Origin of the sequence: Serratia rubidaea (genome assembly GCF_016026735.1) — a bacterium.
Classification (GTDB): domain Bacteria; phylum Pseudomonadota; class Gammaproteobacteria; order Enterobacterales; family Enterobacteriaceae; genus Serratia_B; species Serratia_B rubidaea.
In genome coordinates this window covers 1,486,758-1,544,428 of sequence record NZ_CP065640.1, presented here as the reverse complement: position 1 = coordinate 1,544,428, position 57,671 = coordinate 1,486,758, and the positions used below count along the sequence as shown (strand labels likewise).

General features: G+C 59.7%; 50 protein-coding genes and 1 pseudogene (2 of these 51 cut by a window edge). 28 read left to right on the top strand and 23 right to left on the bottom strand.

Going from position 1 to position 57,671, the window contains the following annotated elements:
* On the bottom strand, nt 1–1,709 hold the 5' portion of the coding sequence (locus tag I6G83_RS07155) for a PTS mannitol transporter subunit IICBA (RefSeq protein ID WP_054307600.1). It extends 208 nt beyond the left edge of the window; only the first 1,709 of its 1,917 coding nucleotides appear in the window; it begins with the start codon at nt 1,707–1,709; its stop codon lies beyond the left edge, outside the window.
* Nucleotides 1,710–2,144: 435 nt separating this feature from the next.
* Between I6G83_RS07155 and I6G83_RS07150 the strand changes: the two genes are divergently transcribed.
* Nucleotides 2,145–2,549, top strand: coding sequence for a hypothetical protein (locus I6G83_RS07150; RefSeq protein WP_152972242.1), 405 nt, complete (start codon nt 2,145–2,147; stop codon nt 2,547–2,549).
* 282 nt (nt 2,550–2,831) lie between these two features.
* Nucleotides 2,832–5,435: pseudogene (gene adhE, locus I6G83_RS07145) on the top strand (bifunctional acetaldehyde-CoA/alcohol dehydrogenase); the annotation flags it as partial.
* A gap of 121 nt (nt 5,436–5,556) precedes the next feature.
* Here adhE and I6G83_RS07140 read toward each other — a convergent pair.
* The 3 genes from I6G83_RS07140 to glyQ form a co-directional block, all read right to left on the bottom strand.
* Nucleotides 5,557–6,279, bottom strand: coding sequence for a DUF3053 domain-containing protein (locus I6G83_RS07140; RefSeq protein WP_054307599.1), 723 nt, complete (start codon nt 6,277–6,279; stop codon nt 5,557–5,559).
* A 314-nt stretch (nt 6,280–6,593) separates the two neighbouring features.
* On the bottom strand, nt 6,594–8,663 hold the full coding sequence (glyS, locus tag I6G83_RS07135) for a glycine--tRNA ligase subunit beta (RefSeq protein WP_054306096.1): 2,070 nt from the start codon (nt 8,661–8,663) through the stop codon (nt 6,594–6,596).
* A 9-nt stretch (nt 8,664–8,672) separates the two neighbouring features.
* A complete protein-coding gene (glyQ, locus tag I6G83_RS07130; RefSeq protein ID WP_015344023.1) occupies nt 8,673–9,587 on the bottom strand; it encodes a glycine--tRNA ligase subunit alpha in 915 nt (304 codons plus the stop codon).
* 278 nt (nt 9,588–9,865) lie between these two features.
* On the opposite strand from glyQ, the gene I6G83_RS07125 reads away from it, so the two are divergent.
* On the top strand, nt 9,866–11,203 hold the full coding sequence (locus I6G83_RS07125; RefSeq protein ID WP_054306095.1) for an MFS transporter: 1,338 nt from the start codon (nt 9,866–9,868) through the stop codon (nt 11,201–11,203).
* On the opposite strand, the gene I6G83_RS07120 is transcribed toward I6G83_RS07125, so the two are convergent.
* Nucleotides 11,200–13,188, bottom strand: coding sequence for an autotransporter domain-containing esterase (locus I6G83_RS07120; protein WP_054306094.1), 1,989 nt, complete (start codon nt 13,186–13,188; stop codon nt 11,200–11,202). The genes I6G83_RS07125 and I6G83_RS07120 overlap by 4 nt on opposite strands.
* Nucleotides 13,189–13,510: 322 nt before the next feature.
* Here I6G83_RS07120 and I6G83_RS07115 point away from each other — a divergent pair, with 322 nt between their 5' ends.
* The 8 genes from I6G83_RS07115 to I6G83_RS07080 all read left to right on the top strand — a co-directional run bounded on the left by I6G83_RS07115 (nt 13,511) and on the right by I6G83_RS07080 (nt 21,964).
* Complete coding sequence (locus I6G83_RS07115) at nt 13,511–14,077, top strand: DNA-3-methyladenine glycosylase I (protein ID WP_054306093.1); 567 nt, start codon at nt 13,511–13,513, stop codon at nt 14,075–14,077.
* Between the two features lie 247 nt (nt 14,078–14,324).
* Entirely contained in the window at nt 14,325–14,987 is a 663-nt protein-coding gene (locus tag I6G83_RS07110; protein ID WP_015344019.1) for an OmpA family lipoprotein, read from the top strand.
* Nucleotides 14,988–15,116: 129 nt separating this feature from the next.
* Nucleotides 15,117–16,154 carry a LacI family DNA-binding transcriptional regulator gene (locus I6G83_RS07105; RefSeq protein ID WP_054306097.1) on the top strand — a complete coding sequence of 346 codons (1,038 nt, stop codon included), beginning with the start codon at nt 15,117–15,119 and terminating at the stop codon, nt 16,152–16,154.
* Between the two features lie 153 nt (nt 16,155–16,307).
* On the top strand, nt 16,308–17,060 hold the full coding sequence (locus I6G83_RS07100) for a sugar phosphate isomerase/epimerase family protein (protein WP_054306092.1): 753 nt from the start codon (nt 16,308–16,310) through the stop codon (nt 17,058–17,060).
* A gap of 5 nt (nt 17,061–17,065) precedes the next feature.
* Nucleotides 17,066–18,025: a sugar kinase gene (locus I6G83_RS07095; RefSeq protein WP_054306091.1), complete on the top strand. Its 960-nt coding sequence runs from the start codon at nt 17,066–17,068 to the stop codon at nt 18,023–18,025.
* A 187-nt stretch (nt 18,026–18,212) separates the two neighbouring features.
* Nucleotides 18,213–19,481: an MFS transporter gene (locus I6G83_RS07090; protein ID WP_054306090.1), complete on the top strand. Its 1,269-nt coding sequence runs from the start codon at nt 18,213–18,215 to the stop codon at nt 19,479–19,481.
* Nucleotides 19,482–19,565: 84 nt separating this feature from the next.
* Nucleotides 19,566–20,540 (top strand): glyoxylate/hydroxypyruvate reductase GhrB, encoded by a 975-nt coding sequence (ghrB, locus tag I6G83_RS07085; protein ID WP_015344014.1) that lies wholly within the window; start codon nt 19,566–19,568, stop codon nt 20,538–20,540.
* Nucleotides 20,541–20,710: 170 nt separating this feature from the next.
* On the top strand, nt 20,711–21,964 hold the full coding sequence (locus I6G83_RS07080; protein ID WP_015344013.1) for a valine--pyruvate transaminase: 1,254 nt from the start codon (nt 20,711–20,713) through the stop codon (nt 21,962–21,964).
* 72 nt (nt 21,965–22,036) lie between these two features.
* Here the strand turns inward: I6G83_RS07080 and ibpB are convergent, their stop codons facing one another.
* Nucleotides 22,037–22,465: a small heat shock chaperone IbpB gene (ibpB, locus tag I6G83_RS07075; RefSeq protein WP_054306089.1), complete on the bottom strand. Its 429-nt coding sequence runs from the start codon at nt 22,463–22,465 to the stop codon at nt 22,037–22,039.
* Nucleotides 22,466–22,568: 103 nt separating this feature from the next.
* The gene (ibpA, locus tag I6G83_RS07070; RefSeq protein ID WP_015344011.1) at nt 22,569–22,979 is read right to left on the bottom strand and encodes a small heat shock chaperone IbpA; all 411 of its coding nucleotides are present in this window, start codon (nt 22,977–22,979) and stop codon (nt 22,569–22,571) included.
* A 303-nt stretch (nt 22,980–23,282) separates the two neighbouring features.
* Between ibpA and I6G83_RS07065 the strand changes: the two genes are divergently transcribed.
* Nucleotides 23,283–23,621: a YceK/YidQ family lipoprotein gene (locus tag I6G83_RS07065; RefSeq protein WP_015344010.1), complete on the top strand. Its 339-nt coding sequence runs from the start codon at nt 23,283–23,285 to the stop codon at nt 23,619–23,621.
* Nucleotides 23,622–23,656: 35 nt separating this feature from the next.
* Here I6G83_RS07065 and I6G83_RS07060 read toward each other — a convergent pair whose 3' ends face one another.
* Nucleotides 23,657–24,937, bottom strand: coding sequence for a DUF3748 domain-containing protein (locus I6G83_RS07060; RefSeq protein WP_054306088.1), 1,281 nt, complete (start codon nt 24,935–24,937; stop codon nt 23,657–23,659).
* Nucleotides 24,938–25,094: 157 nt separating this feature from the next.
* Here I6G83_RS07060 and I6G83_RS07055 point away from each other — a divergent pair, with 157 nt between their 5' ends.
* From I6G83_RS07055 to I6G83_RS07045, 3 genes are read left to right on the top strand one after another with little or no spacing between them, the layout of a single operon-like run.
* The gene (locus I6G83_RS07055; RefSeq protein WP_054306087.1) at nt 25,095–25,700 is read left to right on the top strand and encodes a helix-turn-helix transcriptional regulator; all 606 of its coding nucleotides are present in this window, start codon (nt 25,095–25,097) and stop codon (nt 25,698–25,700) included.
* On the top strand, nt 25,697–26,665 hold the full coding sequence (locus I6G83_RS07050) for a threonine/serine dehydratase (RefSeq protein ID WP_054306086.1): 969 nt from the start codon (nt 25,697–25,699) through the stop codon (nt 26,663–26,665). The genes I6G83_RS07055 and I6G83_RS07050 overlap by 4 nt, the downstream gene beginning before the upstream one ends.
* Nucleotides 26,652–27,593 carry an ornithine cyclodeaminase family protein gene (locus I6G83_RS07045; RefSeq protein WP_054306085.1) on the top strand — a complete coding sequence of 314 codons (942 nt, stop codon included), beginning with the start codon at nt 26,652–26,654 and terminating at the stop codon, nt 27,591–27,593. Before I6G83_RS07050 ends, I6G83_RS07045 begins: the two co-directional genes overlap by 14 nt.
* A gap of 25 nt (nt 27,594–27,618) precedes the next feature.
* On the opposite strand, the gene yidA is transcribed toward I6G83_RS07045, so the two are convergent.
* The 5 genes from yidA to dnaA all read right to left on the bottom strand — a co-directional run bounded on the left by yidA (nt 27,619) and on the right by dnaA (nt 34,736).
* Complete coding sequence (gene yidA / locus I6G83_RS07040; RefSeq protein WP_054306084.1) at nt 27,619–28,434, bottom strand: sugar-phosphatase; 816 nt, start codon at nt 28,432–28,434, stop codon at nt 27,619–27,621.
* Between the two features lie 122 nt (nt 28,435–28,556).
* Nucleotides 28,557–30,971, bottom strand: coding sequence for a DNA topoisomerase (ATP-hydrolyzing) subunit B (gene gyrB, locus I6G83_RS07035; protein ID WP_054306083.1), 2,415 nt, complete (start codon nt 30,969–30,971; stop codon nt 28,557–28,559).
* 18 nt (nt 30,972–30,989) lie between these two features.
* Nucleotides 30,990–32,078: a DNA replication/repair protein RecF gene (recF, locus tag I6G83_RS07030; protein WP_054306082.1), complete on the bottom strand. Its 1,089-nt coding sequence runs from the start codon at nt 32,076–32,078 to the stop codon at nt 30,990–30,992.
* Between the two features lie 161 nt (nt 32,079–32,239).
* A complete protein-coding gene (dnaN, locus tag I6G83_RS07025; RefSeq protein ID WP_015344002.1) occupies nt 32,240–33,340 on the bottom strand; it encodes a DNA polymerase III subunit beta in 1,101 nt (366 codons plus the stop codon).
* Nucleotides 33,341–33,344: 4 nt separating this feature from the next.
* Complete coding sequence (gene dnaA / locus I6G83_RS07020) at nt 33,345–34,736, bottom strand: chromosomal replication initiator protein DnaA (RefSeq protein ID WP_054306081.1); 1,392 nt, start codon at nt 34,734–34,736, stop codon at nt 33,345–33,347.
* A 735-nt stretch (nt 34,737–35,471) separates the two neighbouring features.
* Between dnaA and rpmH the strand changes: the two genes are divergently transcribed.
* The 11 genes from rpmH (at nt 35,472) to I6G83_RS06965 (ending at nt 45,806) form a co-directional block, all read left to right on the top strand.
* The gene (rpmH, locus tag I6G83_RS07015) at nt 35,472–35,612 is read left to right on the top strand and encodes a 50S ribosomal protein L34 (protein ID WP_015842368.1); all 141 of its coding nucleotides are present in this window, start codon (nt 35,472–35,474) and stop codon (nt 35,610–35,612) included.
* Between the two features lie 18 nt (nt 35,613–35,630).
* Nucleotides 35,631–35,990 carry a ribonuclease P protein component gene (gene rnpA, locus I6G83_RS07010; RefSeq protein ID WP_071823864.1) on the top strand — a complete coding sequence of 120 codons (360 nt, stop codon included), beginning with the start codon at nt 35,631–35,633 and terminating at the stop codon, nt 35,988–35,990.
* Entirely contained in the window at nt 35,954–36,211 is a 258-nt protein-coding gene (gene yidD, locus I6G83_RS07005) for a membrane protein insertion efficiency factor YidD (RefSeq protein ID WP_015962455.1), read from the top strand. Before rnpA ends, yidD begins: the two co-directional genes overlap by 37 nt.
* A gap of 2 nt (nt 36,212–36,213) precedes the next feature.
* Entirely contained in the window at nt 36,214–37,851 is a 1,638-nt protein-coding gene (yidC, locus tag I6G83_RS07000) for a membrane protein insertase YidC (protein ID WP_015962454.1), read from the top strand.
* Nucleotides 37,852–37,981: 130 nt separating this feature from the next.
* Nucleotides 37,982–39,346 (top strand): tRNA uridine-5-carboxymethylaminomethyl(34) synthesis GTPase MnmE, encoded by a 1,365-nt coding sequence (mnmE, locus tag I6G83_RS06995; RefSeq protein WP_015962453.1) that lies wholly within the window; start codon nt 37,982–37,984, stop codon nt 39,344–39,346.
* 46 nt (nt 39,347–39,392) lie between these two features.
* Nucleotides 39,393–40,385 carry a LacI family DNA-binding transcriptional regulator gene (locus tag I6G83_RS06990; RefSeq protein ID WP_054306080.1) on the top strand — a complete coding sequence of 331 codons (993 nt, stop codon included), beginning with the start codon at nt 39,393–39,395 and terminating at the stop codon, nt 40,383–40,385.
* Nucleotides 40,386–40,518: 133 nt separating this feature from the next.
* Nucleotides 40,519–41,328 carry an inositol monophosphatase family protein gene (locus I6G83_RS06985; protein ID WP_054306079.1) on the top strand — a complete coding sequence of 270 codons (810 nt, stop codon included), beginning with the start codon at nt 40,519–40,521 and terminating at the stop codon, nt 41,326–41,328.
* Between the two features lie 153 nt (nt 41,329–41,481).
* The gene (locus I6G83_RS06980; protein WP_054306078.1) at nt 41,482–42,843 is read left to right on the top strand and encodes an MFS transporter; all 1,362 of its coding nucleotides are present in this window, start codon (nt 41,482–41,484) and stop codon (nt 42,841–42,843) included.
* A gap of 335 nt (nt 42,844–43,178) precedes the next feature.
* On the top strand, nt 43,179–43,934 hold the full coding sequence (locus I6G83_RS06975) for a 4'-phosphopantetheinyl transferase family protein (protein ID WP_054306077.1): 756 nt from the start codon (nt 43,179–43,181) through the stop codon (nt 43,932–43,934).
* Between the two features lie 158 nt (nt 43,935–44,092).
* Nucleotides 44,093–44,659, top strand: coding sequence for an NADPH-dependent FMN reductase (locus I6G83_RS06970; RefSeq protein WP_054306076.1), 567 nt, complete (start codon nt 44,093–44,095; stop codon nt 44,657–44,659).
* Nucleotides 44,660–44,753: 94 nt separating this feature from the next.
* Nucleotides 44,754–45,806: a hypothetical protein gene (locus tag I6G83_RS06965; RefSeq protein ID WP_054306075.1), complete on the top strand. Its 1,053-nt coding sequence runs from the start codon at nt 44,754–44,756 to the stop codon at nt 45,804–45,806.
* 38 nt (nt 45,807–45,844) lie between these two features.
* Here I6G83_RS06965 and I6G83_RS06960 read toward each other — a convergent pair whose 3' ends face one another.
* A complete protein-coding gene (locus I6G83_RS06960) occupies nt 45,845–47,182 on the bottom strand; it encodes an NCS2 family permease (protein ID WP_054306074.1) in 1,338 nt (445 codons plus the stop codon).
* A 195-nt stretch (nt 47,183–47,377) separates the two neighbouring features.
* Here I6G83_RS06960 and yieH point away from each other — a divergent pair, with 195 nt between their 5' ends.
* Nucleotides 47,378–48,043: a 6-phosphogluconate phosphatase gene (yieH, locus tag I6G83_RS06955; protein ID WP_054306073.1), complete on the top strand. Its 666-nt coding sequence runs from the start codon at nt 47,378–47,380 to the stop codon at nt 48,041–48,043.
* Here the strand turns inward: yieH and I6G83_RS06950 are convergent.
* From I6G83_RS06950 to pstS, 9 genes are all read right to left on the bottom strand, one after another.
* Entirely contained in the window at nt 48,040–48,777 is a 738-nt protein-coding gene (locus I6G83_RS06950) for an amino acid ABC transporter permease (RefSeq protein WP_054306072.1), read from the bottom strand. The two genes, yieH and I6G83_RS06950, sit on opposite strands and share 4 nt — an antisense overlap.
* A gap of 1 nt (nt 48,778) precedes the next feature.
* Nucleotides 48,779–49,504, bottom strand: coding sequence for an amino acid ABC transporter permease (locus I6G83_RS06945; RefSeq protein WP_054306071.1), 726 nt, complete (start codon nt 49,502–49,504; stop codon nt 48,779–48,781).
* 76 nt (nt 49,505–49,580) lie between these two features.
* Nucleotides 49,581–50,420: an ABC transporter substrate-binding protein gene (locus I6G83_RS06940; protein ID WP_054306070.1), complete on the bottom strand. Its 840-nt coding sequence runs from the start codon at nt 50,418–50,420 to the stop codon at nt 49,581–49,583.
* Between the two features lie 161 nt (nt 50,421–50,581).
* On the bottom strand, nt 50,582–52,426 hold the full coding sequence (locus tag I6G83_RS06935; RefSeq protein ID WP_054306069.1) for a polyurethane esterase: 1,845 nt from the start codon (nt 52,424–52,426) through the stop codon (nt 50,582–50,584).
* A 251-nt stretch (nt 52,427–52,677) separates the two neighbouring features.
* Nucleotides 52,678–53,421 carry a phosphate signaling complex protein PhoU gene (phoU, locus tag I6G83_RS06930; RefSeq protein WP_054306068.1) on the bottom strand — a complete coding sequence of 248 codons (744 nt, stop codon included), beginning with the start codon at nt 53,419–53,421 and terminating at the stop codon, nt 52,678–52,680.
* A 12-nt stretch (nt 53,422–53,433) separates the two neighbouring features.
* Nucleotides 53,434–54,210: a phosphate ABC transporter ATP-binding protein PstB gene (pstB, locus tag I6G83_RS06925; protein WP_015962442.1), complete on the bottom strand. Its 777-nt coding sequence runs from the start codon at nt 54,208–54,210 to the stop codon at nt 53,434–53,436.
* A gap of 48 nt (nt 54,211–54,258) precedes the next feature.
* Nucleotides 54,259–55,149, bottom strand: coding sequence for a phosphate ABC transporter permease PstA (pstA, locus tag I6G83_RS06920; protein ID WP_054306067.1), 891 nt, complete (start codon nt 55,147–55,149; stop codon nt 54,259–54,261).
* Nucleotide 55,150: 1 nt separating this feature from the next.
* A complete protein-coding gene (pstC, locus tag I6G83_RS06915) occupies nt 55,151–56,107 on the bottom strand; it encodes a phosphate ABC transporter permease PstC (RefSeq protein ID WP_015962440.1) in 957 nt (318 codons plus the stop codon).
* Between the two features lie 68 nt (nt 56,108–56,175).
* Nucleotides 56,176–57,216: a phosphate ABC transporter substrate-binding protein PstS gene (pstS, locus tag I6G83_RS06910; protein WP_054306066.1), complete on the bottom strand. Its 1,041-nt coding sequence runs from the start codon at nt 57,214–57,216 to the stop codon at nt 56,176–56,178.
* Nucleotides 57,217–57,429: 213 nt separating this feature from the next.
* Here pstS and I6G83_RS06905 point away from each other — a divergent pair, with 213 nt between their 5' ends.
* Nucleotides 57,430–57,671: the 5' portion of a hypothetical protein gene (locus tag I6G83_RS06905; RefSeq protein WP_054306065.1), read on the top strand. Its footprint extends 73 nt past the window's final position; only the first 242 of its 315 coding nucleotides appear in the window; its start codon is at nt 57,430–57,432; its stop codon lies off the right edge, out of view.

The window sequence follows — 57,671 nt, the reverse complement described above, 5'->3', positions numbered from 1 at the left end:
AACACCACCCCGGTGCGCAGCACGCGGTCTTTGGCCTCAATGGTGCCGTGCGGCACGGCGATGGATTCGCCCAGATAGGTGGAGGTGAGTTTTTCACGCTCCAGCATCGCCGGCACGTATTCCGCCTCGACGTAGCCGCCTTTCACCAGCTGCTCGCCGGCAAAGCGGATCGCCTGCTCTTTATCGCTGGCTTCCAGGCCGAGGAACACGTTGTCCTCCCCCAGTTTGAACAGCGCCGGTTCGTCGTCGGCGGCGCTCTCGTCAGGCGCGGCCGTCGCCGGCTGCGGCTGGGACGCGCCGCCGTTGGCGGCCAGCAGGCGCGCGGTCAGGTCGCTGTACAGGTTGCTGTCGAGGAAATTGGTCAGCGAGATATGCTGCGCCTGCGGCGCATGACGCATCGCGCGCTCCGTCAGGTCGCGGTGGGTAATCACCAGATCCACGTCGTCCGGCAGGTTGTTGATGGCGCTGTTGGTGACCGAAATGCGGGTCAGCCCGGCATCGGCCACTTTCTTACGCAGCACCCCGGCGCCCATGGCGCTGGAGCCCATGCCCGCGTCGCAGGCCACGATGATTTTGCGTACCGTGCTCAGGTCGCCGTCCAGCGCGGCGCCGGCCGCCTGGCTGCCTTTCGCCTGTGATTTCATATCGCGCATCCGGCGGGTCGCTTCTTCCAGATCGTCCTCTTCTTTCACTTTCGAGGTTTTCAGCAGGAAGCCGGCGACCACAAAGGAGACCACGAAGGCCGCCAGGATTGCCGCCAGGTTAGCGAAATAGGCGCCCTTCGGCGTCATCGCCAGCACCGCCAGAATCGAGCCGGGTGAGGCCGGCGACACCAGGCCGCCGTTCAGCATCGTCAGCGTGAATACGCCGGTCATGCCGCCGAGGATCACCGCCAGAATCAGGCGCGGGTTCATCAGCACATACGGGAAATAGATTTCGTGAATGCCGCCGAAGAAGTGGATGATCGCCGCGCCGCCGGCGGACTGTTTGGCATTGCCGCGGCCGAAGAACATATAGGCCATCAGCACGCCCAGCCCCGGGCCGGGGTTGGCTTCAATCAGGAAGAAGACGGATTTGCCGGCCTCGGTCGCCTGCTGAATGCCCAGCGGCGAGAAGATGCCGTGGTTGATGGCGTTGTTCAGGAACAGGATTTTCGCCGGTTCGACGAAGATCGAGGTCAATGGCAGCAGGTTGTGCACCACCATGACGTGTACGCCCGCCGCCAGCAGTTTGGACAGCGTTTCCACCAGCGGCCCGATGCCGAGGAAGGCCAGGATCGCCAGCAGCATGCCGATAATGCCGGCGGAGAAGTTGTTCACCAACATCTCGAAGCCGCTCTTGATCTTGCCGTCCACCCAGCGGTCAAAATGCTTGATGGCCCAGCCGCCCAGCGGGCCGGCGATCATGGCGCCGAGGAACATCGGCATATCGGCGCCGACAATCACCCCCATGGTGGTGATCGCGCCGACCACGCCGCCGCGCTCGCCGCCCACCAGTTTACCGCCGGTGTAACCGATCAGCAGCGGCAGCAGGTAGGTGATCATCGGGCCGACCAGCTTGCCCAGCGTTTCGTTCGGCAGCCAGCCGGTAGGAATAAACAGTGCGGTGATGATGCCCCAGGCGATAAACGCGCCGATGTTTGGCATCACCATATTGCTGAGGAAACGGCCAAAGTTCTGCACTTTGACCTTAATGTCTGGTGAAAGCATAAAACACACCCCTATTGTGAAGCGGTAATAGCATTACGCGCCGGCGAATGAATAAGAGCGCGCATTATTGTTGTTACGTTCCAGCCGCTTGGTGCTGTCTGTGAGGCGGACTCTAGCACGCTCGATTGACAACGCGTACTTGGTGAAAATTTTGTGACACAAGTCACTCAAAGAGGCTATAAACACCACCCTTCATGGTGATCGCGATCACAATTAGAGCGTGTAAAAAAGCAACACTGCCGCCATAATGAGCCAAAAACGCTATTTTTTGTGATTAAAATCACATTTTAATTTTGCATTTTTGTTTTTGTATTGTGATGTTTATCACATTTTATTTTCGGCGCGACGCGGCCTGAGCAACGTCCCCGCGTCGGCAGGCGCCAGCGCGAGAAAACGGGCCGTTTAGCCGTAATAAAGTTACAACGCGGGATTATCGTGAAGTGTAGTACAGAAAACCGGCGCTGCGGCGCATCCTGCGGGGTTCCCCGGGGCTTTGCCGCCATCGGTGGGGGTATTCCCTGCCCGCCGCATCCGCGCCGTTTGGGTGTCATGGGATATCACCATCAGGCTTCACGCAGGGAAACAGAACGCGAAAAGGCGCTATTATTCTGGGCGTTAATTAAAAGCATGTATTCTCTCATCCCGGCAATAAAAATAATGCCATCAATATCCGGCATGGCTTTTCGCAGCATTATTAGCGCCTTAGATAGCGGTGATAATCGTGTAAGGCCAAACAACAAAACACACATCGACTTATATCCAATCAATTACTCAACAAATAAAAAACAAAATCACAAAAAGAAATATATCCATACACCACCCAGAGTGAACCCCAACTAACTCATGCAATAACAGCACCTTAATAAAAACATAAAAATAGCATGCAAATAAATAAAGGCATAAATTATTATCATCAAAAATAATTCAAACCACATCCTATAATAATTTAAAATTACGTCATAACCTGCTGATATATATGTGTGTGAGATATTTTTCCATTTTAATTATCCGCTTAGGATTTTTTTTTATAAATTCACTCGCAAGCTGATAACGGCTACCTATACTTTCTCTCTGTCTTGGCGATTAATAATTTATTTATTGCATTTTCGGCGGGAGAAAAATATGTCACACATCACGACTTCGAAATTAAACAAGTTAGTTGCGCGCGTCAGAAAAGCTCAGGAGGCATACGCCGACTATTCTCAGGCGCAGGTTGACAGAATTTTTCATGCTGCGGCGCTGGCGGCAGCCGACGCCCGCATCCCGCTGGCGCAGCTGGCGGTTGACGAGTCTGGCATGGGCATCGTTGAAGACAAGGTGATGAAGAATCAGTTTGCCTCCGAGCATGTCTATCATGCCTACAAGGACGAGGTGACCTGCGGCATTCTGGCGGAAGACGAGGCGTTCGGCACTCTGACCATCGCCGAACCGATCGGGGTCATCTGCGGTATCGTCCCCGCTACCAACCCCACCTCGACGGTTATTTTCAAGGCGCTGATCAGCCTGAAAACCCGCAACGCCATTATCTTCTCTCCCCACCCCAGAGGCAGCAACGCCGCCAATAAAGCGGCGGAAGTGATCCTGCGCGCCGCGGTGGAGGCCGGCGCGCCGGCCGATATTATCGGCTGGCTGGACAGCCCGACCGTCGAGATGGCGGACCAGCTGATTCACCACCCGCAGGTGGATCTGATTCTGGCCACCGGCGGCCCTGGCCGCGTCAAGGCGTCGTACAGCTCCGGCAAGCCCGCCATCGGCGTAGGCGCCGGCAATACGCCGGTCGTGGTCGATGAAACGGCGGATATCAACCGCATGGTCGCCTCGGTGCTGATGTCCAAAACCTTCGATAACGGCATGATCTGCGCCTCTGAACAGTCGGTAATCGTCGTCGACGCGGTGTATGACGAGGTGCGCGCACGCTTTGCCGCCGCCGGCGGCTATCTGCTGCCGGAGCCGCAGCGGCAGGCGGTGCGCAATATCATTATGAAACAGGGGCGGATCAATGCCGATATCGTCGGGCAATCCGCGCTGAAAATCGCGGAAATGGCGGGCATTGAGGTGCCTGCCGACACCAAAGTGCTGATCAGCGAGGTGAGCGGGATCGGCGACGATGAACCGTTCTCCGGCGAGAAGCTGTCGCCGCTGCTGGGCATGTATCGCGCACAGCACTTCGATGATGCCATCAATAAAGCCGTCGCCCTGGCCGCGTTTGGCGGCGCCGGCCACACCTCCTGCCTGTATACCGATCAGGATAATCAGCAGGCGCGCATCGCCCGCTTCGGCGCCCGGCTGAAAACCTCGCGCATTCTGATCAATACGCCGGCCTCGCAGGGCGGCATCGGCGATCTGTATAACTTTAAGCTGCCTCCCTCCATGACGCTGGGCTGCGGCTCCTGGGGCGGCAATTCCGTCTCGGAAAATATCGGCCCCAAACATCTGCTTAACCGTAAAACCGTGGCCAAACGCGCGGAAAACATGCTGTGGCACAAGCTGCCGCAGGCCATCTACTTCCGCCGCGGCGCCTTGTCCGGCGCGCTGAAAGAGGTAGCAGCGCAGGGCAAAGCCAGACGCGCGTTTATCGTCACCGGGCCGTATCTGTTCAGCCAGGGGTTCGTCAAACCGGTGCTGGCGATCCTGCATGCGCAAGGGGTGGAAACCGAGGTGTTCGCCGAGGTGGGCGCGGAGCCGACCCTGACGATGGTCAACGCCGGCGCCCGGCGCATGCTGCAGTTTAAACCGGACGTGATTATCGCGCTCGGCGGCGGTTCACCGATGGATGCCGCCAAGGTGATGTGGATGATGTACGAACATCCCGAGGTTAAATTCAGCGATCTCGCCCTGCGTTTTCACGATATCCGCAAACGCATTTATACCTACCCCAGCACGCGGGTTAAAGCCCGGCTGATCGCCATTCCCACCACCTCGGGCACCGGTTCGGAAGTGTCGCCGTTCGCCGTCGTCACCGATGAAGCCAGCGGCCAAAAATACCCGTTGGCCGACTATGCGCTTACGCCCGATATGGCGATCGTCGATGCCGACCTGGTGATGACGATGCCCAAAACGCTGTGCGCCTACGGCGGCATGGACGCCATCACCCACGCGCTGGAAGCCTATGTCTCGGTACAGGCCAACGAATATGCCGACGGCCAGGCGCTGCAGGCGTTGAAGCTGCTGAAGGAGAACCTGCTGCTCAGCTATCAGGCCGGCGCGCAAAACCCGCGTGCGCGGGAACGGGTGCACAACGCCGCCACCATCGCCGGCATCGCCTTCTCCAACGCCTTTCTCGGCATCTGTCACTCCATGGCGCACAAGCTGGGGGCGGAGTTTCCCATCGCCCACGGGCTGGCCAACGCCATGCTGCTGACCAACGTCATCCGTTACAACGCCAATGACGACGCCGCCAAGCAGACGGCCTTCAGCCAGTACGATCGCCCGCAGGCCCGTTGCCGCTATGGCGAAGTCGCCGATCACCTGGGGCTGAACGCCGCCGGCGACAGTGCGGAACAGAAAGTCGAGAACCTGCTGACGTGGCTGGAGGGGTTAAAGGCGGAGCTGGCGATCCCGGCGTCGCTGCAGGAGGCCGGCGTCGATGAGGCGCATTTTCTGTCGGTGCTGGATCAGTTGGCGGTTGACGCCTTCGACGACCAGTGCACCGGCACCAATCCGCGCTATCCGCTGATTAAGGATCTGCGGCAGCTGCTGCTGGACTGTTTTTACGGCCGCTACTATCGCGATACGCCAAACGTCGGACGCCAGCGCGCGGCGGAAGAAAAGGAGGAGACCGAGGCCGCCAGGGCCACGGAGTAACCGGAATGCGCCCTGCTTACGTCAGGGCGCACGTCCGGCAGGTTTAGCGCATCACCACCTCATTGAGGGTCTTCTGCGCGTTTTGCAGGTCCTGCTGCTTGGCCGCCAGATTGGTCATCATGGCGTTGTACTGCGCGACCTGCTGCTGATTGCGGAACTGCACGCCGCCGTTGTTAAAGCTGACCTGATTCCCCTGCGCCTGCAGGAAGTCGCCCACCTGCACCAGCTCCTGGATAAAGCCGGCGGCGGCCGGGATGGTCGGCATCAGCGCATTGGCCGGCGCGGTAACGATTTTGTCGTAGGCCTGGTTATACACCGCCTTCAGATCGTCCGGCTGCTTCAGCGCCGCCCTGGCGCTGTCCGCCTGCGACTTGGCGGTCTGTATCTGCTGCCCCAGCAGGTTGAGCGCGCCAATCGACTGCTGCAGCCCGTCGCGCTTGCCGATATAGTCCTGCGCGGTGCGGATCTGGCTCACCTGATCGATAGCCGGCGTCAGGCTGGCGTCGACGGATTTATTTAATTGCTGTGAAAATGCGACTAAAATCGCGTAATCGCCGGCATAGTTGCCGAACTTCTGCTTCTGGTCTTCGCTCAGCGTCGGTATTTTCGCGCCGCTGCGCATTACGGTGTTTTGCAGATAGTCGATAAATGCCTTGCGCTGCTCCGGCTCTTTATCGCCGCAGCCAGCCAGCTGCATCACCACCAACAACGCTACGATCGGCGCCAACCAGCGCATCACGCCCTTGCTCTGAGTCCCTACCGCCATGTGAAATAACTCCCGTGATAAACGTGTCTTTTCATCAGCTTCCTGCCTGTTGCCGCTCCCTGCGACTTTAAGAATAGATCAACTGCCCGCGCTTTGCCGATTCCCGCGGCAAGCGGCGTAAAAAAGGCGCCCGCAGGCGCCTTTAAGGTTAATGGCAAAACCGCCTGATAGATCGAGATACCCGGGCCTAGCGTAACGAGGGGCGCTTCGGCGGCTTACGCCGCTACGACCCCATCGCCACGCTCTCCCTAATAACCGGCTTGGTCAGCAGTCTGCAGACGCCCGCAGGCGCCTTAATTTCTCACCGCACGGGCTTATTGCAGGACGGAAATATCCGCCACCTGCAGGAACAGCTCACGCAGTTTGCTCAGCAGCGTCAGACGGTTAACGCGCACCTCTTCATCTTCCGCCATCACCATCACGCTTTCGAAGAACTCGTCGACGGTTTCACGCAGCGCCGCCAGCTCCACCAGCGCTTCCTGGTAGCGGCCTTCGGCGAAGTACGGCTGCAGCTTGTCGCGCAGCACCACCAGGTGAGTCGCCAGCTTCAGCTCCGCCGGCTCTTTCAGCACCGACGCGCGCACCTGATCGAACAGGGTGTCGGTCGATTTGGCCAGAATGTTGGAGACGCGCTTGTTCGCCGCCGCCAGCGCCGCCGCTTCGTCCAGCGTGCGGAAGTGGCTCACCGCCTTCACGCGGGCGTCAAAGTCCGCCGGTTTGGTCGGACGACGCGCCAGCACCGCCTGGATGGTGTCGACCGCGTGGCCTTCTTCCTGATACCAGGCGCGGAAGCGGCCCAGCATAAAGTCCACCACCTCATCCACCACCTTGGCGTTGGTCAGCTTGCTACCGTACAGGCGCACCGCCTCTTCGGTCAGGGTCTGCAGATCCAGCGGCAGGTTCTTCTCAACGATGATGCGCAGCACGCCCAGCGCCGCGCGACGCAGCGCAAACGGGTCTTTGTCGCCTTTCGGATGCTGGCCGATGCCGAAGATGCCCGCCAGGGTGTCCATCTTGTCGGCAATCGCCAGCGAACAGGCCACCAGCGACTGCGGCAGCGCATCGCCGGCAAAGCGCGGCTGGTACTGCTCGTTCAGCGCGACCGCCACGTCTTCCGCCTCGCCGTCGTGACGCGCATAGTGCATGCCCATCACGCCCTGGGTGTCGGTAAACTCAAACACCATATTGGTCATCAGGTCGCACTTCGACAGCAGGCCGGCGCGGGTGGCGTGGTTGACGTCGGCGCCGATCTGGCCGGCAATCCAGCCCGCCAGCGCCTGAATGCGGTCGGTCTTGTCGCGCAGGGTGCCCAGCTGCTTCTGGAACAGCACGCTGTCCAGCCGCGGCAGGTTGTCTTCCAGACGCTGTTTACGGTCGGTGTTGAAGAAGAACTCGGCGTCCGCCAGGCGCGGGCGCACCACCTTCTCGTTACCGGCGATGATTTGCTGCGGATCTTTCGATTCGATATTGGCGACGAAGATAAAGTTCGGCAGCAGTTTGCCCGCGGCGTCATACACCGGGAAGTACTTCTGGTCGCCCTTCATGGTGTACACCAGCGCTTCCGCCGGCACCGCCAGGAATTTCTCCTCGAACTTCGCCGTCAGCACCACCGGCCACTCCACCAGCGACGCCACTTCTTCCAGCAGGCTGTCGCTCAGATCGGCCTTGCCGCCAATCTGCTGCGCCGCCAGCTCGGCGTCACGCTTGATGATCGCCTTGCGCGCTTCGTAGTCCGCCACCACTTTGCCGCGCTCCTGCAGCACCTGCGGGTACTGGTCGGCGTTATCGAGGGTGAACGCCGGCTCGCCCATAAAGCGGTGGCCGCGTACGGTGCGCGCCGAGTCGATGCCCAGCACGGTGCCCGGAATCAGCTCATCGCCCAGCAGCATGGTCACGGTGTGCACCGGACGCACGAACTGGGTCTCCTGGTCGCCCCAGCGCATCAGCTTCGGCACCGGCAGCCTGGCCAGCGCGTTGCTGACCATTTCCGCCAGCAGCTGCTGTGCGGACTGGCCTTTCACCAGCGCGCGGTACAGCAGCCATTCGCCTTTGTCGGTCTTCAGACGCTCGGCCTGATCGACGCTGATGCCGCAGCCGCGCGCCCAGCCTTCGGCCGCTTTGCTCGGCTTGCCTTCGGCGTCGAACGCCTGCGCAATCGCCGGGCCGCGCTTTTCAACTTCACGATCGGCCTGCGCCGCGCTCAGGTTGGCCACTTTCAGCGCCAGACGGCGCGGTGCGGCAAACCAGCTGACTTCACCGTGCTCAAGGTTGGCGTTGTCCAGTTCGGCGCTGAAGTTGGCGGCAAAGGATTCCGCCAGTGAACGAAGAGCCTTCGGCGGCAGCTCTTCCGTGCCGATTTCCACCAGGAAAGTCTGTTGAGTCATGGCTGCCTCTTAGTTCTCGTTCTTTTTACACATCGGGAAGCCCAGCGCCTCGCGGGAGGCGTAGTAGGCTTCCGCCACGGCTTTGGTCAGCGTGCGGATGCGCAGAATATAGCGCTGGCGCTCGGTGACGGAGATCGCCTTGCGCGCGTCCAGCAGGTTGAAGGTGTGCCCTGCCTTCAGAATGCGCTCATAGGCCGGCAGCGGCAGCGGTTTTTCCAGCGCCAGCAGCTGCTGCGCTTCTTTCTCATACTGCTCAAAGCAGCTGAACAGGAAATCCACGTCGGCGTATTCAAAGTTGTAGGTCGACTGCTCCACTTCGTTCTGATGGAACACGTCGCCGTAGGTGGTCACGCCCAGCGGGCCGTTGCTCCACACCAGATCGTACACGCTGTCCACGCCCTGGATATACATTGCCAGACGCTCCAGACCGTAGGTGATCTCGCCGGTGACCGGCTTGCACTCCAGGCCGCCGACCTGCTGGAAGTAGGTGAACTGGGTCACTTCCATGCCGTTCAGCCATACTTCCCAGCCCAGGCCCCAGGCGCCGAGCGTCGGGTTTTCCCAGTTGTCTTCCACGAAGCGGATATCGTGAATGGTCGGATCCAGACCCAGCTCTTTCAGCGAGCCCAGGTACAGTTCCTGAATATTGTCCGGTGACGGCTTAATCACCACCTGGAATTGGTAGTAGTGTTGCAGGCGGTTCGGGTTTTCACCGTAGCGGCCGTCGGTCGGACGGCGGGACGGCTGCACATAGGCGGAGGCCATCGGCTCTGGACCCAGCGCACGCAGGCAGGTCATAGGGTGAGAGGTACCCGCGCCGACTTCCATGTCCAATGGTTGAACAATGGTGCAGCCCTGGCGCGCCCAATAGTCCTGCAGTGTCAGGATCAGGCCCTGAAAGGTCTTGGTATCAAACTTTTGCATGTTAGATTCGCACGCGATACAAGTGGATTTAGATGGAATGGGCCAGTATACCCGTTGACCGTAAGATATACAGCCAGAATCCGGCCTCCGGTGTAAATCAGCGTGCAAAAAACGCGTTTTGCGCACCAACACGGCGCATCGGCGCGCTGAAAGCGCATTTTCTGCTGCCGCACAGCACCCGCCCGCGCCGCAGCCGGCGCGCGCTGCGCCGTCTGTCGCCACGGCTGGCACCAATCTTGCTCGCTGCCTGAGGTTTCCCACGCTCAGGAGGTTATGCCATGCAGGCAGACAGTCGCTATCGCTACCGCATTTTCGCCATGATGTTTTTTATCGCGCTGATTAACTACGTCGATCGCGGCGCGCTGTCGTTCGCCGCCAACGACATCGCCCGCGAGTTCGGCTTCAACAAGACCCAGCTGGGGGCGGTGCTGGGCTATTTCGGCTTCGGCTATCTGCTCGGCTCGCTGTGCGGCGGCGTTCTGGCCGACCGCGTCGGCAGCAAAAAAGTCTGGCTGCTGGCCGGCGCGCTGTGGTCGCTGCTGGAGATCGCCACCGCCTGGGCGGGTGAGCTGGGCGTCGCGCTGTTCGGCGGCTCCGCGCTGATGGGTTTCGCCGCCCTGCGCATCCTGTTCGGCTTTGCCGAAGGTCCGGCCTACGCGCTGATGAATAAAACCATCGGCCACTGGTCGCCGCGCAAAGAGCGCGGCTTCGCGCTGGGCATCGGGCTGCTGAGCACGCAGATCGGCTCGCTGCTGACCGCGCCGCTGGCGGTCGGGCTGCTGTTGCTGACCGACGACTGGCGCAGCATGTTTATGCTGCTCGGGCTGTTCTCGCTGCTGGCGATTTTGCTGTTCGCCGCCTGCTTTACCGATACGCCGGAACAGCATCCGAAGGTTAACGCCGCCGAACTGGCGGTGATTGGCGGCGATCGTCAGGAAGATGACGACCATCAAACGCCGCTGCCGTGGCGGGCGTTTTTCACCAACCGCACCCTGGTGTTCAACGCGCTGGGCTACTTTTCCTTTCTGTATGTCACCTTCGTGCTGGTCACCTGGGGGCCGAAATACCTGCAGGACAGCTTCCATTACGACCTGCACGCCCTGTGGTACGTGGCGATGATCCCGTGGAGCGGCGCCTGCTTCACCGTGCTGCTCGGCGGACGCATCTCCGATGCGCTGCTGGCGCGCAGCGGTAATCTGCGGCTGGCGCGCAACCGGTTTGCCGCCGTCACGCTGCTGCTGACCGCCGGCTGCTTCCTGCTGATCCCGTTTATGCAGTCGCCCGCGGCGATTATTGCGCTGATGACGCTGGGTAATGCGCTGAACGCGCTGGTGAACAATGTCTACTGGTCGGTAGTGCTGGACGTGACGCCGAAAGCGTCGGTCGGGGCCTACAGCGGCATCACGCTGGCCATCGCCAATCTGGCGTCAATCAGCGCGCCGATGCTCAGCGGCTGGCTGGCGCAGCAGCACGGCTACGGCGCGATGTTCTTCGCCACCGCGCTGGTCTCTTTCTGCAGCATGCTGTGCATGACCCGGCTGCAGCCGGAGAAGAAAATCGCCGGCCGCGCCCCGCTGCCCGCAACGCGCGGCGAAGCGCCGCGCCAGGCGCATTAAAAGCGGGCGCTGACGCCGACGTTGTACATCACCTGTTCGCCGCTGCTCAGGCCGCCGGTCTGCGAGACGGTGGCGAACGCCGCCACCCGGTCGTTCAGCGGCAGATTGGCCCCCAGCGTGACGTCGACCCAGTTTTTATCCTGGCCGGCGGCATCGCGGGTAAACGAGGTTGAGGTCGACTTCAGGCCGCCGCCGGCGCGGTACACCTCGTCGCCGAACTGATGCTGATAGCTGATCTCGGCATACGGGTTAATCACGCCGAGGTTGCTGTCCAGCCGCCAGCCCAGCGCGCCGATCTGCGAATGGTAGGTCTGGTCGTTAAAGCGCATGGCGGTGCTGTCGTTGCCGTCTTCGCTATAGCCGGAAACGTTGCTGTAGTCCCAGGCAAACTGCGCCATCGGCCCGGTGCTCAGACTTGAGGTCAGCGGGAAGTCATAGCCGGCGGTGACGCGCGCGCCCCACTGTTTGCCGGAGGTCGAGCCGGTTTCGCTGCGCGTCAGCGGGCCAAGCTGCACGCTGCGGCGAATATCGTCGTAATCCAGCCTGGCGTAGTGCAGATCGGCGTTCACCCAGCCGTGCTCAAACACGTCCAGCGAGGTAAAGGCGGAAAACAGCACGCCGCGCGCCTGGTAGTCATAGCGGCTGGAGGGCTGCTGATCGTCATTGGCGCCGGAGATCAGCGCGCCGATCAGCCAGCGGTCCGTCAGCTGGTAATCCACCCCCAGCGTCAGGTTGTGGGTGGTGGCGTTGCCGTCGCCGGCCGCTTTATTGTCGGCATAGTCATAATGCTGCCCGGCATAGCCGCCGAATATTCCCAGCGCTCCCTGCGGGTTGCCGCCGCTGCGCAGCTGCTGAAAACGGCTGTCGAGGGTGGCGCGGCTGTCGCGCGCCATCGCCGCCGTCGCCTGCGTCAGCGCCGCCGCCTGCGCCGGGCCGTCCAGCACCGCCTGAATGTAATCGGCGATCAGCAGATGCGCCTGCGGGCTGGGGTGGAAATGGTCGGCGAACAGGAAGGCCTGGCCGTCGTTAAAGCCGGGCGTCGCGGAGCGGCATACCGCCGACGATACGCCGGCCGGACACGCCATGCCGGCGGTATTGCTGAAGCCGAACTGCTGCGGATTGGCGATCACCTCGCCAAACAGCCGGTTGACGTCGGCGCGCACGATGTTGCCGCCGCCCTGCGCCAGCAGCTGGTCCTCGCTGCGGTTGTAGAAGTCGGTCAGCTGGCCCGCCTGCGCGCTCAGGCTGTCATAGGCGGCGATCAGCTGCGCGGCGATCGCCTGCTGCATCTGCGGGTCGCTGCTGCCCTGCTGCGCCGCCGCGCTCAGCGCCCGGTGAATCGCCTGCTGCCGCGAAGCGGCGTCCGGCGTCGCCACCGCATTCAGCGCCGCATAGGCCGCCTGCAGCGCCGCGTTCTGCACCGGCGCCAGCGCCTGCTGCACAATCACTTCCATCAGCTGCGGGGTAAAGCCGATGTTCGGCACCGTCGGCACGATCACCGTGCCGGCGCCGGCATCCAGCAGCGACCGCACCTGCAGCGCCGCCGCGGCGGCGCTGGTATAGCTGACCTGCGGCGCGCTGGCCGGATTTAACGCCGCCGCCGCCAGATCGTTGCCGCCGATCCAGTGGATATACAGGCCATTGGCGTCGGCGCGGCCGTGGGTCTGGCTCAGATAGCGCTGTACCTGATCCTGAGTATTGTCCGCCGGATTCAGCGCCGGCACCGCCACCGCGCCGCCGGCCGCATAGTTGTCGCCGCCGAGATCGGACGCCAGCAGCGCCGCGCCGATACGCTGCGCCAGCGCTTCGTCATACAGCGGATGCTGGCTGCCGTCGTAGGTGTAGCGCCCGTTGTTGCCGCTGTCGCTCAGGCTGTCGCCGAACACGTACACCCGCTCGGCGGCCGCGGCGGACGCCGCCAGCCCGAGAACTAAAGCCACCGCCAGCGCTGCCCTGCCGGGAGCGCCCATTATTTTTAGAGGCATGAATTGACTCCTGGGAGTCTGTAACGATAAAGAAAAAACCCGCGCATTTTTTAACCACTTTTATCACGGCACTGTTATAAATATTGTCGGCTTTTCCCCTACGTCAAGGCCGCAGATAATAAAACAATCAGAGACTTGCCAGATGTACGGTTTAGGGCAATGATAACTGTAAATATATACACTACATCATTCGCGCTGCAGCAAGGCGGCAAGGAGAAGAATCCCGATGCGCTGACTCCGGTCAGTGATTCGGGTGACCGAGCGTAGCCAACGCACCTGCAGCTTAAGGTATGACGGGTATACACAGTAAAAGGAGCCTTACATGACTGACCAACGCTGCGGCTGGGTGACCGCCGATCCGCTGTATCTGGCCTATCACGACCATGAGTGGGGCGCGCCGACCACCGACGCGCGCGAGCTGTTTGAAATGCTGTGTCTGGAGGGCCAGCAGGCCGGGCTTTCCTGGATCACCGTGCTGAAAAAACGCGAGAATTACCGCCGCGCCTTCCATAACTTCGACCCGCAGCGGGTTGCCGCCATGACCGAGCAGGACGTGGAGCGACTGCTGCAGGACGCCGGCATCATCCGCCACCGCGGCAAAATCGAGGCGATCATCACCAACGCCCGCGCCTACCTGGCGATGCAGGCCGCCGGCGAGGAGTTCGTCACCTTTATCTGGAGCTTTGTCGACGGCCGGCCGCAGCTGAATCAGTGGCGCGAGCTGGGGCAGGTGCCGGCCAAGACGCCGCAGTCGGACGCCATGTCGAAGGCGCTGAAAAAACGTGGCTTCAAGTTTATCGGCTCCACCATCTGCTACGCCTTTATGCAGGCCAGCGGGCTGGTGAACGATCATCTCACCGACTGTCTCTGCTACCCCAAAACGCGGTGAATAATGCGAAAGGATGCGCTTTCAGAATTCTGGACATAGCCAGCGTGGGCGTTTTGCCGGATAACAAAGGCGCCTGAAAAGGAACAAAAAAAGCGTTTGTCGCGCCTGGCCGGAACTGCCGGCCGGAAAAGACGTCATACTAGCGCGCCGCACGGCGTTTTCACGCCGGCGACGGCCCAACGGCTATGTTTAAGCGCTTCCCGATTGGAAATATGCGCACAGATTTTGATGCACAAAAGGAAATAACATGAAAAAACGCGTTGCGATTATCGCCGCCGCCGTGGCGATGACCATGGCTCTGTCGGCCTGTACCACCAACCCTTACACCGGCGAGTCTCAGGCTGGTAAATCCGGCGTCGGCGCCGGCCTGGGCGCGGCGTTGGGCGCCGGCATCGGCGCGCTGTCATCCTCGAAGAAAGACCGCGGCAAAGGCGCGCTGATCGGCGCGGCGGCCGGTGCGGCCCTCGGCGGCGGCGCAGGCTATTACATGGACGTGCAGGAAGCGAAACTGCGCGACAAAATGCGCGGCACCGGCGTCAGCGTAACCCGCCAGGGCGACAACATCGTGCTGAATATGCCGAACAACGTCACCTTCGATACCGACAGCAGTACGCTGAAACCGGCGGGCGCCAACACCCTGACCGGCGTGGCGATGGTGCTGAAAGAGTACCCGAAAACCGCGGTTAACGTTGTCGGCTACACCGACAGCACCGGCGCGCGCGCCCACAATATGAAACTGTCGCAGCAGCGCGCCGACGGCGTCAGCAGCGCGTTGATCACCCAGGGCGTCGCGGCCAACCGCATCCGCAGCGTCGGTGCCGGCCCGGATAACCCGATTGCCTCCAACAGCACCGCCGACGGCAAAGCGCAGAACCGCCGCGTGGAAATCACCCTCAGCCCGCTGCAGTAACCGGCGGCTGTTCGCAGCCAACGCACCTGCATTGCTGTATGACGAGCCGGGCAACAAGCCCGGCTCTGGTGCGCGACCGCCGCGCACTGTGTTAGTCTCCTTGGCAATAAATCTACTGGGGGATTGATTGTGAGCAGTGTGAAAGCTTCGCGCGCGACCGGGCGCGCCACCATCAGCGACGTGGCGCAGCTGGCCAAAACCGGCAAAACCAGCGTGTCGCGCTACCTCAACGGTGAACAGCACCTGCTTTCCGACCCGCTCAAACAGCGTATCGAACAGGCGATTTTGCAGCTCGACTACCGCCCCAGCCAGATGGCCCGCAGCCTGAAAGGCGGACAAACGCGCCTGATCGGCCTGATTATCGCCGATATCACCAACCCCTATTCCGTCGACGTGATGCGCGGCATCGAAGCCGCCTGCCGGCAGCACGGCTTTACCCTGCTGGTGTGTAACACCAATAACGAAGTCAATCAGGAACAGCACTACCTGCAGCTGCTCAGCAGCTACCGGGTGGAGGGCATTGTGGTGAACGCCGTCGGCATGCGCGAAGAGGCGCTGTCGCAGCTGCAGCAGTCGCAGCTGCCGATGGTGCTGATCGACCGCAAGATCCCCGACTTTGCCTGCGACGTGGTCGGCCTGAATAACCACGAAGCCACCGTCATCGCCACCGAACACCTGGTGCAGCAAGGGTTTGAAGCGATTTTGTTCCTCAGCGAGCCGGTCGGCACGGTCAATACCCGCCTCGAACGTCTGCACGCCTTCCGCCAGATTATGACGCAGCAGCATGCCGATCTGATCGCCGAGCAGGCGGAAACCCCGCTGAACGACGCCGCGCAGCTGGAGCAGACGCTGCGCGATTTCCACACCCGCCGCCGCGGCATGCGTAAAGCGGTGCTGTCGGCCAACGGCGCCCTGACGCTGCAGGTGGCGCGCGCCATGCGCCGGCTGGGCATCCACTGGGGCAGCGATATCGGCCTGCTGGGCTTTGATGAACTGGAGTGGGCCGAACTGGCCGGCGTCGGCATCACCACGCTGAAGCAGCCCACCTACCAGATCGGCCATGCCGCGCTGGAACAGCTGGTGCAGCGCATCCAGGGGCGCGATGCGCCGCCTGACGAGCGCGTGTTCTCCGGCGAACTGATCGTACGCGGCTCCACCACCCGTTAATTCCGGCGCTTACCGCGCCGCGCCCCGCGCCTTTGCTGCATTGTCGTGATTGCGATCATATTTTTACATTCTGAGGCTTTTATATGGAACCGGTTCCATTTAACGTGCCATTAACAGCAGCGGTGGAGATTTCGCCACCTCAGGAGTAAAAATATGAAAAGAGAAGTTATCGTGGTGACCGGCGCTTACGGCACGGATACCGTTCAGCAGCGGGGCGGACAGGCCGCCATGCTGCCGATCATTGCCGACGCCGGCGCGGATGGCGTGGAGATCCGCCGGGAACTGTTCAGCCCCGGCGAGCTGGATAACCTGCCGCAGCTGGCGCAGGAGATCGCACGTCAGCAGCTGTTCGCGGTGTATTCCGCTCCGGAACCGCTTTTCACCCCCGAGCATCACGTTAACCCCAAGCTGCCCGCACTGCTGGCGGAAGCCCAGGCGCTGAAAGCGCGCCGGCTGAAACTCTCTTTGGGCCATTACCAGCCCGGCTTTGACTTCACCGAACTGAAAGTGGATCTGATGCAGCATCCGGTCCAGCTGGTGGTGGAAAACGACCAGACCGCCGACTGCGGGATTTTGTCGCCGATGAACGCGTTTCTGCACGCGGCGGAAGACAACCAGCTGCCGGTCAGCATGACCTTCGATATGGCCAACTGGCATTGGGTGGGGCAAGACCCGAGCGCCGCGGCCGAACGCCTGGCGCGTCACGTCGGCTATATCCACGTTAAAGCCGCGGTCCAGGGGCCGCGCGGCTGGCGCGCCATCGCGCTGGACGACGCCGGCGACGACTGGCGCCGGCTGCTGGCCCAACTGCCGGCGGACGTACCGCGCGGCATTGAATTCCCCCTGCAGGGCGACGACCTTGAAGCCGTTACCCGTCATTACGTCAACCTGTTACGCGCGGAGTAATCACCATGAGCACACTGACAGCACAGCGCAATACCTCTCTGGACGTCGTCACGCTGGGTGAAGCCATGGCGATGTTCGTCGCGGCGGAAACCGGCGATCTGGCGGAGGTGGAGCACTTCACCAAACGCATCGCCGGGGCAGAGCTGAACGTCGCCATCGGCCTGGCGCGCCTTGGCCTGCAGGTTGGCTGGGTCAGCCGGGTGGGCAACGACACCTTCGGCCGCTTTACCCTGCAGCAGCTGAAAAAAGAAGGCATCAACTATCAGCAGGTGACGGTCGACGGCCAGTATCCGACCGGGTTCCAGATTAAATCCAAGAACACCGATGGAACCGATCCCACCGTGGAATACTTCCGCAAAGGCTCCGCCGCCAGCCATCTGTCCACCGCCGACTTCAACCGCGACTACTTCGGTGCGGCGCGCCACCTGCACCTGAGCGGCGTCGCCGCCGCGCTCTCCGGCCAGTCGCTGGAGCTGAGCCACTTCGCCGCCCATGAAATGCGCGCGATGGGCAAAACCATTTCCTTCGATCCCAACCTGCGCCCGGTGCTGTGGTCCAGCCAGCAGGTGATGATCGAACAGCTGAACAAACTGGCGTTCGCCGCCGACTGGGTGCTGCCGGGGCTGAAAGAGGGGCAAATCCTCACCGGCCAGTCAACGCCGGAAGGCATTGCCGACTTCTATCTGGAGCGCGGCGTGCAGGCGGTGATCATCAAAACCGGCCCGGACGGCGCCTGGTTTAAAACCGCCGCCGGCGACTGTGCAGCGGTGCCGGCCATCAAAGTCAGCAACGTGGTGGATACCGTTGGTGCGGGAGACGGCTTCGCCGTCGGGACCCTCAGCGCCCTGCTGGAAGGCAAAACGCTGAAACAGGCGGTGCAACGCGGCAACAAGATCGGCTCGCTGGCCATTCAGGCCATCGGCGACAGCGAAGGATTGCCAACCCGCGCGGCGCTGGCGGAGTAATCCCGCCGTGGTCAGACGCGGCCGCGCGTCGCGCCTGACCGCCACGGGCAAATAAAAAAACATAAATCGGCTAACCGCCGGCTCCCAGAACGCCCCTCTGGCCCTACAACCAGACAACGTCGGGAGAACCGCTTCCGCAGGCTGACTGCCCACGCCCGCGGAAACGACACCACTGAGGAACCTGAACATGAATAAAGCAACCGTTGCGGCTAAACGCTGGTGGTACATCATGCCCATCGTGTTTATCACCTACAGTCTGGCTTATCTCGACCGCGCCAACTTCAGCTTCGCCTCCGCCGCCGGCATCAACGACGACCTCGGCATCACCAAAGGCATGTCATCGCTGCTGGGCGCGCTGTTTTTCCTGGGTTACTTCTTTTTCCAAATTCCCGGCGCCATCTACGCCGAGCGGCGCAGCGTTAAAAAGCTGATCTTCTGGTGTCTGATCCTGTGGGGCGGCTGCGCCTCCCTGACCGGCGTGGTCAGCAATATTCCGATGCTGGCGGCCATCCGCTTTGTGCTCGGCGTGGTGGAAGCGGCGGTGATGCCGGCGATGCTGATCTATATCAGCAACTGGTTTACCAAGTCCGAACGTTCGCGCGCCAACACTTTCCTGATTCTCGGCAACCCGGTGACCGTGCTGTGGATGTCGGTGGTGTCCGGCTACCTGATCCACGCCTTCGGCTGGCGTGAGATGTTTATCATCGAAGGCATTCCGGCGGTGATCTGGGCCTTCTGCTGGTGGGTGCTGGTCAAAGATAAACCGTCTCAGGTCGGCTGGTTGAACGAGCAGGAAAAACAGGCGCTGCAGGCGCAGCTGGAAGCCGAGCAGCAGGGCATCAAGGCGGTGCGCAACTACGGCGAGGCCTTCCGCTCGCGCAACGTGATTCTGCTGTGCGTCCAGTACTTCGCCTGGAGCATCGGCGTGTACGGCTTCGTGCTGTGGCTGCCGTCCATTCTGCGCAGCGGTATGAATATGGGCATGGTCGAAGCCGGCTGGCTGTCCGCGGTGCCTTACCTGGCGGCCACCATCGCCATGATTGTGGTTTCCTGGGCCTCTGACAAAATGCAGAACCGCAAGCTGTTCGTCTGGCCGCTGCTGCTGATCGGCGCGCTGGCGTTCTTCGGCTCTTATGCGGTGGGCGTCGATCACTTCTGGGTGTCCTACGGCCTGCTGGTGGTGGCCGGTGCGGCGATGTACGCGCCTTACGGGCCGTTCTTCGCCATCATTCCGGAAATGCTGCCGAAGAACGTGGCCGGCGGCGCCATGGCGCTGATCAACAGCATGGGCGCCCTGGGCTCGTTCTTTGGTTCCTGGTTCGTCGGCTACCTTAACGGCGCGACCGGCACCCCGGCGGCTTCCTATATGTTTATGGCCGTCGCGCTGGTGGTGGCGGTGGTAATTACGCTGGTGGTAAAGCCCGCCCGTAACGACGCCCAGCCGCAGCCGGCGTGATTGGCTACACTTTCCGTTTTTAAACCGAGTTCTTCGGGGTCAAAGCGCAGCGCTTTGGCCCCGCGCAACAAATTGGAGTTCATGATGAAGCCTTCGATCGTACTGTACAAAAAACTCCCCGCCGCCCTGCGTGAACGACTGGAACAACACTTCACCGTACATGCCTTCAACGGCCTGAATCCTGACAATGCCGATGAGTTCAAACAGGCGCTGCAACAGGCCGAGGGGATCATCGGCTCCGGCGGCAAGGTGGACGAGGCCTTTTTACAGCAGGCGCCGAAGCTGCGCGCGGCGTCCACCGTCTCCGTCGGTTATGACAACTTTGACGTCGACGCGCTCAACGCCCGTAATATCGTGCTGATGCATACGCCGACGGTGCTGACGGAAACCGTGGCCGATACCATTATGAGCCTGGTGCTGGCGACGGCACGCCGCGTGGTGGAAGTGGCCGAACGGGTGAAGGCCGGCGAGTGGCAGGGCAGCATCGGCCCGGACTGGTTCGGCGTCGACGTGCACCATAAAACGCTGGGCGTGCTCGGCATGGGGCGCATCGGCCTGGCGCTGGCCCAGCGCGCCCACTTCGGCTTCGGCATGCCGATTCTGTACAACGCGCGCCGCCCGCACCAGGAAGCGGAACAGCGCTTTGGCGCGCGCCACTGCGATCTGGATACCCTGCTGGCCGAATCGGACTTCGTCTGCATTACGCTGCCGCTGACCGAGCAGACCTTCCACCTGATCGGCCGCGATCAGCTGGCGAAGATGAAGCAGAGCGGCATTCTGATCAACGCCGGCCGCGGGCCGGTGGTCGACGAGCAGGCGCTGATTGAGGCGCTGCAAAACGGCACCATTCACGCCGCCGGGCTGGACGTGTTTGAAAAAGAGCCGCTGCCGGTCTCCTCGCCGCTGCTGAAAATGCCGAACGTGGTCGCTCTGCCGCATATCGGCTCCGCCACCCATGAAACCCGCTACGGCATGGCCGAGTGCGCGGTCGATAACCTGATCGCCGCGCTGACCGGCACGGTGACGGAAAACTGCGTCAACCCGCAGGTGCTGAAATAAATCGCGTTAACCGGGCGGGATCTTCCCGCCCCTTCACCTCAGAATAAAACACCACATTCAAGCCAACGGTTAACATTTAACGCTGATACGGGTTTTCTCCTGCACGTTGCACCCGCAATTATCTGGGGGTATGGTGGGCGACTCCCTGCAAAAAACAACATGCTGCACCTATGACTTTTTCACTTTTCGGCGACAAATTTACCCGTTACTCGGGCATCACCCGCTTAATGGACGACCTGAACCAAGGCCTGCGCACCCCGGGCGCCATCATGCTCGGCGGCGGTAATCCGGCGCAAATCCCCGAGATGGAGCGCTACTTCAAACAGCTGTGTCAGGAGATGCTCGACCAGGGCAAACTGACCGAAGCGCTGTGCAACTACGACGGCCCGCAAGGGAAGAATACGCTGCTTAAAGCGCTGGCTGCCCTGCTGAGTGAAGAGCTGGGCTGGCAGATCGAACCACAGAATATTGCACTGACAAACGGCAGTCAGAGCGCGTTTTTCTACTTGTTTAACCTGTTCGCCGGCCGCTACGCCGACGGCAGCCGCCGTCGCGTGCTGTTCCCGCTGGCGCCGGAGTATATCGGCTACGCCGATGCCGGCCTGGACGAAGGGCTGTTTGTTTCCGCCAAGCCGAACATCGAGCTGCTGCCGGAAGGCCAGTTTAAATATCACGTCGACTTCGACAACCTGACCATCGGCAACGATATCGGCATGATCTGCGTGTCGCGCCCCACCAACCCGACCGGCAACGTGATTACCGATGACGAGCTGATCCAGCTCGACGCGCTGGCGCAGCAGCACGATATTCCGCTGGTGATCGATAACGCCTACGGCGTGCCGTTCCCGGGCATCATCTTCAGCGATGCCACGCCGCTGTGGAACCCGAATATCATCCTGTGCATGAGCCTGTCGAAGCTGGGCCTGCCGGGGTCGCGCTGCGGCATCGTGATCGCCGATGAGAAAACCATCACCGCGCTGACCAATATGAACGGCATTATCAGCCTGTCGCCGGGCAGCATCGGCCCGGCGGTCGCGGCGGAGATGATTGAGCGCGGCGATCTGCTGCGCCTGTCCAACGAGGTGATCAAGCCGTTTTACCAGCAGCGGGTCACGCAGACCATCGCCACCATCCGCCGCTATCTGCCTGAAGAGCGCTGTCTGATCCACAAACCGGAAGGGGCGATTTTCCTCTGGCTGTGGTTTAAAGATCTGCCGATCAGCACCGAGCTGCTGTACCAGCGCCTGAAGCAGCGCGGCGTGCTGATGGTGCCGGGGCACTATTTCTTCCCGGGGCTGGAGCAGGAGTGGCCGCATACCCATCAGTGCATGCGTATGAACTACGTGCCGGAGCCGGATAAGATCGAGCGCGGCGTCGCCATTCTGGCGGAAGAGGTGGAGCGGGCGCACCGCGAAGCGCAGTAACGCCGCCCATCAACGCAACGGGGGGACGTCCGTCAGGACGTCCCCCCGTTTTTTTACCGCGTCAGCGGCCGATTATTTTTCTTCCAGCCCCGGCGTGCTGCCGATGGCGATGCGCTGCGGCTGCAGGGCTTCCGGCACCTGACGCACCAGATCGATATGCAGCAGGCCGTTCTCAAACCGGGCCTCAGACACCTGCAGGTGTTCCGCCAGCGTAAAGCTCAGGCTGAACTCTTTGCAGACCAGCCCCTGATGCAGGTATTCCACCGGTTTTTCCGCCGGCGTCGGGTTGCCGCGCACCGTCAGGCGCGGACCTTCTACCTCGATGTCCAGCTCGCTTTGTTTGAAGCCGGCCAGCGCCAGGGAAATGCGATAGTGATTATCATCGCTTTTTTCAATATTGTAGGGAGGGAATCCCTGAGGTTCCTGTCCGCCCATTGAACTGGCTAATTTATCAAAACCGATCCATTGGCGAAGCAGCGGGGATAAGTCGTAATTACGCATAATATATACTCCTTCTATGAAGCGAGAGACACTTATAACGCCCCCTTTCGGCGGGCATCAGATATTTCTACTGAAAATAATTAATCAGCGAAAATAATAACGATTATTTAATCTCGATACGGCGCGGCTTTAATGTTTCCGGCACGATGCGTTGCATATCGATATACAACAACCCGTGTTCCAGCTTAGCGCCTTTAATATGGATGTGTTCGGCCAGCTGAAATTTCCGCTCAAAGTTTCTTTCTGCAATACCCTGATACAGATAGGTTTTTTCTGCGGCCTCGCCGCTGTGCGCGCCGCGCACCGTCAGCAGGTTATCGTGTGAGGTAATTTCCAGTTCTTGCTCGGTAAAGCCGGCAACCGCAATGGCGATGCGATAATGGTTTTCGTCAACCAGCTCAACATTGTAGGGAGGGTAACCATTTCCCTGGCTCTGTCCAGCCTCCAGCGCGTTAAATAGACGGTCGAAACCAATGGCGGAACGGTAGAGCGGGGACAGATCGAAATTACGCATAACATAGCCTCCTAAGGCGCTTTAGCGAGGTTTGAAAAACAGGTCTTCCTTCATGGACAGACGCAATGGCCGGAATTCCCTGACGGCGAATTCTTAATTTGGCTCTGTAGATAAAATGGGGTTTGCTTTTTACCTTTCAAGCGCCCAAGATAAAAAAATTGCCAATGAAGGCAGCGAAAGTTTTTTTATCACATACAATAAAGAGTGAGATAACCGCCACAGAGCGGCGTTTTGCTCCTTTAAACGCATCTGCCGGATGTGATAAATCAGCAATTCAGGGGAACAGCACCCTTCAGGATGGAAATGATGATGAAAAGATTGATGGCGACCAGTTGCCTGCTGTTGGCGACCAGCGGTTGTTCCAGCGTGATGAGCCACAGCGGCCCCGATATGGGCTACTATCCCGGCACTCGCGCCAGTATGAACCTGTTGAAAGACAAAGAGACCGGCTGGGCAATGAAGCCCCTGGTGGCGTTGGATCTGCCCTTCTCTGCGGTGATGGATACCGTATTGCTGCCTTATGACTATCTGCGCGCCGACAGCGACAAAACCGCCGACTCGCCGCGCGAGCGCATTCTGCGCAGCGAACAACAAAATCTGGCCTCGACCGGCAACCCGGGCCAAGGCCCTGTTGCACACTGACGCTGAGACGGGCCGCACGCCGGCCCGTCTTTCCGCTATACCTCAACGACAAATATCTGGCTAACGCCCGCTACGTCCCGCATAAACGCCACCCGGCCGCCGTCGGGAGAAAACACCACCGCGTCGCCGCTGGGCGGCTGTTCGCTACGCTGCGTCAGACGGCGCAGCGCGCCGCTGGCCATATCGCACAGCATCACGCTGTTATCACAGACCAGCGCAATATGACCGCCCTGCGGATGCCAGCTGAACGCCGACTGCACCGCGTGTGAGCTCCGCGTCACCTGCCGCGGCGCGCCGCCGTTGGGGGACACCGTCCACAGCTGCACCACGCCGTTATCATCTTTCATCAAAAACGCGATCTGGCTGCCGTCCGGCGAGCTGCGCAGCCAGTGGCGCGGCGCCGTCACCACGCCGGGATAGCGGCGCGCGCCGCTAAAGGTCAAGCGCCGTTGCCGTACGCCGCGCGGCGGCGCAGGCAGGCGGCTTTCGCTGCCCTGCAGCGGCTCATCGCCGGCCTTTGCGTAGTCGGCGTCGTTTTCCGGCAGGTCGACGATAAACACCTCCGGCAGTTTTTCGCCGTTTTCCGCCAGCGTATCGCCTATAAACGCCAGCGCCCAGCGCTGGCGGCTGCCGTCCGCCTTCAGGTAACCGTGCCGGCCGACCCAGCCCTCCTCATACGCCCGGTTAATCTCATCGCTCCCCGGACGCGGCTGCGGCGTGGTGCGGCTGACCAGCACGCAGAAGTGGCTGCCGTCATATTCACGCGGATGCTGTTTCGGCGGATTGACGCCGCGCAGCGGCAGCGCAACGCCGACGTTGCGCAGGTCCAGCGCCGGATCGCGTTCGTGCATCACGTGATCGTTATAGGTGAAGCTGAGCCGGCTGCCGTCGGGGCTGAACACATGCACGTGGCTGCCGCCGCGCAGCGCGCCCGGCGTGTAGGGGGCGGTGATATCCAATGCGTCAAGCGTCACCGCCAGCTCGCGGTCAGGCTCGCTGACAATCACGCCGCGGCGGTGGTGAAAATCATAATGCCAGTGGCTGTCCGGGTGCTCCGGCCCGTGGATAAACGCATAGCGCGCCGGCGCATCCGGGCTGACCGTCACCACACCGACGTGTGCGCCGTGCTGAGCGCGGTACACCACCTGCACCTCGCCGCTGGTCACGTTGACCCGCTCGATGGTCAGCCCGGTGAACGAAGCGCCACTGGGGCGCACGTCATACGCCAGCCACTGGCCGCACGGCGTCCAGACGTTGATATTGGTTAACTGATGGCCCCGTTGGTCAAACGTAAGCTGTGTTTCCCGCGGATTCATGGCGGCTCCCCTGCGCATGCTGGCATTAAGCCGCCAGTTTAGCGGATCGCCCCCAAACTGTCCTACAAGAGTAGAACCGCGGAATAGCGCCAAAATAATGCTTTACACAATAGACTAAAAAGTACAAATTGTATTTTTTAGTCTAATCGAGACCGCCATGCTCACCCGCTACCACGCCATCGCCGATGCCATTGCGCTGCTGTTTACCCCCTATGCCGAAGTGGCGATCCACGATCTGGCCAGCCAAAAGCTGGTGTATATCGCCAATAACCGCTCGCAGCGCGAACTGGGCGAAGACTCCAACCTGGACGATCTGCGGGACAATCTGGATCTGCAGGTGATCGGCCCCTATCAGAAACGCAACTGGGACGGCGGCCAGCTGCGCTCCATCAGCGCGGTATTGCGTGACGACAATCAGCATCCCATCGGCCTGATGTGCATCAACCTGGATATCACAGTGCTCAGCAACGCCAAAGCGGCCCTGGAGACCTTTCTCTCCGGCAGCGCGCTGCAGCCGCAGCCCGCCGTGCTGTTCCAGGACGACTGGCAGGAACGCATCAATACCTTTATTTATCAGTGGCTGCAGCAGCATCAGCAAACGCTGTCGACGCTGAACGCCCCCGCCAGACGGGAGCTGGTCGAAGCGCTGTATCATCAGGGCGCCTTCCGGGGGAAAAACGCCGCCGGCTATGTCGCCAAAATCCTCGGTATTGGCCGCGCCACGGTTTATAACTATCTGAAAAATTGTAAGGAGTCGGTATGACGGATTTATTCGCCGCCATTGAAGAGGCGCACCGGCAGCTGCGGCCGCAGGTACGCGTGACGCCATTGGAGCGCAGCATCCTGCTGTCGCAGCAATTAGGCTGCGAACTGTGGCTAAAGTGCGACCATCTGCAGCAAACCGGCTCCTTTAAGTTTCGCGGCGCCAGCAACAAGCTGCGCCTGCTGAGCGACGCCCAGCGCCGCAACGGCGTGATCGCCGCCTCCAGCGGCAACCACGGCCTGGCCATCGCGCAGGCGGGCAAACTGATGGGCGTCAGCGTAACGGTGTATGCGCCGGAAAACGCCGCTGCGGTGAAACTGGACGCCATCCGCGCGCTCGGCGCCGAGGTGACGCTGGTGCCCGGCGACGCGCTGCAGGCGGAGCTCGCCGGAGAACGCGCCGCCGCCGAACGCGGCAAGGCGTATGTCTCCCCGTACAACGACCCGCAGGTAATCGCCGGTCAGGGCACCTGCGGCATGGAGCTGGTTGAGCAGCACGGCGATCTGGATGCGGTCTTCGTGGCGGTGGGCGGCGGCGGGTATATTTCAGGTATCGGCAGCGTTCTGCAGCAAATGTCGCCGAAAACCCAGCTGATTGGCTGCTGGCCGGCAAACGCCACCAGCATGTACAGCGCGCTGGAAGCCGGCCATATTCATACGGTTGAGGAGCAGGACACCCTGTCTGACGGCACCGCCGGCGGCGTCGAACCCGGCGCCATCACCTTCCCGCTGTGTCAGCGCCTGATCGATCGGCGCGTGCTGGTCAGCGAAGCGGAAATCCGCCGGGCGATGCGCGCGCTGGCCGCCAGCGAACGCTGGATTATTGAAGGCGCGGCCGGGGTGGCGCTGGCCGCCGCCGTTAAGCTGGCGCCGGAGCTGCAGGGGAAAAAGGTTGCCGTGGTGCTGTGCGGCAAGAATATCGTGCTGGAGAAATACCTGAAGGCCATCGACAATGCGCACCCTTGACCGGCAGCAAATCCTGGCCGCCTTCGATGCGGATGCCGTCACGGCACTGCTGAAACAGGGCTTTATCGCTTATTCACAACACCGGGTGCAGCAACCGCCGGTACAGCACTTCCTGTTCGAACAGGCGGCCGGCGATGGCTGTATCAAATCGGCCTGGCTGGAGGGGGATGAACTCTTCGTCGTCAAAGTGTCCACCGGCTTCTACCGCAACGCCGAGCGCGGACTGCCCAGCAACCAGGGGCTGATGATGGCGTTTTCCGCCCTGACCGGCGAACCGCAGGCGCTGCTGCTGGATGAGGGATGGCTGACGGCGCTGCGCACCGCGCTGGCCGGGCGCATCGCCGCCGAGCTGTGCGCGCCGTCGGACATCCCGGCGATCGGCATTATCGGCACCGGTCTGCAGGCTCTGCTGCAGCTACGGCATCTGAAACCCGTCACCGCCTGCCGCGACCTGTGGGTGTGGGGCCGCAGCCGGCAGGCGCTGGAGGCGTATCGCCGCGCTGCCGAAGCCGAAGGGTTCCGGGTGCGCACCACGCAGGATGCGGCGGAGCTGGCGGCGCACTGCCGGCTGATCGTCACCACCACTCCCAGCCGCGAGCCGATTTTACAGGCGGCGGATATCCGCCCCGGCACCCATATCACCGCGGTCGGCGCCGATGCGGACGGCAAGCAGGAGCTGGCGACCGCGCTGACGGCCAAGGCGGATATTCTGTTGGTGGATGCGCTGGCGCAGTGTACAGAATATGGCGAGATCGCGGCGGCTTATCGGCAAAACTTGCTGACATCAACGCCGATCGTCGAATTTGGCGCCGCGTTGGCGCAGGGCGGAAAAGTCCGCAGCGGGCAGCAGCAGATCACCATTGCCGACCTCACCGGGCTGGCGATTCAGGACCTGCAGATTGCGAAAGGGGTGTTAAGAACGGCGTAAGGGGCGCCGCCGCGCCCCGGAGACCTCAGGCATTCAGCACAAACTTCTCGATCGCCCGCGCCACGCCGTCCTCGGCGTTGCTGCTGGTGACAAACTGCGCCACCGCCTTCAGCTCTTCAATCGCATTGCCCATCGCCACGCCAACGCCGGCGTACTCGATCATCGCGGTATCATTGGCCTGATCGCCCAGCGTCATCACGTTTTCCCGCGCAATGCCCAGGTGATCGGCCAGCATTTTCACCCCGGCGCCTTTATCCACCTGCTTATGCAGAATTTCCAGATAGTACGGCGAGCTTTTCAACAGCGTATAGCGCGCCTGCGCTTCGGCAGGAATGCGCGCAATCGCCGCATCCAGCAGCGCCGGTTCGTCGATCATCATCACTTTTGGGAAGCGCATCTGGCGATCCATCTCCTCCACGCTGCGATATTTCAGCGGAATACCGGTCAGGGCGGACTCATGCACGGTATATTTGCCGATGTCTTTGTTCGGGGTGTACAGCGTATCGAAATCGAACGCATGGAAGTGCACGCCCAGCTCGCGCGCCAGCTGTTCGAAGTATAAATAGTCCTCAAAGCCCAGCGTTTCCTGCAGGACGCAGGCGCCGTCGGCCGCCTGTAACACCAGCGCACCGTTATAGGTAATGCAGTAATCGTTAGCGCCCTGAATATCCAGCTGACGCAGGTAGTCCTGCACGCCAACGTAAGGCCGGCCGGTCGCCAGCACCACGTGCACGCCCCGGCGGCGCGCGGCCTCGATCGCCTGCTTTACCGCCGGCGTAATCTGGTGCTGCGGATTGAGCAGCGTGCCGTCCATATCAATTGCAATCAGTTCAATAGCCATGCGCCGTTCCCCACTGTTTTTTTGTCATGCTAACGCGTTTCAGCCCGGCTTGTCAGCGTGAAAAAAGCCGAAAAAAAATCCGCGCGGGTCGCCCGGCGCGGATTTTATCGTGCTGCTGACGGTTAGATATCGATGTTCGCCGCTTTCAGGGCGTTCTCTTCGATAAAGGCGCGACGAGGTTCAACCGCATCGCCCATCAGGGTGGTGAACAGCTGGTCCGCCGCAATCGCATCCTTGACGCTGACGCGCAGCATGCGGCGGTTTTCCGGATCCATGGTGGTTTCCCACAGCTGCTCGGCGTTCATCTCGCCCAGACCTTTATAACGCTGTACCGCCAGGCCGCGACGCGACTCTTTCACCAGCCACTCCAGCGCTTTTTCGAAGCTGTCGACCGGCTGACGACGTTCGCCGCGTTCGATAAACGCGCCTTCTTCAATCAGGCCGCGCAGCTTCTCGCCCAGCTGGCAAATCTTGCGGTATTCGCCGCCGTGAATAAAGTCAAAGTCCAGCAGGTAGTCGGTATCCACGCCGTGGGTGCGGATACGCAGCGCCGGTTCGAACATCTGACGTTCACGGTTTTCATAGATTTCAAAGCTGTAGCTGCTGCCGTGCTGCTCATTGTCGTTCAGCAGGCTGGCCAGCGATTCGATCCAGCTCTGCACTTTCGCGCGGTCGCCGAGATCCTCTTCCGCCAGCGTCGGCTGATAGATCAGGTTGTTCAGCAGGGCGCGCGGGTAGCGGCGCTCCATACGGGCAATCAGCTTCTGCACGCTGTTGTGCTCAGACACCAGTTTTTCCAGCGCTTCACCCGACAGCGCCGGCGCATCTGGGTTGGTGTGCAGGGTGGCGCCGTCCAGCGCGATGGCGATCTGGTACTGGTCCATCGCGTCATCATCTTTAATGTACTGTTCCTGCTTGCCTTTCTTCACCTTGTACAGCGGCGGCTGGGCAATGAACACGTGACCGCGCTCAATGATTTCCGGCATCTGACGGTAGAAGAAGGTCAACAGCAGCGTACGGATGTGCGAGCCGTCGACGTCAGCATCGGTCATGATGATGATGCTGTGGTAACGCAGCTTGTCCGGGTTGTACTCATCGCGGCCGATGCCGCAACCCAGCGCGGTGATCAGGGTGGCAACTTCCTGCGAAGAGAGCATCTTGTCGAAGCGCGCTTTCTCCACGTTGAGGATTTTACCCTTCAGCGGCAGAATCGCCTGGTTTCTGCGGTTGCGCCCCTGCTTGGCAGAGCCGCCCGCGGAGTCCCCTTCCACCAGGTACAGTTCGGACAGCGCCGGGTCGCGTTCCTGGCAGTCCGCCAGCTTGCCCGGCAGGCCGGCCAGATCCAGCGCTCCTTTACGGCGCGTCATCTCACGCGCTTTACGCGCCGCTTCACGCGCGCGCGCCGCGTCGATGATTTTACCCACAACGATTTTCGCATCGCCCGGGTTTTCCAGCAGGTATTCGCTCAGCAGTTCGTTCATCTGCTGTTCCACCGCCGATTTCACCTCGGAGGAGACCAGCTTGTCTTTGGTCTGCGAGGAGAACTTCGGATCCGGCACTTTCACCGACACCACGGCGATCAGGCCTTCACGCGCATCGTCGCCGGTGGCGCTGACCTTCGCCTTTTTGCTGTAGCCTTCTTTGTCCATATAGGCGTTCAGCGTACGGGTCATCGCCGCGCGGAAGCCCGCCAGGTGGGTGCCGCCGTCGCGCTGCGGAATATTGTTGGTGAAGCAGTAGATGTTTTCCTGGAAGCCGTCGTTCCACTGCAGCGCCACTTCCACCCCGATGTCGTCCTTCACGGTGGAGAAATAGAACACGTTCGGGTGGATCGGGGTTTTGTTCTTGTTCAGGTATTCGACAAACGCCTTGATGCCGCCTTCGTAGTGGAAGTGGTCCTCTTTGTCGCTGCGCTTGTCTTTCAGACGGATGGACACGCCGGAGTTGAGGAACGACAGTTCGCGCAGGCGTTTCGCCAGGATGTCGTATTCGAACTCCACCACGTTGGTGAAGGTCTGATGGCTCGGCCAGAAACGCACCGTGGTGCCGGTCTGTTCGGTCTCGCCGACCACGGTCAGCGGCGCCTGCGGCTCGCCGTGGCTGTAGGTTTGCTCGTGCACCTGGCCGTCGCGGCGGATCACCAGTTCCAGCTTCTCGGACAGTGCGTTAACCACCGAGACGCCCACGCCGTGCAGGCCGCCGGAAACCTTGTAAGAGTTATCGTCGAACTTACCGCCGGCGTGCAGTACGGTCATGATGACCTGCGCGGCGGAAACGCCTTCCTCCGGGTGGATCCCGGTTGGAATGCCACGGCCGTCATCCTGCACCGACACGGAGTTGTCGGCATGGATGGTGACCTGAATATCACTACAGTGGCCAGCGAGTGCTTCGTCGATAGCGTTGTCCACAACCTCGAATACCATGTGGTGCAGACCGGTGCCGTCATCGGTATCGCCGATATACATGCCCGGGCGCTTACGCACCGCATCCAGCCCTTTTAATACCTTGATACTTGAGGAGTCATAAGAATTCGACATCAACGTTTCTCGCTCATTTTAGTCCTGTGGTTGAACCTCTATTTTACCTTGTTCCACGCGGAACATCTTGCCCTTTTCACCGGCCATGTCGATTACTTGTTCAGCGCTCACCGCGCTGACAAAAACCTGGGCCTGGGTGGCTTTCAGGCGCTCGGCCAGCAACCGGCGACGGCCGGCGTCCAGCTCGGAGGCAAAATCGTCAAGCAGATACAGGCAACGCCGCCCGCTCTGCCGGGTGAGAAACTCACCCTGCGCCAAGCGCAACGCGCACATCAGCAGTTTCAGCTGACCGCGCGATAGTAAATCCTCTACCGGCGTGCCGTCGGCACGTATGCGGAAATCCGCCTTATGCGGCCCCGATGCGGTATAGGTCAGTGCTCTGTCGCGTTCAAACTGACGCTCCAGCAGTTCGCCGTAGCTGCTCTCTTTGTCCCAACCGCGTTGAAACGAAAAGCTGAGGGCGAACTCGGGCAGAAACTGCGCGCAGGTCGCGGTGATATCCGCGGCGATTGCGTCGCTGTAAGCCGCCCGCCATTCGCTGATGCGCTCGGCCAGCGGGATCAGTTCCTGATCCCAGGCACGGATCTGCGCATAGCGGCTCACCTGGCGCAGCGCGGCATTGCGCTGCTTGAGCAACCGCTTCAGGTTGCTCCAGGCGGTGAAAAAACCGGGTTCGTTATGGAAACAGCCCCAGTCAAGGAAAGCGCGCCGGTACTTCGGCCCGCCGTTCAGCAGGGTGAAGCCTTCCGGCGTGATCAGCTGCATCGGCAACAGCTGGGCAAGTTCCGCCACTTTGTGGCCGTCGCTGCCGTCGATGCGCACCTTGCTGTCGCCCTGACGGCTTTTGCTCAGCCCGACCGACAGCTCACGCTCCGCGCCGCGGTCGATGCGGCCGTGCAGCACAAACTCCGCCTGTTCGTGGCGGATCACCCGTCCGGCCTGCAGGCTGCGGAATGCGCGCCCGTGGCCGAGGGTGTACACCGCCTCCAGCACGCTGGTCTTGCCGCTGCCGTTGGCGCCCACCAGGAAGTTAAACCCCGACGCCGGCTCCAGATCCGCCGCTTCAATATTGCGGAAATCTTTAATCAGTAAACGCGTTAATGCCATGCCTATTCTATCACCGGGAAAGTACGCTCAATGTGAGGGCGTTATCGGCGCAGGCAGTTTACGTGCGGACAGCGCGCAGCCACCGGAGCGTACACAGAGTACGTGAGGATGGCGAGCACTGCCCAAGCGTAAAATGGCAAGCAAGATAGCCCGGATATCGATCACAACCGCATTGGCATGACAACATAGGCCGCCGCCTGGCTCGCCGCGTCTTCAATCTGCACGCTGGAGACCGAGTCGGTCAGCAGCAGGCGCACCTCTTCGCACTTCAGCGCGTTCAGCACGTCCAGCACGTAGCTGACGTTGAAGCCGATCTCCATCTCGGTGCCTTCATAGGCCACGTCGAGGATCTCTTCCGCTTCTTCCTGTTCCGGGTTATTGGCGGTGATCTTCAGCTGATTGTGGCTGACGTACAGCCGCACGCCGCGGAACTTCTCGTTCGACAGGATGGCCGCGCGGGCAAACGCCTGCTTCAGCAGATCGCAGCCGGCTTCCAGCGTTTTATCCGGGTTCTTCGGCAATACGCGGCGATAATCCGGGAAACGGCCGTCAACCAGCTTGGAAGTGAAGATAAAGTCGCCGACGTGGGCGCGGATGTTGTTGCTGCCGATCTGCAGCTGCAGCGGCGTATCGCCGCCGTCCAGCAGGCGCACCAGCTCCATCACCCCTTTACGCGGCACGATCACCGAATGCAGCGGCAGCTGCTGCTCAATCGGCATCGCGCAGACCGCCAGCCGGTGGCCGTCGGTGGCGACGGTGCGCAGCTCCGCGCCTTCGGTTTCAAACAGCATGCCGTTCAGGTAATAGCGCACGTCCTGGTGAGCCATGGAGAACTGGGTCGCTTCAATCAGGCGCTTCAGCGTCGCCTGCGGCAGGGTGAACTCCACCTCGCTTTGCCAGTCGTCCAGGTTCGGGAAATCCGCCGCCGGCAGGGTGGACAGCGAGAAGCGGCTGCGCCCGGAGCGCACCAGCATCCGTTCCCCTTCCAGGGTCACGGCGATCTCGGCGCCTTCCGGCAGACCACGGCAGATATCAAAGAATTTACGCGCGGGGACGGTAGTCGCGCCCGCCTCATGGGGTTGGGACAAGGCGACGCGCGCCACCATCTCCATCTCCAGATCGGTACCGGTCAGCAACAGGGAACCTTCCGTCACCTGCAGCAGCAGGTTACCCAGGATCGGCAGCGTTGGGCGGCCGCCCAGCGGGCTGCTCACCTGTTGCAACGGTTTTAGCAGATGCTCACGTTCGACGATAAATTTCATAGCGCTACGAAGATAATGTTCTGATTAAGTTGGAGAAATCTTCTTTGATGTCGTGACTTTCCTCACGCAGCTGCTCAATCTTCCGGCAGGCGTGCAACACCGTGGTATGGTCGCGGCCACCAAACGCATCGCCGATTTCTGGCAGGCTGTGGTTGGTGAGCTCTTTCGCCAGCGCCATCGCCATCTGGCGCGGGCGGGCGACGGAGCGCGAACGCCGTTTTGACAGCAGATCCGCGACTTTAATCTTATAGTATTCCGCCACCGTCTTTTGAATATTGTCGATGGTGACCAGTTTTTCCTGCAGCGCCAGCAGATCGCGCAGCGCTTCACGCACGAAATCGATGGTGATGGCGCGGCCGGTAAAGTTGGCGTTGGCGATCACGCGGTTCAGCGCCCCTTCCAGCTCACGCACGTTGGAACGCAGACGCTTGGCGATGAAAAACGCCACCTCGCCCGGCAGGCGGATGTCGTTCTCGTCGGCCTTTTTCATCAGGATCGCGACGCGCGTTTCCAGCTCCGGCGGCTCAATCGCTACCGTCAGGCCCCAGCCGAAGCGGGACTTCAGGCGATCTTCCACGCCGTTGATCTCTTTCGGATAGCGGTCCGAGGTCAGGATGATCTGTTGATTGCCTTCCAGCAGCGCATTAAAGGTATGGAAGAACTCTTCCTGCGAGCGCTCTTTATTGGCAAAAAACTGGATATCATCGATCAGCAGCGCGTCGACCGAACGGTAGTAACGTTTAAATTCTTCGATCGCGTTGTTCTGCAGGGCCTTGACCATGTCCTGCACAAAGCGCTCCGAGTGCATATAGACCACTTTGGCATTGGCCTTGCGCGCCATAATGCCGTTGCCGACCGCGTGCAGCAGGTGGGTTTTACCCAGACCGGTGCCGCCGTACAGAAACAGCGGGTTATAGGCGCCGCCCGGGTTGTCCGCCACCTGACGCGCCGCCGCGCGCGCCAGCTGGTTCGACTTACCTTCGACGAAGTTATCAAACGTGTGCTTGGGATTCACGTTGGAGCGATAGGACAGCTCCGGCTGCGGGGCCGCGTTGTCCCAGCTTGGCCGTGAAGGCGCGGCCGTGCGCGCCACCGGCGCCGCGGGAGCGCTGCGGCTTTCGGCCACCGTTTCGCTGACGGTTTGGCTGATCGGCTTGCTGCCGACTTCAAAACGCAGCAACGGGGCGTCCGTACCGCAGAAATCGTTCAGCAGTCCGTTGATATTGTTTAAGTATTTATCTCGTACCCAGTCCAGCACGAAACGATTGGGCGCATACAGCGCCAGGGTGTTGTCACTCAGTTCCGCCTGCAAGGGGCGTATCCACATACTAAATTCTGTGGCAGGTAACTCATCCTGCAATCGGGCAAGACACTGCTGCCAAAGCGAAAGTGACACGGCGGACTCCACTCGAACAAGATCAATAATAAAGAAAAGAATCGGGCTACTTTTTTATAACTCATGGTTTTTGACACAGGCCCGGTATCGGCTGACCGCCTGGGGGCATGCGAACCGCCTTTCACGGTTTATCCCTTCTATGCAGCCGTCGCGGCCGGAGGCGGCGCGGCGAATTTCAGGGTCGCCCGGCCACGATCCCGGCATGGGAGATCGCGATCGGAACAACGGATCATAGCGCAAATAAAGCCAGAGATCCTCCCCTTCCTCACAGATTAGATCCATTTTATCCACAGACCCCGGCATGCGGCGATCTTTTCCACAAAATCCGCTCAGTCGCCGCGTTATGTTGCCTGTCAGGGCGCGTTTTTTACACCGGTAACAGGTTATACCCGGTTATCCACCCGCGGATCTGGCGCTTTATCGCCAGGATCGCGCGCGGATCCTTGCGATTTAACCCTGAGTCCGTATAATCTTCGCCCTACGTGTGATGCCTGGTTCCTTCATGGTGCGTTATTCGCCAGACGGGATTCTGCGTTGACCACGGGCCAAGCCGGATTTTATGCCGTATTGGCAAGCAACCAGGTAGGCTAACGCAATGTGAATTGACTCAGGACTGTACAATTATTACAATCCCGCCTCTTTATGTATTGCGATTGAGGCGTCGGTCGTCTTCACGCCGAGTAGCCAAACGCGTTTACTGATCAGTAATCAATTTAAGTTTAGGTAGAAATCGCCATGAAACGCACTTTCCAACCGTCCGTATTGAAGCGCAACCGTAGCCACGGTTTCCGTGCTCGTATGGCCACTAAAAATGGTCGTCAAGTTCTGGCCCGCCGTCGTGCGAAAGGCCGTGCTCGTCTGTCTGTTTCTAAGTAATAAAAGCTAACCCTCTGAGTGGTTAAGCTCGCTTTTCCCAGGGAGTTACGTTTGTTAACTCCCACTCATTTCACTTTCGTCTTCCAGCAGCCACAACGGGCCGGCACGCCGCAAATCACCATTCTCGGCCGCCTGAACCAGCTGGGGCATCCCCGCATCGGTCTTACCGTCGCCAAAAAACACGTCAAACGCGCCCATGAACGTAACCGAATCAAACGCCTAACCCGCGAAAGCTTCCGTTTACGTCAGCATGAGCTGCCGCCGATGGATTTTGTCGTGGTGGCGAAAAAAGGGATCGCGGATCTGGATAACCGCGCGTTGACGGAAGCTTTGGAAAAATTATGGCGTCGCCACTGTCGGCAGGCTCGCGCATCCTGATCGGGCTGGTGCGCGGCTACCAGCTCGCCATCAGTCCGCTGCTTGGGCCCCGTTGTCGCTTCCAGCCGACATGTTCTCATTACGCAATTGAGGCATTAAGCAGGTTCGGCATGATAAAAGGCAGTTGGTTGGCAGTGAAACGCGTATTAAAATGCCACCCTTTGAACCCAGGTGGCGATGATCCCGTGCCGCCGAAAACCGACGATAACAGAGAACACTAACGATGGATTCGCAACGCAATCTTCTTCTCATCGCTTTGCTGTTCGTGTCTTTCATGATCTGGCAGGCCTGGCAGACGGACCACGCTCCGCAACCAGCCGCGCAGACCACGACGCAGACCACGAATTCCGCAACCGGTGATGCCACAAGCTCAGGCGTACCAGCCAGCGGCCAGGGTAAACTGATTACCGTTAATACCGACGTGCTGTCGCTGACTATCAACACCCGCGGTGGCGATATCGAGCAGGCTAAACTGTTGGCTTACCCGGATACCCTGGGTTCATCGACTCCATTCCAGCTGCTGGAAACCACCCCGTCGTTTGTTTATCAGGCGCAGAGCGGCCTGACCGGCAAAAACGGCCCGGATAACCCGGCCAACGGCGAGCGTCCTCTGTATCAGAGCGCACAGGACAGCTATACCCTGGCCGACGGTCAGGATGAGCTGCGCATTCCGCTGACCTTTACCGGCAAAGACGGCGCTATCTACACCAAGACCTTTGTGCTTAAGCGCAACCACTACGCGGTTGCCGTCGATTACAATATCGACAACAAGGGCGCCACCCCGCTGGAGCTGACCCTGTTCGGCCAGCTGAAGCAGACCACCGAACTGCCTAAGCACCGCGATACCGGCAGCAGCAACTTTGCGCTGCACACCTTCCGCGGCGCGGCGTACTCCACCAGCGACACCAAGTACGAAAAATATGCGTTTGATAAAGACGAGAACCTGAGCGTCTCCACGCAGGGCGGCTGGGTTGCCATGCTGCAGCAGTACTTCGCCACCGCCTGGGTGCCGGCAACGCAGGGCAACAATACCTTCTATACCGCCAAACTGGGCAATGACCAATCGGCCATCGGCTTCAAGTCTACCCCGGTCGTGGTGCAGCCTGGCGCGCAACAGCAGCTGAACTCAACGCTGTGGGTTGGCCCGGAACTGCAGGACCAGATGGCTGAACTGGCGCCGCATCTTGACCTGACGGTTGATTACGGCTGGCTGTGGTTCATCTCCCAACCGCTGTTCAAGCTGCTGAAGTTCCTGCACAGCTTTATCGGCAACTGGGGCTTCTCGATCATCGTCATCACCTTTATCGTGCGCGGCATCATGTACCCGCTGACCAAAGCGCAGTACACCTCGATGGCCAAAATGCGCATGCTGCAGCCAAAACTGCAGGCGATGCGTGAGCGTATCGGCGACGATAAGCAGCGCATGAGTCAGGAAATGATGGCGCTGTACAAGGCGGAGAAAGTGAACCCGCTGGGCGGCTGTCTGCCTCTGCTGATTCAGATGCCTATCTTCCTGGCGTTGTACTACATGCTGATGGGCTCGGTAGAACTGCGTCACGCGCCGTTCGCCCTGTGGATCCATGACCTGTCGGCGCAGGACCCGTACTACATCCTGCCAATCCTGATGGGCGTGACGATGTTCTTCATCCAGAAGATGTCGCCGACCACCGTGACCGACCCGATGCAGCAGAAGATCATGACCTTTATGCCGGTGATCTTCACCGTGTTCTTCCTGTGGTTCCCGTCCGGTCTGGTGCTGTACTACATCGTCAGCAACCTGGTGACCATCATCCAGCAGCAGCTGATTTATCGCGGCCTGGAAAAACGCGGTCTGCACAGCCGCGACAAGAAAAAAACATAAGCGTATTGTAGGCGTTCGGTTGCCGGACGTTTGCAGTTATCCCAAAAGGCGGTCGCGAGACCGCCTTTTTGTATCTGATATGATCAACAACAGGTTTTAGCAGCGCAGCTGCCCGTTGAAGGATAAAGGTATGAATACCACTGATACCATTGTCGCCCAAGCCACCCCGCCGGGACGCGGCGGCGTCGGCATTCTGCGCATCTCCGGCAAGAAAGCCGCCGAGGTCGCCCAGGTGCTGCTCGGCAAATTGCCCAAGCCGCGCTACGCTGACTACCTGCCGTTCCGCGACGCCGACGGCGCTACCCTCGATCAGGGCATTGCGCTGTGGTTCCCAGGGCCGAATTCATTTACCGGCGAAGACGTGCTGGAGCTGCAGGGCCACGGCGGCCCGGTGATCCTCGATTTGCTGCTTAAGCGCGTGCTGGCGCTGCCCGGCGTGCGCATTGCGCAGCCCGGCGAATTCTCCGAGCGCGCCTTCCTGAACGATAAGCTCGATCTGGCGCAGGCGGAGGCGATTGCCGACCTGATCGACGCCAGCTCCGAGCAGGCGGCACGCTCGGCGATGAACTCGCTGCAGGGCGCTTTTTCCAGCCGTATCCATCAGCTTGTGGAAGCACTTACTAACCTGCGAATCTACGTGGAAGCGGCGATCGACTTTCCGGATGAGGAAATCGACTTCCTGTCGGACGGTAAAATCGAAGCCCAGCTGAACGCGGTGATCGGCGACCTTGACCAGGTGCGTGCCGAAGCGCGCCAGGGCAGCCTGCTGCGTGAAGGCATGAAGGTGGTGATCGCCGGTCGGCCAAATGCCGGAAAATCCAGCCTGCTCAATGCGTTAGCCGGACGTGAGGCGGCCATCGTCACCGATATCGCCGGCACCACCCGCGACGTGTTGCGCGAACATATTCATATCGACGGCATGCCGTTGCATATTATCGATACCGCCGGCCTGCGTGAGGCCAGCGATGAGGTGGAACGTATCGGCATCGAACGCGCCTGGAGCGAGATTGAGCAGGCGGATCGGGTGCTGTTTATGGTGGATGGCACCACCACCGGCGCCACCGAACCCGCCGAGATCTGGCCGGAGTTTATGGCGCGCCTGCCTGATACGCTGCCGATTACCGTGGTGCGTAACAAGGCGGACATCACCGGCGAAGCGCAGGGCATAACAGAAGTGAATGGTCACTCACTTATTCGCCTGTCGGCGCGTACCGGCGACGGTATCGAGGTGCTGCGCGACCATCTGAAGCAGAGTATGGGCTTCACCAGCAATATGGAAGGCGGCTTCCTGGCGCGCCGTCGCCACCTGCAGGCGCTGGAACTGGCGGCGCAGCACCTGCTGCAGGGCCATGAACAGTTAGTGAGCGCTTACGCGGGCGAGCTGCTGGCGGAAGAACTGCGCCAGGCGCAGCTGGCGCTGAGCGAAATCACCGGCGAATTTACCTCCGATGACCTGCTGGGGCGCATTTTCTCCAGCTTCTGCATCGGCAAATAATCCAGCGCGACGCTAACGCCGCGCCAACCAGCGGGAAACGGCAGCCATGAGTGATGAAAAAAACAGTTGGGTTACCGCCAGCGACGTTGCACGCCTGGCGGGGGTTTCGCGCTCCGCCGTTTCACGCACCTTCACCCCCGGCGCGTCGGTCTCTGAAAAGACGCGCCGGCGGGTAGAAGCCGCCGCCGCAGAGCTGGGTTACCAGGTGAATATCATTGCCCGCTCAATGATTACCGGCAGCAGTAATTTCATCGGCCTGGTCACCGCCGGCTTTGATAACCCCTTCCGCAGTAAACTGCTGGCGCCGCTGACGCACCACCTGACCTTACAGGGCTTTATGCCGCTGCTGATTAACGCCGACGATCCCCAGCAATTGGAGCCGCAGCTGCGCGAGCTGTTAAGTTACCACGTCGCGGGCGTGATCCTGACCTCCGGCGCCCCGCCGCTGTCGCTGGCGGAGGCGTATCTGGCGCGTAAAATCCCGGTAACGCTGATCAACCGCCAGGCAGAGCTGGATGGCGCCGATCAGGTCTGCAGCGATAACGACGACGGCGCGCTGCAGGCCGCGCAGCGTTTCATGCAGCACGGGATAAAAAATCCGGGCTTTATCGGCGAAGACGCCTCCTTCAGCAGCCTTCAGCGCCAGCAGGCGTTCACTCGCCGGCTCAGCGAACAGCGGCTGACGGTCACCAGCGTAATCTGCCCGCAGGGGGGCTATCAGGCCGGCTGGGAGGCGGCCGCCACGCTGCTGACGCAGCGGCCGCAGCTTGATGCCCTGTTCTGCGCCACCGATATGCTGGCCATCGGCGCCATGGATTTTATACGCCGTCATCACCCGACGCGCACGCTGCCGATTATCGGCTTCGACGATATCCCGCAGGCAGATTTTGCCGCCTATCAGCTGACTACCCTGCGTCAGGATACCGAGACGCTGGCGCGCACCGCGGTTGAACTGCTGGTTAACCGCATTCGCCACTTCAATCAGCCGGCGGTACGTAAAAGCGTGCCCGTCGAGCTTATCGTGCGAGGATCGGCATAAAACGAAAATTATGTTTTATGCGTGAGCGATCACGGAATAAATTTTTCATCTTCGCCATTATCCTGTAGCAGTCTTTTAACAACACCCTGTTATCATCCATTTTGCACACGAGTGCAAAAGCAGCGGAGGGACAATGACATCAACATCTGAACAGGATATTGCAGCGCGCTACCAGGTTGCCTGCGACGTCGCGCAGCAGGCCGCCGGGTTGGCGTACGATTTTTATCAGCGGCGTCAGCAGCTGGCCGTGGAGCACAAAGGCGGCGATCTGCAGGACGTGGTCAGCCTGGCCGACCGCGAAGTGGAAGCACTGACGCGCCGCCTGATCGCCCAGCACTTTCCTCAGGATGACTTTCTCGGGGAAGAGAGCGGCGGCGGCCACGGCACCGCCCCCTATACCTGGGTGGTGGATCCGATCGACGGAACCGCCTGCTTTCTCAACGGGTTACATACCTGGTGCGTCTCGATCGGCGTGATCTTCAACGGCGATCCGACGATCGGCGTGGTTTACGATCCAAACCATCAGGAAATGTTCCACGCCCGGCGCGGCGGCGGCGCCTTTCTCAACCATACCCCCATCAGCGTGCATCCGGGCCGCTCGCTGCGCGACGGCGTAATGGGCGTCGGCACCTCGCACCGCGTAACGCCGGAAGCGTTTGTGCCCTTTATCAGCCGTCTGCTGCACGCCGGCGGCATGTTTATCCGCAGCGGATCCGGCGCGCTGATGACCGCTCAGGTCGCCGCCGGCCGGCTAATCGGCTATTACGAACCGCATATGAACGCCTGGGACAGCCTGCCCGGCATGCTACTGGTGCAGGAAGCCGGCGGCGTCACTAATGATTTTCTGGCCGACCAGGGATTACAGCAGGGCAACGTGGCGTTAATGGCCAACGCAGAGATTTATTCCCAGCTGCGCGAATTAATTCAGCAAGAGGTTAAATAACCGCTTACCCGATAAAACAGATGGAAAAGCAATTTATTCAGATTATGTGCCCTACAAATTAAAATAGTTAAGGACAGATTTCTCTGCCAACGGAATAACCGCAGAGCGCTTAATCGGCGTGTATTTTGCTAATCCGCCTTATGGAGTGAAATTATGTCTGGTATCTTCGCTTATTTTAAAGCGGCGCCGGCCACGCCTTCCCATGGCCCGCTGAATGAGAAGAAATTCCGCCTCCTGCGCGGTCGGACTTTTCTGGCAATGACGGCGGCTTACGTGATGTTTTACGTTTGCCGTCTCTCCTTCACCGTGGCGAAAAGCGCCCTGGTCGACATCGGCATCACCCCCAGCGAGCTGGGAATGATTGGCTCCGCCCTGTTCTTCTGCTACGCCATCGGCAAGCTGGTGAACGGTTTTCTGGCCGACCATGCCAACGTCGTGCGCTTTATGAGTCTGGGGCTGCTGCTGAGCGCCGGGATGAACGTCATGATGGGGATGACCACCAATGCGCTGCTGCTGACGCTGTTCTGGGGCATCAACGGCTGGGCGCAGTCGATGGGCGTCGGCCCGTGCGCCGTCTCACTGGCGCGCTGGTACGGCAGCAAGGAGCGCGGCACCTTCTACGGCATCTGGTCCACGGCGCATAACATCGGCGAAGCGATAACCTATATGGTTATCGCCGTGGTGATCGCCGCCTTTGGCTGGCATTTCGGTTATTTCACCACCGCGATACTCGGCGTGGTGGGCGTAGTGTTGATCCTACTGTTTATGTGCGATTCGCCGCAAAGCGCCGGCTATCCGCCGATCGGCGTGATCCGCAACGAGCCGGAACCGCTGTCGGAAGATAAAGGCTCGGTGCTGAAAAGTCAGCTGTGGTCGCTGCGTAACCCGGCGCTGTGGACGCTGGCGCTGGCCTCAGCCTTTATGTATATCGACCGTTACGCGGTAAATTCCTGGGGCATCTTCTTTTTACAGCAGGCCAAGCACTACACCACGCTGGAGGCGTCCGGCATTATCGGCGTTAACGCTATTGCCGGCATCGCCGGCACCATTATCGCCGGCATCTTGTCCGACCGTATCTTCCCGCGTAACCGCAGCATCATGGCGGGGGTCATCGGTCTGTTAAACACCGCCGGCTTCGCCCTGATGGTGTGGCTGCCGCGCAACTACTACACCGACGTGCTGTCGATGGTGATCTTCGGCGCGACGATTGGCGCCCTGACCTGTTTCCTCGGCGGTTTAATCGCGGTGGATATCTCCTCGAAGAAAGCGGCCGGCGCTGCGCTCGGCACCATCGGCATTGCCAGCTATGCCGGCGCCGGGTTGGGAGAGTACATCACCGGCGTGATTATCGATCGTACCTCGGTCATTGAGGCGGGAAAAACGCTGTATAATTTCGACACGCTATCGCTATTTTGGATCGCCGCCGGTTTATTTTCCGCCGCGCTGACATTTATTACCGCCGGAATTGTTTATTACCGCCAAACGATAAAAAGACAAACGCAAATATCCCATTAGTAAATAAACAAAAATACGGTTATCTTAATTAAAACTCGCGAGGAATAAATTATGTTGCTTTCGCAAAAGGGATCGTCACGCCTGTTATTTGCCGTGGCGGCCGTCGCCGGTTGGCGTTCTGTGTCCATTATCCGCATCGTTACAGCAGCTGCGCGCGGCGATTGACCCGCCGTAATGGCCCGGTGACGCGGCGCATGACGCGCCGCGTCTTATTCTCGGCTGCACCGTCCGGAAGAAATAAGATAATCCGCATGCGTCTTTTTAGTGAAAGTTCTTAAGGTTATGCCTAATCTAACGCTCCAGCGTTAACATTGACCCCTGTCACGGAGCGAATCATGGCGTGTCATTTTGTCCGATGGAACTCAACCCCCGACGCTCTGGATACCTCCAGACTTTCCGCCGCGCTGATCGCCGATGCCGACGCTTACGCGGAAAAGCGCCGCCAGCGTTTTCTGCAGGGCCGCGTTCTGCTGGCCGAAACCCTGCATCATCTGTACGGCCTGCCCACCCTGCCGCCTATCGCCACCACGCCGACCGGTCGCCCCTGTTTTAGCGACCCGCATCTGCCGGACTTCAGCCTAGCCTATGCCGGTAATACCGTCGGCGTGCTGCTCAGCAATGAGGGCAAAGTCGGGCTGGATATTGAGATGCTGCGCGCACGCAGCGCCAGCCAGAGGCAGCTGCAGCGCCAGTTCCGCAATGCGCCGGAAAGCGCCTGGATCGACGCGCAGGACGATCTGCTGGAAGCAGAAACCCAGCTGTGGAGCATCCGTCAAAGCGTGCTTAAGATCTCCGGATTAGGCAACAGCGGCCATGGAACGCTGACGCTGCACCCGTTTTCCGGCCAGCTGCGCTCCAGCGTCACGCCGCAGGTGCAGGTCATGAGCGATAGCGACGATTATCAAAGCTGGTCGTGCGCCCGCGAGCCGGCGCTGGAGCAGTTGCAGTGCTGGCAGTTTGACCCGCAGTACGGGCTGGAGAAATGCGAAGAAATTTCAGCGCAATCGCCGGCAAACTCCCTACGTTTCATCAAGTTGACCAGCCTGAGTAATTATCATAAAAATAGCAGACTGAAAGAAAAAACAGGCTGAAGCGATCAAAAACACACATTCTCATCGCTATTTTTTCTTGTTTTACCGCAAGAAAAGTGCAGATACGACAAATTCTCACTGTTATCCCTCGGTTATTTGCCATACTATTTAACGGTTGTTCTAAGCTGAATCTGTTCATTCGTCAGGGAGGTAGCATCATGTCAGACCAAGCATTAAACATCGTGACCCTGCTAGGCAGCCTGCGTAAAGGCTCCTATAACGCCATCGTAGCCAATGCGCTGCCCAAACTGGCGCCGCCGGGCATGACTATCGAAGCCTTACCCTCCATTCGTGATATCCCGCTTTATGACGCCGACCTGCAGCAGGAAGAGGGTTTTCCCGCGACGGTTGAAGCGATAGCCGAAAAGATTCGCCAGGCCGACGGCGTCATTATCGTCACGCCGGAATATAACTACTCCGTACCCGGCGGCCTGAAAAACGCCATTGACTGGATTTCACGCCTGCCGAACCAGCCGCTGGCCGGTAAACCGCTGGCGATCCAGACCAGCTCGATGGGGCCGATCGGCGGCGCGCGCTGCCAGTATCACCTGCGGCAGATCATGGTGTTCCTGGATGCGATGGTGATGAACCGGCCAGAATTTATGGGCGGCGTGATTCAAAACAAAGTGGATGAGCAGGCGGGAGAGCTGACCGATCAGGCGACGTTGGAGTTTATACGCAGCCAGTTAGCCGCATTCCGCGATTATATCGCCCAGGTGCGATAAGGCTTCCTTATTGGCGTCTTCAAAATTAAACAACAGAAGACGCCAACAATGGAATGGATACGCCAAAATATTTTTATCTTTCAAATAAATAATTATGTATTTTTTAATTTTAGCCTTATTAGCGGCTTTTAACACCAGTCCTGTCAGCGCCACAGAAATGCATTACCCCGCGGGAGAAGAACCGGTCGAACTGCCGGCAGACAGCCCGCTTCATACCAAGCTCCCCCGCTCGGCACACAGTAAAGAGGACAAGAAAACGGAGGCGATGTCGCTCTATCTGACGCTGATGCGCGAAGACGAGCACAGCATCTGGGCGCCTTACCAACTGGCCGTCTCCTCCGCAGAAAAAGGGCAGACCGAGCTGGCAGAGCGTTATCTGCAGCTCAGCGCCAAACGCGGCCTGTGGTATTACTACAACCTGCTGGAAGAGGACGCGTTCAACACCATTCAGCACGGCAAAACCTACCAGTCAATCCTCGCGCAAACCAAAGCCCGCTATCAACAGCACGCGCAACGGCACGAAGGCAAAGCCAGCTATACGCTGCCGCAGGGGCAGGCGCCGGCCGGCGGCTGGCCGACGGTGGTGTATCTGCACTCCTACGGCAAACAGGCCAACATCAGCGCCGAAGAGAAGCTGATGTTCGGCGCCATGGGCGTGGCCTATATTGAGTTGAACGGTACGCAGATGCTGTCGGAAAACAGTTTCCGCTGGTCAAACTACAGTGATGAAAGCACCCACAATATGGTGCAGCGCACCCTGCACGACCTGACGCCGCAGCTCGGGCTGAACCCGCAGGCGGTGTATCTTTTCGGCCGCGGTCAGGGCGCCCTGCATGCCGCCAATCTGCTGGCAAAATATCCCCAGAGTTATGCCGGCGGCCTGCTGGTGGCGCCGGTGGGCGCGATCAAACCGGCAACGCAGAGCCTGGCCAGTAATAAGCGTATCGTGATCGCTTACTACAAGCGGCAAAAATTTAGTGAACAGGCGGTAGCGCTGGATTTTTCTGAGCTTTTCGGCGCTAAAAATCAGGTGCAGGTGCAACACTTCTCTCAGCCGGAAAGTGCCACACAGGGCTGGCTGATGCGCTTTGCACAACCTTTGGAGTGGATGCTTGGCAAGGAACCAAACGCCGCGCCGGAAGAGTAATCACGACGGGCCGGCGCAGCCTGGCCCGTCTTTCAGCGTTAGTGGCCGTCGATAAAGACGATTTTCAGCACAAACAGCAGCGCCACCACCAGCACGCACGGGCTGATTTCACGCCAGCGGCCGGTGCCCAGCTTCATCACGCAGTAAGCAATAAAGCCCAGCGCGATGCCTTCGGTGATCGAGAAGCTAAACGGCATCATCACCGCCGTCACAAAGGCCGGCACCGCTTCGGTCAGATCGCTCCAGGTAACGCGCGCCAGGCTTGAGGTCATCAGCACCCCGACGTAAATCAGCGCGCCCGCCGCCGCATACGACGGCACCATCCCCGCCAGCGGCGACAGGAAGATCACCAGCAGGAACAGAATACCGGTCACCACCGCGGTTAACCCGGTGCGGCCGCCGACGGAAACGCCGGAGCTGCTTTCAATATAGGCGGTGACGGATGAGGTGCCGACAAAGGAACCGGCGACCGAGCTGATGCTGTCAACGTACAGCGCCTGCTTCATCCGCGGGAACTTGCCTTTTTCATCGGCCAGGCCGGCTTTGTCGGTCACGCCGATCAGGGTGCCGGAGGAGTCGAACAGGTTTACCAGCATAAAGGAGAAGATCACCCCGGCCAGCCCGATATTCAGCGCGCCGGCCAGATCGACCTGGCCCACCACGGAGGTGACGCTCGGCGGCATGGAGAACACGCCGCTATACTGCACATCCCCCAGCGCCCAGCCGATCAGGGTGGTGACCACAATCGACACCAGCACCGCCGCATGGATATTGCGCGAGGCCAGAATGGCGATGATAAAGAAGCCCAGCGCCCCCAGCAGTACGCTGTGGGAAGTCAGGTTGCCGACGGTGACCAGCGTATCGGCGTTGCCCACCACGATGCCGGCGTTTTTCAGCCCCATCATGGCGATAAACAGGCCGATGCCGCTGGTGATGCCGACGCGCAGGCTCAGGGGAATATTGCCGATCATCCAGTAGCGAATGCGGAAAATGGTCAGCAGCAGCAGGCCGACCGCCCCCCAGAAGATGGCGCCCATGCCCACCTGCCATGAGATGCCCATCGCGCCGACCACCACAAAGGCGAAGAAGGCGTTCAGCCCCATCGCCGGCGCCAGCGCCACCGGCAGGTTGGCGAGCAACCCCATAAAAATACTGCCGAACGCGGCGATCAGGCAGGTGGTGACGAACACCGCCTGCGTATCCATCCCTGCCGCGCCCAGGATCTGCGGGTTAACGAACACGATATACACCATGGTCAGGAAGGTGGTGAAGCCGGCAATCGTTTCCGTACGCACCGTGGTGTCATGCTGCTTGAGCTTAAACACGCGCCCAAGCAAGCCTTGTTCAGCAACAAGGCCGGTTACTGGTTTGGTCATTATCAAGAATTCCGAAGAAGGGAACAGAACGGTCTGCGGGCTATCCTATAACAAAAATTCGGCAATTTGACGCCAATCCGCGGTTTTTTTCCGTCTTTCACGGGTGAAAAATGGCTAATCCGTTGATTTATTCGCCGATGCCGCAGCGCATCGGTTAAAGTGGCAACATTGCTACCCGATAAGGATATAACGACGATGAACCAGATTGACTGCATCCTGTTTGACTGCGACGGCACGCTGGTGGACAGCGAAGTGTTGTGCAGCATGGCCTATGTCCATATGTTCGCCCAGCACGGCGTCACGCTGTCCCTGGACGAGATGTTCAAGAAATATAAAGGCATCAAGCTGTATGAGATTATCGATCGGGTAAACGCCGAACACGGCGTTACGCTGGCAAGGGAGGTGCTGGAGCCGCTGTTCCGCCAGGAAGTGGCGCGGCTGTTCGACAGTGAGCTGCAGGAGATCGCCGGCGCGCGCGACCTGCTGGCGCAGATCGTCGTTCCGATCTGCACCGTCTCCAACGGGCCGGTCAGCAAAATGCAGCACTCGCTCGGCCTGACCGGCATGCTCGGCTATTTTGATGACCGGCTGTACAGCGGCTACGATCTGCAGCGTTGGAAGCCGGACCCGGCGGTGATCTATCACGCGGCGCAGCAGATGAACGTGCCGCTGGAACGCTGCATTATGGTGGACGACTCCCCGGCCGGCGCGCAGGCGGGCATCGCCGCCGGCATTCCGGTCTTTTACTTCTGCGCCGATCCGCATAATCCGCCGATCGACCACCCGCTGGTGACCACATTCGACGCGCTGGCGCAGCTGCCGGCGCTGTGGAAACAGCGCGGCTGGCGGCTGACTCGCTAGCCGGCCGCGGCGACCCGGCTGCGCCGCCAGCGCCAGAAGCGCCGCGGCGCTTTACTCTGCGGGCTGAAACGCTTGCCCAGCGCGTTGGCCAGCAGATCGAGCGTCAGACACAGCACAAAGTAGACCAGCGCCACAAACAGGAAGATCTCCATCGGATAGACCATGCTGCGGTTATTCACCTGGGTCGCCAGAAACGTCAGCTCGCCCACGCCAACGATATAGGCCAGCGAGGTGTCTTTAATCAGCGCGATCCACTGGTTGATAAACGACGGCGTCATCATGCGCAGCGCCTGCGGCAGGACGATCAGCCGCAGCGTTTGCCAGAGCGTCAGGCCCAGCGACAGCCCCGCCTGCCACTGGCCGGGGGCAATCGCCAGAATTCCGGCTTTAACCGCATGCGCCAGATAGGCGCCCGCAATCAGCGCCAGCGCGCATACCACGGTGGTGATGGCCGGGATCTCGACGCCGAACACCATCGGCAGCAGGAAGTAAGCCCAGAAGATCAGCATAATCACCGGGATCGCGCGCAAAAAACCCAGCACCGCGGCCAGCAGGCCGGCGGCGACGCCGCGCGACATCGCCAGCAGGGTTCCCAGCACGATGCCGATCAACGCCGAAGCAAGGCCGGCCATCAGGCTGAGCGCCAGCGTCAGCGCCGCGCCGCCCAGTTCGCCATCCGGCCAGGTGCCCCACAGCAGGTAGCCCAGATTGTCGTGAATAACGCTAAAATCCATCTTAGTGTCCCCTCTGCAGCCGCCGCTGCTGGCGCCACAGGCCCCAGCCTTCCAGCAGCGCGATAACCGCAATATACAGCAGCGTCGCCACGCCAAACGCCTGGAAGGTGCGCAACGTTTCGGTCTCCACCTGGCGAGAGGCGTAGGACAGCTCGGCAACGCCGATCGCCATCGTCAGCGAAGAGTTCTTGATCAGATTCATATATTGACCCAGCAGCGGCGGCAGCGCGATAGTCAGCGCCTGCGGCAGCACCACGTAGCGCATCGCCTGCCAGCGGCCCAGGCCCAGCGCGCTGGCCGCCTGCTTTTGTCCCGCGGCCACGCCGCGAATGCCGGCGCGGATCTCTTCGGCAATAAACGCGCCGGAATAGAGCGTCAGCCCGACAAAACCGGCGAGAAACTCAAATGAGGGCCACGTCAGCCAGCCAAGCTGATGCGGCATGTTCAGCCACTGCATGGCGCCGGCAGGCAGGATCTGCCCGGCGGCGAAATACCAGAAAAACAGCTGCACCAGCAGCGGCGTATTGCGAAACAGCGAACAGTAACCGGTGACCAGCCAGCGTAACGGCGCCAGCCCGCTGTCGCGCAGGGCCGCCAACACAAAGCCCAGCAGCGTCGCCGCCGCTCCGGCGCAGGCAGACAGCCACAGCGTCAGCAAAAAACCCTGCCACAGCCAGTGTAAGTACTGCGGCGCCAGCAGCCAGTCCGCGATGGGGGGCAAATTCATGATTATCCTCTGGGCTGAATATGCGCCAAAGGCGCGGTATGCCGCGCCTTTGACTGAAACAACGGCTGCGCCTGCGTCAGGCTTTAGGTTGCTGATCCAGCGGAGCTATTTTAAACGTGCCACGCGGCTGAGCCGATTTGCTGTCCGGGCCGAACCAGCGGTCATAAATCTTCGCCGCTTCGCCGTCCTGCTCCAGCTTGATCAGGGTGTCATTGATGGTCGCCGTCAGGCGCGTTTCCCCTTTGGGAATGCCGATCCCCTGGTACTCTTTGGTGATGCTGAACGGCGAAATTTCAAAGTCGGCCTTTTGTGCCGGCGTCAGGTTGCCGAGCAGGCCCACCAGCTTGGCGTCATCCTGGGTAATCGCCTGCACGTTGCCGTTGCGCAAAGCAACAAAGGCCAGCGGCGTATCGTCGTAAGAGATCACCTTCGCCGTCGGATAGTGCTCGCGCAGCGTAATCTCCTGCACCGTGCCCTTATCGGCGCCGATACGCAGCGTTTTAATATCGTCCGGCGTTTTCAGCACGCCTTTACGGGCGATAAACTTCTGCCCGGTGGCGAAATAGGGCACGCTGAAATTCACCGCTTTCGCCCGCTCATCGGTAATGGTGAAGTTGGCGGCGATCAGATCGACCTTTTTCGACGCCAGCAGCGGGATACGGTTCGCCGGGTTGGTGGCGCGCAGTTCTACCTTCACCCCCAGCGCTTTGCCGATAGCGTCGGCAATATCCACGTCATAGCCCACCAGCTTTTTGCTCTGCGGGTCGATATAGCCGAACGGCGGGTTGCTGTCGAACACGGCAATGCGCACCACGCCGGCCTGCTTAATATCATCCAGCTTATCCGCCTGAGCGGTACCGGCCGCCAGGCTGCTCAGGCTGGCAAGCAGAGTGAATGCTAAAACGCGCGGTTTCATAACGACTCCTAAGTGGTTGATGTCCTGTCGCCAGCTAAGCTAGCAGCCGCCATTTAGGGCTGGAAATAATATAAACAGCTATATTTATAACCATTTTATCTTTGCGGCTATTGCGCGGACGCGGCGCCTCGGATGCCGCGCCCGCACGCCTGATGACCGCGTTATACCAACACGATCTGGCTGTTGCTGAGATAATCCAGAGAAACCCCCACCAACGTGACCTGGTTATCGCCAAAGGTGAACACCACATCGTCGTTGTGCTGCGTCGCATACTGACGGAAATCGCCGCCCTGATCCTGCGGCGTAAAGAATACCAGCCGGTCGCTCTGACCAAAGTTAATCACCTGATCCTGGCCAAACTCACCTTCAAACAGGAAGGTATTGTTCTGGCCGGCACTGTGCATCACGTCGTTGCCCCTGCCGCCGACAAACGTCAGGTTGCCATTGCTGCTGCCCAGTAGAGTGTCATCGCCGTCAAGCCCGAACAGCCAGCGTTGGTTGTCAGCCGCCTGCAGCACATCGTCCGCTTCGCTGCCGATACCGTGCCGGGTGTAATCAACGTGAATATTGCCCACCAGCAGCCCGTCATCTTTCACCTGATAATCCACATACTGCTTGCTGCCGAACGCGCCTTTGCTCTGGCTGCGCAGCGTCTCTACGCTGTTGGCGATGGTGATGGCGCCGGTACTGTCGCGTAAATAGAGGTTTTCTCCGTCATAGGCCACCTGCGTCTTCGCGATCCCCTGTTGTAAAATCAAGGTGTCATGCCCTTCGCCGCCGGAGATATAGTTAAATCCGCCGTCGTCGCGGAAGATATCGTTGCCGGCTCCGCCCTCGAGATAATCATTCCCCCTGCCGCCGCCGATCAGATCGTCCTTGTCCGTACCGATAATAAAGGTCGTACCGGTGTGTTTTTGCGCGTAGAGATTCAGATCCTCCACCCAGGTTTTACCGCGCATCACATCGGAAAGCGTGGAGACCACCACCGTGGAATCCCGATCCATAAACGAATAAAACTCGGAATTAACGATACGCGACAGCCCTTCACCGTAGGTGAACGGGACATGGGATATCCAACTGGGAAGATTTAATATTGATGTCGGCAGCAGCCCCCAGAATTTTGACGCGTAATAGTCGTTAAAATTAACGATATTATTGGTTGCTGACTCATGCGGTTTATCGTGTACCCCCAACGTTGACCAATTAAAATGTGTGCCGTCGAGCACGCGAAATACCGGGTCGTTTTCATAACCGATATTCAGCACCTTGCCGTCACCTTCATGCTGGGTGGGTGAAGCGAAAGCCAGATATTTTGAGTTGGCGTAAAAACCGTCCCAATAGTCTTCGCTTAAAAATGCCAGGCTGTTGGTCGCCAGACCGCCCAGGCTATGGCCGGTGATCGTCACATCCTCGCCGCTCAGACCGTTCGCCGCGGCGAATTTGGCCACATCGCCAAGTAAACGGCCAAAGGCGTTCAAAGCGAAGTTATTCGAGAACGATGCCGGCCCCAGCCCGGCGACCAGATCGTGAATGGCGTCGCCAATGGTGTCGGTAATCAGCGTTTCACGCGGGCCGGTGGTGCCGCGAAAAGCGACGCCCAGGCCGATTAATTTCCCTTCGCTGTCGTATTTGCCCAGCACTTCCGCCTGAGAGGTTTTGTACTTCCAGGATTCACCGTAATAGGTGCCCAGCTTATCGGTTTTTCCCTGATAGCCCAGCTGTTCCGCGCTAATCACCTGCCAACCGGCGGTATTGAGGGTATCCAGCGCCTGCTGTTCGGAATTGGGGTTCCACGGCAGCCCCGGCACAATGCCCTGCGATTGCGAATTGCCAACCAGGGCGGTTAGCAGCGTAAGCGGCAACCCCAGACCGAAACCATAATGCTGATAGCCGTAAGCTAAACCATCATCCAGATTATGATAGCTATACATAGTCATGGCTAATGCATCGGAGAACAATTCCTGCGACTGGGCATCGCTCAATCCTTTATAATTAAAAATACCCATACAAATTCCTTTTTTATTTGTATTTTATATTTCCAACAAAGCTAAGATAACGTTAATCAATTAACGCCTAGGTGGTATGCATGGGGATAGTAATCTACAGCAATCCATAGTGTAAATTATTTTATATGTTCTAATAATTTAAATAAAAACAACAGCGTTAAATATATTATTTAATATTTTTATTTATTTTGCTCGGGACATTTTAGATATAAAAAAGGCGCACCGAGTGCGCCTTTTTCAATTGCGGACAATTATTCACTGTCATCATCCGCTGCGGGCTTTTTGCCGTCCGCCAGCAGCTCATCCAGCGCATCCCCGCCCAGATGGCGGAAATCCTGACCTTTGACAAAGTAGAAGATAAATTCGCAGATGTTCTGGCAGCGGTCGCCGATACGCTCAATGGAGCGGGCGCAGAACAACGCGGTCAGCACGCTGGGAATGGTGCGCGAATCTTCCATCATATAGGTCATCAGCTGGCGTACGATGCCTTCGTACTCCTGATCGACCTTTTTATCTTCCCGGTAGATGCGTATCGCCTCGTCCAGATCCATACGCGCAAAGGCATCCAGCACGTCATGCAGCATCTGTACGGTATGGCGTCCCAGCGACTCCAGGCTCACCAGCAGCGGCTGATGCTGCTGCGAGAACTTCTCCAGCGCGGTGCGGCAAATTTTATCCGCCACGTCGCCGATGCGCTCCAGCTCGGAAATGGTCTTGATGATCGCCATCACCAAACGCAGATCGCTGGCGGTAGGCTGACGCTTGGCAATGATGCGCACGCAGGCCTCATCAATCGCCACCTCCATCATATTGACCTTTTTATCGCCGTCGATCACCCGCTTGGCCAGCTCGCCGTCCTGGTTATGCATCGCGGTAATGGCGTCAGTCAGCTGCTGCTCCACCAGCCCGCCCATCGTCAGCACCTGAGTGCGGATGTGCTCAAGCTCGGCGTTGAACTGTCCAGAAATGTGCTTGTTTAAATTCAGGTTATCCATGATGCATCCTAATCAACCATAACGACCAGTGATGTAATCTTCAGTCTGTTTCTTCTGCGGCGCAGTAAACAGGGTGTCAGTATCGCTAAACTCCACCAGCTCGCCCAGATACATAAAGGCCGTCGAGTCAGAACAGCGCGCCGCCTGTTGCATGTTGTGCGTCACGATCACCACGGTGTAATCCGACTTCAGCTCGCTTATCAGCTCTTCAATCTTGCCGGTGGAGATCGGGTCCAGCGCCGAGCACGGCTCATCCAGCAGCAATACTTCCGGGCGAATGGCGATGCCGCGCGCAATGCACAGACGCTGCTGCTGGCCGCCGGACAGACTGTACCCGCTCTGGTGCAGCTTGTCTTTGGTTTCATTCCACAGCGCCGCCTTGCTCAGCGCCCACTGGACGCGCTCGTCCATATCGGCACGCGACAGCTTTTCAAACAGGCGCACGCCAAAGGCGATGTTGTCGTAAATCGACATCGGGAACGGCGTTGGCTTCTGGAATACCATGCCGACCTTGGCGCGCAGCAGCGCGATATCCTGGTTATCGGTCAAAATGTTCTGCCCATCCAGCAGAATGCCGCCTTCGGCACGCTGCTCCGGATACAGCTGGTACATCTTGTTGAAGGTACGCAGCAGGGTGGATTTGCCACAGCCTGACGGGCCGATAAACGCGGTCACCTTATTTTTGGCGATATCCAGCGTGATGTTTTTCAGCGCGTGGAATTTGCCGTAGTAAAAGTTCAGATCGCGGACCTGAATTTTGCTGCTGGAAGCGAGTTCACTTGTACTCATCAAGACTTCTCTCTTGTTACCGCGCCGCGCGGGCGACGCGTAAAATTTTTATGCATGCTTTTTCTTGGCGAAAATCACACGCGCCAAAATATTCAGTAGCAGTACGCACAGCGTGATTAACAGCACCCCGGCCCAGGCCAGCTGCTGCCATTCGGCAAACGGGCTCATGGCGAACTTAAAGATGGTGACCGGCAGGTTGGCGATCGGCTGCATCAGGTCGGTATTCCAGAACTGGTTCGACAGCGAGGTAAACAGCAGCGGTGCGGTTTCGCCGGCGATACGCGCGATGGCCAGCAGCACGCCGGTGATAATGCCGGACACCGACGCCTTGAGCGTAATGGCGGAAATCATGCGCCACTTCGGCGTGCCGAGCGCGTAGGCCGCCTCGCGCAGCGTATCCGGCACCAGTTTCAGCATATTTTCCGTGGTGCGGATAACGATCGGCACCTGCAGCAGCGCCAGTGCGACAATGCCCGCCCAGCCGGAGAAATGCTCCATCTTCGCCACCACGATGGTGTAGACGAACAGGCCAACCACAATCGACGGCGCAGACAGCAGAATGTCGTTAATAAAGCGGATCACCTCCGCCAGCCAGGATTTACGCCCGTATTCGGCCAGATAAATGCCGGCCAGAATGCCGAGCGGGGTGCCGAAGATGGTCGCCCACAGGATCAGCAGGCCGCTGCCGGCAATGGCGTTGGCCAGCCCGCCGCCGGCGGTATTCGGCGGCGGCGTCATTTCGGTAAACAGCGCCAGCGACATGCCGTCCACGCCTTTGGTGACGGTCGAGAACAGGATCCAAATCAGCCAGAACAGGCCGAACGCCATGGTCGCCATCGATAAAAACAGCGCGATGCGGTTCTTCTGCCGGCGCCAGGCCTGCATTTTGCGGCGGGTTTCCGCCACCGCCGCGGGGTTTTGCATATCCATCGTCGCCACGTTAGCGCCCCTCGTTCTTGGCCAGACGCATAATCATCAGTTTCGACAGCGCCAGCACGATAAAGGTGATCACAAACAGAATCAGCCCCAGCTCCATCAGCGCCGCGGTGTGCAGCCCGGATTCCGCTTCGGCGAATTCATTCGCCAGCGCCGAGGTAATGCTGTTGCCCGGCATATACAGCGACGCGCTGTCGAGCTGGTAGGTGTTGCCGATAATAAAGGTCACCGCCATGGTTTCCCCCAGCGCACGTCCCAGCCCCAGCATCACGCCGCCAATCACGCCGTTTTTGGTAAACGGCAGCACGATGCGCCAGATCACTTCCCAGGTGGTGCAGCCGATGCCATAGGCCGACTCTTTCATCATCACCGGCGTTTGCTCGAACACGTCGCGCATAACCGCGGCGATATACGGGATGATCATGATCGCCAGAATCACCCCGGCGGCCAGGATGCCGATGCCGAAGGCCGGGCCGGCAAACAGTTCGCCGACAATCGGAATGCCGGACAGCACGTTGCCCACCGGCGTCTGGAAGTATTCGGCAAACAGCGGGGCGAAGACAAACAGCCCCCACATGCCGTAGACAATGCTCGGGATCGCCGCCAGCAGCTCAATGGCGACGCCCAGCGGACGCTTCAGCCAATTCGGCGCCAGCTCGGTCAGGAACAGCGCAATGCCGAAGCTGACCGGCACCGCGATAATCAGCGCGATCAGCGAGGTGACGATGGTGCCGTAAATCGGCACCAGCGCGCCAAACTGTTCCGCCGGCGCATCCCAGTCTTTGGTCCACAGGAAGGCGAAGCCGAATTTCTGGATGCTCGGCCAGGAGGCGAAAATCAGCGAAACGATTATGCCGCCCAGCAGCAATAGGGTAATCAGCGCAGCCAGCCTAACCAGCGCACTGAAGATGACATCGCCGTTTTTACTCGGCGCTTTGATGGTCGGCTTGTACTCAGCCATAAATTACTCTTCTGTTTAAAGCTTGGAGGGCCCGGCGAACCGGGCCCCGACAGAAATGCCTCGGCCGTTTAGTACAGCGCTTTACCGGCGCTGTCTTTCACGTTGGTTTTCCATGCGGCGCGCACCTGCTCGATCACTTCCTCAGGCAGTACGGCATAATCCAGCGCTTTGGCCTGCTCACCGCCTGACTTGTACGCCCAGTCAAAGAACTTCAGCACTTCGGTGCCCTGCTCCGGCTTTTTCTGCGCCTTATGCACCAGGATGAAGGTGGTGGAGGTAATCGGCCAGGCGTTGTCGCCTTTCTGGTTAGTCAGGTCCTGCGCGAAGGTTTTGCTCCAGTCCGCGCCTTTGGCGGCGGCGCTGAAGGCGTCTTCGGTCGGGCTGACCGGCTTACCGTCGGCGGAGACCAGCTTGGTGTACGCCAGGTTATTCTGTTTGGCGTAGGCATATTCAACGTAGCCGATAGAGCCAGGCAGGCGCTGAACGAAGGCGGCAATGCCGTCGTTGCCTTTACCGCCCAGGCCGGTCGGCCAGTTCACCGTAGAACCGGCGCCCACTTTCTCTTTCCACTTCGCATTCACTTTCGCCAGGTAGCTGGTGAAGACGAAGGAGGTGCCGGAACCGTCAGCGCGGCGCACTACGGCGATGTTCTGCTCCGGCAGCTTCACGCCCGGGTTCAGCTTGGCAATCGCCGGGTCATTCCATTTTTTGATGTTGCCCAGGTAGATATCGCCCAGCGTCTGGCCGTCCAGCGTCAGATCGCCGGATTTGATGCCGGGGATATTCACCGCCAGCACCACGCCGCCAATCACGGTCGGGAACTGGAACAGGCCGTCGGCCGCCAGTTTTTCGTCGGACAGCGGGGCGTCAGAGGCGCCAAAGTCAACGGTATTGGCGACGATCTGCTTCACGCCGCCGGAGGAGCCGATCCCCTGATAGTTAACTTTGTTGCCGGTTTCTTTTTGATAGGAATCTGCCCACTTGGCATACACCGGCGCGGGGAATGTCGCGCCTGCACCGGTCAGGCTGGCGGCAGCGAACGCGGACACAGAGGCCATGGAGAAAGTCGCTGCGACAATACTGGCGACGGTGGTACGCATCAGTTTCATAATCCCTCCTAAGGGGCATCAAAAATCGATTTCAAATCGTTTTCATCAGAGTAAGTATTGCTGCAGGAGGGAAAATAGGACAGTTTGGTGACAGTAAAATGTATGAAATATGACAGTTATATGACACTAGATAATAAAACAGCATAACTCATTGATTATACTAAGTTCCGAATATGACATCTCTCACGTAGTACTAAAATGAAAGGATCTCAAATGAAAAACGTATTTATCTTATCGGCGCTTGGCCTGTCTCTGCTGGCTTCTGCCAACGTTATGGCGGCGGAAGGACTCATGCCCGATCGTGAAAGGTCCTCAGCCACATACGGCGATCGGATTCTATTCCAAGGCAATTATAATACTTACAGAACCTCCAACTATGCCCTGAGTGATTTGGAAAAATTTGAAAGTAAGTTGCAGGAGCATGAAAATGAGCTGAAACAGCTGCGGGATGAAAA

Coding starts and splice junctions, on each gene's coding strand:
- phoU (WP_054306068.1), bottom strand. CDS start 53,421: ATGGATAACCTGAATTTAAACAAGCACATTTCTGGACAGTTCAACGCC.
- I6G83_RS06990 (WP_054306080.1), top strand. CDS start 39,393: ATGAGTGATGAAAAAAACAGTTGGGTTACCGCCAGCGACGTTGCACGC.
- I6G83_RS07120 (WP_054306094.1), bottom strand. CDS start 13,188: ATGCCTCTAAAAATAATGGGCGCTCCCGGCAGGGCAGCGCTGGCGGTG.
- I6G83_RS06985 (WP_054306079.1), top strand. CDS start 40,519: ATGACATCAACATCTGAACAGGATATTGCAGCGCGCTACCAGGTTGCC.
- rpmH (WP_015842368.1), top strand. CDS start 35,472: ATGAAACGCACTTTCCAACCGTCCGTATTGAAGCGCAACCGTAGCCAC.
- yidA (WP_054306084.1), bottom strand. CDS start 28,434: ATGGCTATTGAACTGATTGCAATTGATATGGACGGCACGCTGCTCAAT.
- yidC (WP_015962454.1), top strand. CDS start 36,214: ATGGATTCGCAACGCAATCTTCTTCTCATCGCTTTGCTGTTCGTGTCT.
- pstB (WP_015962442.1), bottom strand. CDS start 54,210: ATGAGTACAAGTGAACTCGCTTCCAGCAGCAAAATTCAGGTCCGCGAT.
- I6G83_RS07115 (WP_054306093.1), top strand. CDS start 13,511: ATGACTGACCAACGCTGCGGCTGGGTGACCGCCGATCCGCTGTATCTG.
- glyQ (WP_015344023.1), bottom strand. CDS start 9,587: ATGCAAAAGTTTGATACCAAGACCTTTCAGGGCCTGATCCTGACACTG.
- I6G83_RS07100 (WP_054306092.1), top strand. CDS start 16,308: ATGAAAAGAGAAGTTATCGTGGTGACCGGCGCTTACGGCACGGATACC.
- I6G83_RS07065 (WP_015344010.1), top strand. CDS start 23,283: ATGATGATGAAAAGATTGATGGCGACCAGTTGCCTGCTGTTGGCGACC.
- I6G83_RS06980 (WP_054306078.1), top strand. CDS start 41,482: ATGTCTGGTATCTTCGCTTATTTTAAAGCGGCGCCGGCCACGCCTTCC.
- recF (WP_054306082.1), bottom strand. CDS start 32,078: ATGGCATTAACGCGTTTACTGATTAAAGATTTCCGCAATATTGAAGCG.
- I6G83_RS06975 (WP_054306077.1), top strand. CDS start 43,179: ATGGCGTGTCATTTTGTCCGATGGAACTCAACCCCCGACGCTCTGGAT.
- pstC (WP_015962440.1), bottom strand. CDS start 56,107: ATGGCTGAGTACAAGCCGACCATCAAAGCGCCGAGTAAAAACGGCGAT.
- I6G83_RS07055 (WP_054306087.1), top strand. CDS start 25,095: ATGCTCACCCGCTACCACGCCATCGCCGATGCCATTGCGCTGCTGTTT.
- I6G83_RS07050 (WP_054306086.1), top strand. CDS start 25,697: ATGACGGATTTATTCGCCGCCATTGAAGAGGCGCACCGGCAGCTGCGG.
- I6G83_RS07060 (WP_054306088.1), bottom strand. CDS start 24,937: ATGAATCCGCGGGAAACACAGCTTACGTTTGACCAACGGGGCCATCAG.
- I6G83_RS06935 (WP_054306069.1), bottom strand. CDS start 52,426: ATGGGTATTTTTAATTATAAAGGATTGAGCGATGCCCAGTCGCAGGAA.
- ibpA (WP_015344011.1), bottom strand. CDS start 22,979: ATGCGTAATTTCGATCTGTCCCCGCTCTACCGTTCCGCCATTGGTTTC.
- I6G83_RS06950 (WP_054306072.1), bottom strand. CDS start 48,777: ATGGATTTTAGCGTTATTCACGACAATCTGGGCTACCTGCTGTGGGGC.
- I6G83_RS07125 (WP_054306095.1), top strand. CDS start 9,866: ATGCAGGCAGACAGTCGCTATCGCTACCGCATTTTCGCCATGATGTTT.
- I6G83_RS07080 (WP_015344013.1), top strand. CDS start 20,711: ATGACTTTTTCACTTTTCGGCGACAAATTTACCCGTTACTCGGGCATC.
- yieH (WP_054306073.1), top strand. CDS start 47,378: ATGAACCAGATTGACTGCATCCTGTTTGACTGCGACGGCACGCTGGTG.
- pstS (WP_054306066.1), bottom strand. CDS start 57,216: ATGAAACTGATGCGTACCACCGTCGCCAGTATTGTCGCAGCGACTTTC.
- I6G83_RS06945 (WP_054306071.1), bottom strand. CDS start 49,504: ATGAATTTGCCCCCCATCGCGGACTGGCTGCTGGCGCCGCAGTACTTA.
- gyrB (WP_054306083.1), bottom strand. CDS start 30,971: ATGTCGAATTCTTATGACTCCTCAAGTATCAAGGTATTAAAAGGGCTG.
- yidD (WP_015962455.1), top strand. CDS start 35,954: ATGGCGTCGCCACTGTCGGCAGGCTCGCGCATCCTGATCGGGCTGGTG.
- mnmE (WP_015962453.1), top strand. CDS start 37,982: ATGAATACCACTGATACCATTGTCGCCCAAGCCACCCCGCCGGGACGC.
- I6G83_RS06965 (WP_054306075.1), top strand. CDS start 44,754: ATGTATTTTTTAATTTTAGCCTTATTAGCGGCTTTTAACACCAGTCCT.
- I6G83_RS06970 (WP_054306076.1), top strand. CDS start 44,093: ATGTCAGACCAAGCATTAAACATCGTGACCCTGCTAGGCAGCCTGCGT.
- ghrB (WP_015344014.1), top strand. CDS start 19,566: ATGAAGCCTTCGATCGTACTGTACAAAAAACTCCCCGCCGCCCTGCGT.
- I6G83_RS07045 (WP_054306085.1), top strand. CDS start 26,652: ATGCGCACCCTTGACCGGCAGCAAATCCTGGCCGCCTTCGATGCGGAT.
- I6G83_RS07110 (WP_015344019.1), top strand. CDS start 14,325: ATGAAAAAACGCGTTGCGATTATCGCCGCCGCCGTGGCGATGACCATG.
- I6G83_RS07140 (WP_054307599.1), bottom strand. CDS start 6,279: ATGGCGGTAGGGACTCAGAGCAAGGGCGTGATGCGCTGGTTGGCGCCG.
- glyS (WP_054306096.1), bottom strand. CDS start 8,663: ATGACTCAACAGACTTTCCTGGTGGAAATCGGCACGGAAGAGCTGCCG.
- ibpB (WP_054306089.1), bottom strand. CDS start 22,465: ATGCGTAATTACGACTTATCCCCGCTGCTTCGCCAATGGATCGGTTTT.
- I6G83_RS06940 (WP_054306070.1), bottom strand. CDS start 50,420: ATGAAACCGCGCGTTTTAGCATTCACTCTGCTTGCCAGCCTGAGCAGC.
- I6G83_RS06960 (WP_054306074.1), bottom strand. CDS start 47,182: ATGACCAAACCAGTAACCGGCCTTGTTGCTGAACAAGGCTTGCTTGGG.
- I6G83_RS07095 (WP_054306091.1), top strand. CDS start 17,066: ATGAGCACACTGACAGCACAGCGCAATACCTCTCTGGACGTCGTCACG.
- I6G83_RS07090 (WP_054306090.1), top strand. CDS start 18,213: ATGAATAAAGCAACCGTTGCGGCTAAACGCTGGTGGTACATCATGCCC.
- dnaN (WP_015344002.1), bottom strand. CDS start 33,340: ATGAAATTTATCGTCGAACGTGAGCATCTGCTAAAACCGTTGCAACAG.